Genomic DNA, 55992 nt, shown 5'->3' with positions numbered 1-55992 from the left:
GTGCTCAGTGCGCGCCTGGGCTGGTGGAAAAAGATCGCCGCGCAGCCGCGCGCGCTGCCGATCCTGCTGGTGTCGAGCCTGACCATCGCCTTCAACTGGGGCCTGTACATCTGGGCGGTCAACGCCGGCCACGTCATCGAGACCAGCCTGGGCTACTTCATCAACCCGCTGGTGAACGTGCTGCTGGGCGTGCTGGTGCTGAAGGAGCGCCTGCGCCGCCTGCAGTGGGTGGCGGTGGCGATGGCGGCGGTGGGCGTGGCCTGGCTGACCATCGATGCCGGCACACCGCCGTGGATCGCGTTGGGCCTGGCCTGTTCGTTCGGGCTGTATGGCCTGCTGCGCAAGCTGGTCTCGGTCGATCCGGTGGCCGGCTTGGGCGTGGAAGGCATGTACCTGTTCCTGCCGGCGCTGGCGTTTGCGATCTGGGCCGAGAATGGTCACGGCGGCGCGTTCCTGCATGGCTGGGGCTGGCGCAATGACCTGCTGCTGATCTTTGGTGGCGTGGTCACGGCGGTGCCGCTGATCGGCTTCGCCTACGGCGTGAAGCGCATTCCGCTGTCGCTGGTCGGCATCCTGCAGTACATCGCGCCGAGCCTGCAGCTGCTGCTGGGCGTGTTTTTCTTCCATGAGGCGTTCGACACCGCCAAGGCGATCGGGTTCGCGGCGATCTGGGCCGGCCTGATCCTGTTTGTCGGCGACAATGTGCGCACCATGCGCGCGAAGCGGTAGCAATCCCCGCTTTGCACAGAAAAGAACGGCGCCCCGAGGGGCGCCGTTCTGCTTCCATCCACCGCCAGGAGAGAGAGATGGCGGTGGCGGGAACTTGGTTGCAGGCTTAGAAGCGCTGCTGGTACTTCATGTACATGAAACGACCGATGTCGAAGCCACCGTAGTAGGTGAAGCTGCTGTTCGGCTGGCTGTACATGATCGGACCCTGGTGGTCGAACACGTTGTTCATGCCCAGCGAAACGGTGCCGTCCCACGGCAGGCTGTAACGCACCTGCAGGTCATGGAAGGTGTTCGAACCCACCTTGTTGGTCGGCGAGGCATCGGTGTAGGCCGAGCTGAAGCCCGGCATGTTGCACTCGTCCATGTAGGAGCACTTCTCCTTCATGCTGGAGTAGTAGCGCGCGGTCCAGCCGATGCCCAGGTTGCCGTACTGCCAGTCCAGGTTGAAGGTCGAACGCACGCGGAAGTTGCCGCCCCAGCTGGTCAGCTGCTCCACCGGCGTGGTGGCGGCGTTGTCGTTGCGCTGCTCCAGGTAGTCGGTGTAGGTGGTGTTCCAGGTAACGGCGAACTTGCCGAACGCGGTTTCCGGCAGGCGGTAGCGCGCGCTGATGTCATAGCCGGCGGTTTCGCGGTAGCCCGCGTTGACCAGCGAACGGTCCAGCGCGTTGACCTGACCGTTGCTGCCACGGGTGAAGCGGCCGCAGGCGGCGTCCGAGCCCTGCACGTAGCACTGTTCCAGGATGTTGGTGGCCGACTCACCAACGATGGCGTTGTCGATGCGGATCTTCCACCAGTCCAGGCTGACGTCCAGGCCCTGCACGAAGTCGGGGCTGTACACCAGGCCCACGGTCCAGGTCTTGGCGGTTTCCGGCTTCAGGTTCGGGTTGGAACCGGAGTTGAAATCGGTGGTGGCCTGCTGGCCCGGCTTGCTGGCCACGGTGCCGTCGCTGTTGAGCTGGCGGAAGTTGGCCGGCACGTTCAGGGCCTTGCAGCGGGCAGCCACCGTGGCGCTGCTGGCAGCGGTGCCGAACGAGGTGTCGCACGGATCGGTGAACGAATCACGGGTGCTGACAGTGCCGCCGTACAGGTCGTCCACGGTCGGTGCACGGAAGCCGGTGCCATAGGTGGCGCGCACCAGCAGGCTGTCGATCGGCTTCCACTTCACGCCGAACTTGCTGTTGGTGGTCGAACCGAAGTTGTTGTAGTCCGAATAGCGAACTGCAACATCCAGCGACAGTTCGCGGGCGAACGCCATGTCGGCCAGCAGCGGCACCTGCATTTCCAGGTAGACCTCGTTGAGCGAGTAGTCGCCCTGGGTCGGCTTGCCGGTGGTGCCGGCGATCTGGCCGTTCTGCACCATCAGGTCCGGGGTGTAGCGCGCTTCTTCGGTGCGGTGCTCGAAGCCCATCGCAGCCATGATGTCGCCGGCCGGCAGCGTGAACAGCGAACCGGAGATGTTGGCGCTGGCCACCTTGGTGGTGGTCTGGCTCTTGTCCACGTAGCGGGCGAACAGGTAGTCCTGCACGTCCTGGTTGCTCAGCGAGCCCGGGCCGGTGTAGCCCATCGGCGCGGCCGGGTTCCACGGCACGCAGCCGGCGATCACCGCATCGCGGGTACCGCAGTAGGCCACGCCGTTCTCGATGAAGGACGGGCCGACGGCCAGGTTGACGTTCGGCTGGTACATGCTGCCGGTACCAACGCGCTCGCCTTCATTGCGGTTGTAGGTGTAGCTGACGTTCCAGTCCCAGTAGCGCGAGCCGGTTTCGAAGCTGCCTTCCAGGCCCAGGCTGCCGCGCTTGGTTTCCAGGGTGTTCTCGGTGCCACGCAGCATTTCTTCGGTGCGGTGCGAGAACAGCACGTCCTGCTGCCACAGGTTGAACGCGCTGTCCTTGGACAGGGCGGCGCGGCTGCCGTTGCGCGCCTGTGTGGCGGTGACCGAGTACGGGTAGCCGGCCAGGTGCTTGGTCGATTCGCGCTTGCTGTACATGGCATCGGCAACGATGCGCAGGTCATCGGTGATCGAGAAGCCGCCGTTGGCGAACACCGAGGTGCGCTCCAGGCCGGTCAGCAGGCTCATGTTGGTTTTGGTGTTGGCACCATCGGCCGGGTTCGGCGCGTGGAAATTGCTGGCGCTGGTCGGGTCGCCGCCCGGGCCGACGGTCAGCGGCTTGCCGCCGACGGTGACGCTGCCCCACGGCGTGTTGCCGTTCAGACCATCGTTCGGGTGGCGCGGACCGTTGACGTAGCGGCTGAATTCGCGCGCGCCGCCCATCACTTCGTCTTCCTTGGTGCGCTCGGCACCGACGCTGAACCAGCCGCGGTCGAAGGTCTTGCCGAAGGTGGCACTGTAGGAGCGCTTCTGGCCGTCGCCTTCGCCGTACTGGCCGACGTAGACGCTGGCTTCGCCACCATCGAAGTTCTTGCGGGTGATGATGTTGACCACACCGGCGATGGCGTCCGAGCCGTACAGGGCCGAAGCACCGTCAGTCAGTACTTCCACGCGCTCGACGATGGCCGACGGGATCGAGGCCAGGTCGGAGTAACCGCCGGCGCTGACGCCCATGCGGCGGCCGTCGATCAGCACCAGGCTGCGTTCCGGGCCCAGGTTGCGCAGGCTGACGTACGTGCCGCCGAAGTCGCGCGAAGAACTCAGCGACGACGAGCGGCTCAGGCTCGGTGCGCCGGCGGCGGTGACGTCCTGCAGGATGTCGGCGACGTTGACGTAGCCCTTCTTCTCGATCTCGGCGCGGCTGAGCGCGACCACCGGCTGTGCGGTTTCGACACTGGCCTGGCGGATGCGCGAGCCGGTGATCTCGATGCGGTCGAGGTTGGTCGGGGTATCGCCTGCGCTCTGTGCGAAGGCGGGGGTGGTGCAGCTGGCGGCCAGCGCGATGACGATCGCGTTGCGCAGCGGAGTGGTTTTCAGGGACATCCGTGACATCTCGTGTTTCAAGAAAAACAAGCGCCCGTTCTGTGGGCGCGTGGGGTGCTGCAAACCAACGTGGGGGGCGCGATTCTAAAGTGTTTCCATTCGTAACTGTTTGTCTCTTCGCTGCAGGATGCGCGCGAAAATGAATCGCAACCAACAATCCACAGATGCGATGTGCGCAGCGTCACGCACGTTGCGTGCGCGATGGGCAGAGGCATCGATAGCGGCACGAACCTGGCAAGCTTGAGGGGTTGCGACAACGCGTCGCAGTGCGCGCGTGTGGGCAGGCGCGCATCCGTTGTGATGCATCTGCCCGCATGAAATGCTCTTCGCGTTGTCATCGATAGTGGGCGATGAAGGAATGATCCAACTTGAAGAAGCACGCCGTCGCGTGGAGGCTGCACTTGCCAGCGACGATGAGCCGGTTGCCATCACGCATGAGCACGAAGTGGTCGAAGGCTGGCTGTTCTGCTTCCAGTCGCGGCGCTACCTGCACTCCGGTGAAATCTCGGATGCATTGGCAGGCAATGGGCCGATCTTCGTCGACCGGCATACAGGCGAGCAGCACGCGTTGGGCACGGCGTATCCGCCGGAGGAGGTCCTTCGCCGGCATCTGGCTTCGCGCAGCCCGCCGTCTGATGCCGCGGCGGCGGATTTCTGAGTTCGCCAACGGGAAAGGGACGGAGCTTCCGCTCCGTCCCCCTGCGTTATGCCCAGCCCACCGCTGCGTGATGCTCAGGTTTCGCGCAACGCCGTGGTGATCGGCAAACGTGCCGCGCGCAGCGCCGGGAACAGGCCGCCGACCAGGCCGATGCCCAGTGCCCATTTCAGGCCTGTCCACAGCAGTTCCGGCGACACATGGAACTTGAACACCACCGCGCTGAAGTTGCTGCCGATGGTGGACACGCTGTAGCCATTGAACAGCAGCCACGCCACCGCACAGCCGAGCAGCCCGCCGAGCAGCGCCAGCAGCATCGTCTCCAGCATCACCGCGGTCACCACCGGCAGGCCGCGGAAGCCGATCGCGCGCATGGTGGCGATCTCGCGCGCACGCGTGGCCACTGCCGCATACATGGTGTTGAGCGCACCGAACACCGCGCCCACCGCCATGATCGTGCCGATCACCTTGCCGAGGATGTCGATCAGCTTGGTCAGCCCGCCCCCCTGCTTGCTGTAGTAGACGCGCGTGGTTTCCACGTCCAGCTTCAAGCGCGGATCGGCGGCGACGGCGGCCTTGAACTGCTCGAAGCCGGCCTTGCCATCGGTACGGACGCTGATCGACTGCCATGCACTGCGCTGGTAGGTGGTGGCCAGCGTATCGGCGTCGGTCCACAGCTCTGAATCATGCGCATCGCCGGTGGCGAACACGCCGACCACGGTCCAGGTCTGGTTGCCCAGCGTCAGTGTCTTGCCGACCTCCATGTCGCGGAACTGGCCCTTGGCGCCCTGGCCGACGACGATCTCGCGCAGCCCGGTAGCGAACCTGCGGCCTTCGACGATCTTGACCTTGTCATGCACGGCCCATGCCTGCGGGCCGACGCCACGGAACTGCGCGTTGACGTCGGTGCCGTCGGATTTCGACACCAGGTTGACCACCTGCGACAGCTCCGGCGACAGCAGCGGCCGGCCTTCACCGTCGCGGCTGATGCCGGGCAGGGTGGACAGCGTCGGTACCTGCTCGCGGGTGATCACTGAGTTGGTCTCGGCCTGCGAGCCACCGCGCAGCACGATGGCGGTGGTGTCATCGCCGGTGTTATTGAGCGTGGCCTGGAAGCCTTCGCCCATCGCCAGCATCGCCACCAGCACGCCGACCACGCCAGCGATGCCGACCACGATCACCGAGGACGCCCCCCAGCGCTGCGGCAGGCTGGCCACGCCGATGCGGGTGGCCGCCAGTGCCAGCCGTCCGCCACGGGTCAGCAGCAGCCACAGGGCCACCAGCACGGCCATGGCCAGCACACCGATCCACGGCAGGCTGATCCACAGCACCAGGCCGATCGCCAGCAGCAGCACCGTCGCGCCGTTGCCCAGCCACTTCTTGAGTTTGCTCTTGAACATGTCGGTGTCTTCCTCAGCGGCCAGCCAGTGCGTCGACGATCTTCAGGCGCTTGGCACGCAGCGCCGGCAACAGGCCGACGATGATGCCGATCACCACGATCAGTCCCAGCCCCATCAGCCAGGTGGGCGTCGGTACGTGCGGTGGCAGCATGCCCATGCTCTTCGGGCCGATCGCCGGCAGGATCAACGCGGCCAGGCCCATGCCGATCAGGCCGCCCAGGCCGATCAGCAGCACCGACTCCACCATCACCAGGGTCAGCACAGTGCTGTCCTTGAAGCCCAGTGTCTTCAGCGTGGCCAGCTCCGGCACGCGTTCGCGCACCGCCTGCGCCATGGTGTTGCCGGTCAGCAGCAACAGGGTGAAGAACACCGCACCCATGATCGAGGTGACAATCATGCCGATGTCCGCGAACTGCTTGACGAAGGCCTGCTGGAACGCCGACTCGGTCTGGGTCTTGGTCTCGTGGTCGGAGTTGGCCGAGATTGCATCAATGGCCTGCGCCACCCGCGAGGAATGGTCGGGGTTATCCAGCGTCACCGTGTACCAGCTCACCTGGTTCTTGATGTAGTCGTTGGATTCGTCGAAGTACTTCCAGTTCATCATCAACTGGCGTTCTTCATTGGCGGCCAGCGCACGATCCTTGGAACGGTAGATGCCCTTCAGTTCCAGCGGCCAGTCGTTGCTGCCGCCGCGCGGGAAGATCGTGGCCTGCAGCGGGATGGTGTCGCCGATCTTCCAGCCGAACTGCTTGGCCAGGGTTTCGCCGACGATGGCGCCAGTACGGGTCTGCTTCCAGTCTTCCAGCTGTGCCGGTTCGATCTGCAGCTCGCGGTAGACATCGAAGTAGTTGGGCGACACCGAGAAGTTCGGGAAGAAGTTCTTCGGGTCCTGGTAGATGCCGCCGAACCACATGCCGTAGGCCACGTCGCGCACGCCGGCCACCTGGCGGATCTGGGTTTCCAGGCGGATCGGCAGCGACTGGGTGATCGACAGCCGCGAGGCCACCACCAGCCGGTTGGCACCTTCCACGCTGCCGCCGGACGAAAACGCCACGCGCACCGAGTCGAGCATGCCGAACAGCAGGAACGCGGCCACCACCGACAGCAGGGTCAGCAGGGTACGGGTGCGGCTGCGGAACAGCTGCGCCCACACCAGCGAGAAGTATTTCATCGTCGTGGCCTCCGTCAGTGGGCCAGCGGCGCGTCGGCCAGCTCGCCCTTGTCCAGATGCACGGTGTGCGTGGCGTACTCGGCGGCCTTGGGATCGTGGGTGACCATGATGATGGTCTTGCCATGCTCGCGGTTGAGCTGCTGCAGCAGGCCCAGGATCTCTTCGGCGGACTGGCGGTCGAGGTCGCCGGTCGGTTCGTCGCAGATCAGGAAGGTCGGGTCGGAGACGATCGCGCGGGCGATCGCCACGCGCTGCTGCTGGCCGCCGGACAGTTCATTCGGGCGATGGCTGCGGCGGTCGGCCAGGCCGACCAGGGTCAGCGCGATCTCGGCATTGCGCTTGCGCTGCGAGGCACTGAGATGGGTCAGCAGCAGCGGCAGCTCCACGTTCTTCTGCGCGGTCAGCATCGGCATCAGGTTGTAGAACTGGAACACGAAGCCGACATGGTGGCTGCGCCAGGTCGACAGCTGGCCTCCGCTCATCTGGTCGATGCGCTCGCCTTCGATGCTGATCTCACCGCTGCTGGGGTTGTCGAGGCCGCCGATCAGGTTGAGCAGGGTGGTCTTGCCGGAACCGGACGGGCCCATCAGCGCGACGAAGTCGCCGCGCGCGATGTCCAGGTCGATACCGTGCAGCACCTGCACTTTCTCGGGGCCACGCTGGTAGGTCTTGGTGATGTTGCGCAGTGAAACCAGGGTCGACATGGGTGGTTCTCCACGGAGGGCGGGAAACGGGAAAGCGCGCCGGCGATGACCTCGGGCGTGCGTCGAACGGTGCTGCCGGCGGCGCACGAGGGCGCCAGACCGCTACTGCGCTTGTTTCTGCTGCACCTTGGCGCCATCGCGCAGGGTATCCGGTGGGTTGACCACCACCGACTCGCCTGCGCTCACGCCCTTGAGGATCTGGCGGTCCTTGCCCATCGCCTGGCCGGCCTCGACCGGGCGCTGCTGCACCCGGCTCTCATCGCCCAGCACGAAGGCCACCGACGCGCCGTCGCGCTGGACCACGGCCCCGCCAGGCACGCGCACGCCCTGCGGCTTGGTGGCGGCCTGCGGCTGCGCCTGCTCGAGGAAGCTGACCCGCACGCCCATCTCCGGCACGATGCGCGGGTCCTTCACCTTCAGCGCAACGCGCACCTTCACCGTGGCCTTGCCGCGGTCGGCGGTGGGAATGATGGCGATCACCTCGCCCGGGATCTTCCAGTCCGGGTAGGCATTGAGCGTGGCTTCCACTGGCATCTTCGGCTGCACGCGGCCGATGAAGGCCTCGCCGACCTCGACTTCGATTTCCAGCGAATCCATGTCGACGATGGTGCCGATACCGGTTCGGGTGAAGCCGCCGCCAGCCGACAGCGGCGAGACGATTTCGCCCGGCTGCGCCGCCTTGGCGGTGACCACGCCGGAGAACGGCGCGCGCACCACGTTGTTGTCCACGCCCAGGTCCGCGATGGCCAGCTGGTCGCTGGCCACCTTGACGTTGCGCTGGGCGGTATCGAGCTGCGCGCGCAGGCTGTCGCGCTGTGCGACGGCCTGGTCGTACTGCGAGCGCGACACCAGCTGCTGGCCGACCAGCGCCTGCAGGCGGCTGGCTTCGGCGGCAGCCTGCTTCTGCTGGGCCTCAAGCCCGGCCACCTGGCTGCGTGCAGCCTGCAGCTGCGAGGCATAAAGGCTGCGCTGCGCATCGGCATCGATCGGGTCCAGCGTGGCCATGACCTGACCGGCCTCGACCCGCATGCCTTCCTCGATCATCACCTCGCGCACCTTGCCGGTGATCTTGGCCGACACCGTGGCCATGCGCCGGGCGACCACGTAGCCGCTGGCATCGAGCACCGAACTGCTGGCGCTGCCCTGCTGGATGGCTACCGCCGGCGCGGTTTCCACCTCCACGGCGGGGGTGCGGCCAAACAGCGCGAAGGCGCCGGCGGCCAGCAGCAGCGCAATCACGATGATCGCGATCCACAGCCAGCGGCGGCCGCCTCCATTGCCGCCGGAGGCAGGCGGCGGCGACTTGCGGTCGATACGGAGTTCCTTCAACAGTTCGGCAGAAGCGTTCATTCGTTCCATCACAGGCGTTCGGGCGGGTGTGACCGGAAGGGCGGACGGCGGCGGTTCCGGCGGTGGAGCGTGCGGCAAAGCATGAGGGCAGGCACAGCGATCACGGCAGTGACAGCTGTCATCCGATGTCACTGACGGCAGCAACTGCGAAATGTGACCACGGCGGCACAGGATGGCAACGTCCCCGCTACCGGTACCGCGCAATGGATCCGATCTCCCCGTCGCTGGCCCGCCTGCAGCAGGTGCAGGTGCGTTACCGCGACCATACCGCCCTGCATGGCATCGACCTGCAGGTACGTGCTGGCCAGGTACTGGCATTGCTGGGCCGCAACGGTGCCGGCAAGAGTACCGCGATCAGCGTGCTGTTGGGCCTGCGCCGCGCCGATGCCGGCCAGGTCGAACTGCTGGGCGGCGACCCGCAGCAGCGCACCAGCCGCCTCGGCCTGGGGGTGATGCTGCAGAGCACCAGCCTGCCGCCGATGCTGCAGGTGGACGAACTGGTGGCCCAGGCCAGTGCCTGCTACCCCGATCCGATGCCGCTTGCGGAGGTGCTGCAGCGTGCCGGCCTGCAGGCGCTGGCGCGCCGCCGCTACGGCCAGCTGTCCGGCGGCCAGCAGCGTGCCGTGCAGTTCGCCGTCGCGCTGTGTGGCCGCCCGCGCGTGCTGTTTCTTGACGAGCCCACTACCGGCCTCGACATCCAGGCGCGGCAGGCCATGTGGCAGGCGATCCGGCAGCTGGTTGCCGAAGGCTGCGGTGTGCTGCTGACCACCCACTACCTGGAGGAAGCCGAGGCGCTGGCGCAGCAGGTGGTGGTGCTGGAACAGGGCCGGGTGCTGGCCGATGCGCCGCTGGCCGAACTGCGCCTGGCCGACCGGCCGCGTCGCATCCGCTGCCGCAGCACGCTGCTGGCCGACGACGTGCAGCAATGGGCGGGGGTGCAGCAGGTGCAGCGCGACGGCGAGCACCTGCAGCTGCTGGCGAGCCCGGCCGAACCAGTGGTAGCCCGCCTGCTGGCCGCCGATGCGCAGCTGCGCGAACTGGAAGTACAGGGCGCGGCGCTGGCCGACGCCTTCCTCGACATGACCCGGGAGGCCGCATGAACACCCTGACCCCGACCGCCACCGCTGCGCGCCCGCTTCCTGCGTGGCGCCGTGCGGTGCGCCCCTACCGTGCTGAACTGCAGGCCGAACTGCGCCGCGCCTGGCGCACCCCGGCCTTCGCGGTGCCCTCGCTGTTGTTCCCGGTGCTGTTCTACCTGCTGTTCGGCGTACTGCTGGGGCGGGGGCCCGCTCCGCTGTACCTGTTGGCCACCTACTGCGTGTTCGGGGCAATGGCTCCGGCCCTGTTCGGCTTCGGCGTGCAGCTGGCGCTCGACCGCGAAGGCGGCCTGCTGACGCTGAAGCGCGCGTTGCCGATGCCGGCGGCGGCCCCCCTGCTGGCGCGGCTGATCATGGCGGTGCTGTTCGCATTGCTGGTAGCGATGCTGCTGATCGCGGTCGCGCACCTGCTGGGAGGCGTGCGTCTGTCGGCGGTGCAGATGCTGCAGCTGATGGTGGTGGCGGGGCTGGCCGCGCTGCCGCTGGGGGCGATCGGCCTGCTGATCGGTAGCCATGTCAGCGCCAGTGCAGCGCCGGCGATGGTCAACCTGGTGTACCTGCCGCTGGCGCTGCTGTCCGGCCTGTGGCTGCCGCTGTCGGCGCTGCCGAAGGTGTTTTCGACGATGGCCCCGCTGTGGCCGACCTGGCACCTGGCCCAGCTGGCGCTGCCGGTGGTCGGCCTGCCGTCGGCGGGCAGCGTCGCGGGCCACCTGCTGGTACTGCTGGCGGTCACGGGGGTAGCACTGCTGCTTGCGCGTCACCGCCTGCGCCGGGTCGGCTGAACTGGCATGATCGGCAGCGATCGTCCCCGCCTGGATCACCCCGTGTCGTCGAGCTGGCTTGCTTCCCTGCTGCGCCCCGCACCGGACTCGGCAGTGGCCGACAACCTGCGCCGCGGCAAACCGGCCTGGGCCGATGCGATCCACCTGCTGTGGACGGTGTGGGTGTTCATGACGCCGCTGTTTGCCGGCGGCTACACGCTGCGCTGGCTGGGCTTCACCCTGGCCAGCTACCCGCTGTTCCTGCTGCTGTATGCGCGCCTGCTGCTGTCGCCGCGCCACCACGCAATGCGCTATGCGCTGGCGATGACCGCGCTGGCGATCGCGCTGGTGCCCTGGTATCCCTCGGGCATCAGCTACTTCATCTTCGGCTGCGTGATGCTGCGGGTCTGTGGACGCGGCGGCTGGTGGCGCTACCTGTTGCTGCTGGCCGTGCTCAATGCGATGTTCTACCTGGTGGCCTACATGGCGCACTACCCGTGGCAAAGCCTGGTCTGGGTACCAGCGGTGACGCTCATCATCGGCCTTGTGGTTAACGTGGAGACGGTAAACAAGGAGAAGGACGCCGCGCTGCAGCTGTCGCAGGAGGAAGTGCGGCGGCTGGCGACCACCGCCGAGCGCGAGCGCATCGGCCGCGATCTGCACGATCTGCTGGGCCATACGCTGTCGCTGATCACGTTGAAGCTGGAACTGGCGCGCAAGCTGCACGACCGTGGCGATGCCCGTGCACGGCAGGAGATCGGCGAAGCCGAGGACATCGCCCGCGAAGCGCTGGCCCAGGTGCGCAGCGCAGTCACCGGCATCCGTGCCAGCGATCTGGCCGGCGAGCTGGCCTCGGCGCGGTTGTTGCTGGAATGCCAGCAGGTACATCTGCAGTACGAACCGCCACCGGCCATGCCGGTAGATACCGAGCGTGCCCTGGCATTGGTACTTCGCGAGGCGGCGACCAATATCGCTCGCCATGCCCAGGCGACGCAGGCACGGGTGGAGTTCACGCTGGAGGGGCGAATGCTGTTGATGCAGATCCGCGACGATGGACGCGGCGGCGTGCAGTCCGAAGGCAACGGCCTGTGCGGCATGCGCGAGCGGGTTGCGGTACTGGGCGGCCAGTTGGCCGTTCAGTCGACGCGTGGCGAAGGCACGTTGCTGAGCGTGCGCGTGCCGCTGTCTGCGGCGACCACGCCACTGCCCCCCGGCAGACCGCCATCGCTGACCCAGGAGGGAGCCGCATGATCCGCATCCTGCTGGCCGAAGACCAGGCGATGGTGCGCGGCGCGTTGTCGGCGCTGCTGGGCCTGGAACCGGACATCGACGTGCTGGGCAGCGCCGCCGACGGTGAAGCCGCGTGGCGCATGCTGCAGCAGCTGCAGCCGGACATCCTGGTCACCGACATCGAGATGCCAGGCCTGTCGGGGCTGGAGCTCGCACAGCGCATCGCGCGTCATGAACTGCCGATCAAGGTGGTGATCGTGACCACCTTCGCCCGTGCCGGTTTCCTGCGCCGCGCACTGGAAGCGGGCGTGCTGGGCTACCTGTTGAAGGACGCACCGGCGGAGAACCTGGCTGACGCACTGCGCAAGGTGAAGCAGGGCATCCGTGCGATCGACCCGCAGCTGGCGCTCGATGCCTGGTCGCAGGCCGATCCGCTGACCGACCGCGAGCGCCGCGTGCTGCGGCTGGCAGGCGAGGGCCGTACCGCCAGCGAGATTGCCGAGCAACTGGGGCTGTCGCACGGCACGGTGCGCAACTACCTGTCCGAGTGCATCGGCAAGCTGGGGGTGGCCAACCGGATCGAGGCGTACCGGCTGGCTCGGCAGAAGGGATGGTTGTAGGGGCGTACTGCCTTTCCTGCTGATGTCGTTTCCGCGACCGTGGCGGGGTGTCACTTTCTTTGCTCGTGCAAAGAAAGTAACCAAAGAAACACGCCGCCAGATCGCGAGCCGGCGCTGCGCGCAGGTACCCTGCGCTTCTCGGTGAATCAGGGGACGGCGCCGAACTCGCTGCGCTCAGACATCGGCGCCTCTACGCCCTTGATTCCCCTGCGATGCCCGGCTCGCTAAAAGGCGGACCCAACGTCAAAGGCCACAGCTGCACTCAGTAGGTCCACGCCACGTGTGGATGCTGTGGCTCTTGATCTTGACCTTCCAGTCCGCCTTCAAGCGAGCCGGCTCGCGGCCGGCGGAACGATTCTTTGGTTACTTTCTTTGCGTGCAAAGAAAGTGACACCCCGCCTCAGTCCCGGAAACGATCCGCCGGGAACACCCGGCGAACCCGATCAATCCTTCCCGCGCGCCATCGCCTGGAATACACCGTCGCGGCGCACCCACAGGTGAAACAGCGCTGCACCTAGGTGCATCAGCACCGTGGCGAACAACACATACGCCAGCAGGCTGTGCGCATTGCGCAACGCGGCATACAGCGCCGGGGTGTGCGGTACGATCGGCGGCAGGTGCAGGCCGCCCCACAGGCTGATCGGGTAGCCGCCGGCCGACAGCATCGCCCAGCCGATCAGCGGCATCGCCAGCATCAGCCCGTACAGCATCCAGTGCGATGCCTTCGCCGCCAGCACCTGCCATGCGGGCAGGTCGGCCGGCAGCGGTGGCGGGCGGTGGCGCAGGCGGTTGTACAGCCGCAGCAGCACCAGCACGAGGATGGCGATGCCCAGCGGGCGGTGCAGGTCGATCAGCATCGGCCGCAGGTGCAGCGAGGCAACCATGGTCACGCCGACGAACAGCATGGCCAGGATCATCACCGCCATGGCCCAGTGCAGGATGCGCGCGAGCAGGTTGAAGTGGCCGTTGCCGGTACTCATCGTGCGGCCTCCTTCTTCGGTTGTTCGACGTTGCCGGCGGCGCGTTCGCGTTCACGGCGGTTGAAGGACTGCGAGTACACGGCAGAGCGCGCGGCCAGGATCGGGTCGTCACTGCCGCGCACGCCGCTGGGCAGGATCAACGGGTCGAAGTTGATCTGGCCGCAGGCGCCTTCCTCCTGCGATTGCATGCGGTCCAGGCTGAGCACGCCGGCCACCACCTGTTCGCGCGAGTCCGGCCACGGCGTCGACGGATCGTCGATGGCATCGCCGGGCGCGGCGGTGGTAACGACCAGGTTCCAGCGCACCGGGCCCTTGGCCAGGCGCTGCTGCAGCTCCTGGCTGAGGAAATCGACGCTGGCCTGCTTGCGCGTCTCCGCATCCATCTCCACCACCGGCGCCAGCGGCTGCCAGCGCCAGCGCACCGCGCGCTTCTGCCCCTGCGCGTTGGTGAACCAGAAACTGTTGACGCTGTTGTAGGTGGTATCGGCCCAGCTGCTGGTCCACGGCGCCGACTTGGCCCACTGCTGGAACGCCTGCGCGCTGGGGTACTTCGCCAGCACGGCGGCCATCTTCTGCGGGTCGGGCTTGCCGGTGGCCGGGTCGGGAATGGAGGCGCGGGTCTGCTCGTAGAAGGCCTCGGCGTCGGGCACGGCGAAGAACGGGAAGCTGTTCATCGCCATGCGCCATTCCTGGCCGTCGTCGCTGACCATCTGCACGGCCATGCTGCGCACGCGCGCGGTGTTGTCGGCGCCGTACGGGTCGCCGCCACCGATCGACAGGCGGCCCATCACCGGTACGCGCGCCTGCGAGAACACCCGGGCACTGGACAGGGTGGGCGCCTGCGCGCTGGGTTCGAACCAGCCGCTCACGCAGATGCCCTTGCTGTGCGCACGGCGGAAGCCTGGATGGGCCGGGCCGGTGGCTTCGATGGTGTCGGTGAAGCGCTGCGCGGTGAGGCGGTTGCCGATCCAGCCGGCCAGCCAGGCGAAGGCCAGCGCGGCGGCGCCCAGGATCAGGGCGATCAGGGCGATCCAGAGCAACGGCGAATGCATGCGCGGTGCGCCGGGCGTCTGGCCGGCGCGGGTGTAGCGGAAGAGCGACATGGTCGGGTTCCTGCCTTCACGGATCGTGTGGGTGGTGACCCGTACATCCTCGCAGAACCCTTCCAGGCCCGGTATTCAAATTTTCGTCAGATTTGCCGGGGAACCAGTGCCGACCCAGGCCGGCACCCACCGGGATTGCGGGTCAGCACCTGTACCCGCACCTGCGCTCGTGTTGCCGGGCCCGGCCATGCCCTGCGGCGCCATCAGGCGTAACGCGCCTTGAGCATCGCCCATGCCGAGCGCAGCGCCAGCGCTTCGCCACCGGCCGGACGGCCCGGGCGCTCGCCATCGTTCCAGGCATACACGTCCAGGTGCGCCCAGCGCTGGCCGTCTTCCAGGAAGCGCTCCAGGTACAGCGCGGCGGTCACCGAGCCGGCCATGCGCGAACCGGCGTTGGCCAGGTCGGCGATGCCGCTGCTCAGGTAGCGCAGATAGGGGCGCCACAGCGGCATGCGCCAGACCGGGTCGCGGGTGGCATCACCGGCCTGCAGCCACTGCTGGGCCACGCCGTCGTCATTGCTGAAGAGCGCCGGCAGGTCCGGGCCCAGTGCGATGCGTGCGGCACCGGTGAGGGTGGCGAAGTCCAGCACCAGGTCCGGCTTCTGCTCACCGGCGAAGGTGAGCGCGTCGCACAGGATCACGCGGCCCTCGGCGTCGGTGTTGTCGATCTCCACGCTCAGGCCCTTGCGGGTAGCGATGACTTCACCCGGACGGAACGCATCCGGACCGATCGCGTTTTCCACCGCAGGCACCAGCAGGGTCAGGCGCACCGGCAACCCGCGCGCCATTACCAGGCCGGCCAGGGCCAGCGCGTGTGCGGCGCCCCCCATGTCCTTCTTCATGTTGCGCATGCCGTCGGCGGGCTTGATGTCCAGGCCGCCGGTATCGAAGCACACGCCCTTGCCGACCAGCACCAGCGCCGGGTCGGTGTCCTTGCCCCAGCGCAGCACGACCAGGCGTGGCGCACGGTGCGAAGCGCGGCCCACGGCGTGGATGGCCGGGAAGTTCTGCTCCAGCAGTTCATCGCCGGTGATCGCATCGACCTGGGCACCGTGTGCATCGGCCAGCGCGCGCGCGGCGTCTTCCAGCTGCTGCGGGCCCATGTCTTCGGTCGGCGTGTTGACCCAGTCGCGCACGCGCAGGCTGGCGGCGATCAGGTCGGCCACTTCGCCTGACGGTGCAGCCACCAGCTGTGCCGGTGCGCGGTTGCGCTTGCGGTAGCGGTCGAAGCGGTAGCTGCCCAGACCCCAGCCCAGCTGCAGCAGCGCCTGTTCGGCCGCCGGCAGCTCATTGGCCAGCTGCCAGACGCTGCCTTCCGGCAGCGCGTGCGGCGCGTGCGCATAGCTGTAGGCATCACCACGATCACCCACGCCGATCACCGCACCGGCCAGGCCATCGGTGCCCGGCAGCAGGGCCACGCTGTGTGCGCCGGCGGTGAAGCCCTGCGAGGCGAGCCAGGCCTGGGTGGCGGCCGGTTGGCCCTGCTTCCAGGCAGCGAACTGCTCGCGGTCCAGCACGTACAGCGGCAGCGCCGCGGCGCTGTCGGCGGTGAAACCAGTGATCTCGCTCATGCGTCAGATACTCCGGGATGCGGCGGCGTCGAGGTTGGCGTCCAACCAGTCGGCCAGGCCGGTGAGGGTGTCGAACTGCAGGTCCGGCTGCAGCTGCGGATGGGTCCAGGTGGCTGCTTCGCGGTTGATCCAGCACCCGCGCAGGCCGGCGGCGATCGCCCCGGCCACGTCCATCTCGGCATGGTCGCCGACGTGCAGGACCTGTGCCGGCGCCACACCCAGGCGGGTGCAGGCGGCATGGAAGATGCTGGCTTCCGGCTTGGCGGCGCCATGTTCGCGCGAGCCCAGCTGGAAGGCGAAATGATGGGCCAGGCCAATCCGTTCCAGGTCGGCATTGCCGTTGCTGAGCGCGGCTACCGGTACCCGCGCGGCGATCCGGGCCAGCGCGTCGATCGCATCGGGGTAGCACTCGACCTGGTTGCGCGCGGCGTAGAACACCTCATACGCCGGTTCCAGCAGATCGAGGCTGGCGCCACTTTTCTGCAGGGCTTCGTGCAGGGTCAGCCGGCGCAGCGCGCTCAGGTCGTGGTGGAGGTGCGGATGGGCGTGGTAAAGGCGCTCGCGCAGTTCGCGCATCGCCGCCACCGGATACATCGCGGCGGTGGCCGGGCTGTGCTCGCACATCCACGCGTGCAGGACCTGTTCGATGCGGACGCCGATCGGAGCGAACGGCCACAGCGTGTCGTCAAGGTCGAGAGTGATGGCTTGGACGGGGAAATTCACCCCGCCATTCTACCCCTGCCCGCCCGGGCTTTCATGCGACGCGGCGGGCGGGGCGCGTCCGGGCTGGGCCGGTCAGCGCAGGGTGTACGAACAGGCAATCGTGGTCTGGCCGTCGAACGGCTGCACATCCAGATTATGCCGGCTCACCTTCTTGGTACTCGGCGTCAGGGGGTGTGGCGGCGAATGCGCGAGCGGCAAGGCAGGCCAGGGCGAGGCAACGGGTGGCGAGGGAGATCATGCGAACGGATCCATCCGAAAAAAGGGCGCATTGTCTGCCAGTGCTGCGCCCGCTTCTGGTTCCGCGATCTGCGCCTCACGTTGCCTGGCGCCGTTATTCCAGCAACCGCGCCCAGCCCTGCATGCCGTCCAGGCGCGCCAGCACCAGCTTGATGCAGACCAGCAGCGGCACCGCCAGCAGCAGCCCGATCATGCCCCAGGCCCAGCCGAACACCATCAGTGCCAGGATCAGCACCAGCGGTGACAGTTTCATGCGCCGGCCCAGCACGATCGGGGTCACCAGCTGGCCCTCCAGGGTATGCAGGGCCAGGTAGGCGGCGGCCGGCAGCAGCGCCTGCAGCGGGTCGCGGAACTCGACGAAGCCCATCAACAGCATCAGCGCCACGCCGATCAGCGGGCCGACGTAAGGGGCGAAGTTCAGCAGCGCGGCCACCGTTCCCCACAGCAGTGCTTCCTGCAGGCCGATGCCGAGCAGCATCAGCACGCCGGCGAAGACGAAGCCGACCAGCGTGTTGATCACGCTGATGGTCAGCACATAGCGGGACACCTCGCGTTCGATCGAACGCAGGATGTCACTGGTGAAGCGCTGCTGCTGGCGGCTCGGGAACAGCGCGATCGCCGCGCGCTGCAGGCTCTGCCCGTAGATCATGAAGAACAGCGTGAGCAGCACCACCGCCAGCACTGAGGCGGCCAGCCGTGGCGCGCGGGTCAGCATGCGGTAGGGGTCGTCCATCTGGGTGCGGATCACCTGCACCTTGTGGTTGCTGTCACCCCCGGCCACGCGGGCGAAGTTCTCCGCCGCCTGGTTGGCCCGCTGCACCGGCTTGGTCAGGTCCTGCACCTGGCGGGCCACCTTGCGCAGCTGCTGCGGCGCTTCCTGTGCCCAGTCCATGGCCGGGCCGATCAGCTGCACCGCCAGCGACCCGGTCACGCCCAGCCCGGCGCCCAGGATCAGAAGCGCGCCCAGCGCGCGCGGAATCCACAGCTTCTGCAGCAGGCGCAGGATGGGGTTGCCGACCAGCGCGAAGAACATCGCCAGCAGCACCGGCAGGATGATGTCCTGTGCGGCCCACAGGGTGAAGCCCACCGCCAGCGTGGCCAGCACCACCAGCGACATCGGACCGCGCGGGCGCGACGGCGGTGGCAGAGGTGCCTCGGGGGCTTCGGCGCCGGCGGATGACGGGGACAGGAGGGACTCGCTCATCGACGCATCAACCTGGAAGGGGAGCGCATTATCCGCCGGCCGCGATCGGCGCGGCGGATTCGGTGGATCACCGTTCGGACAGCTCGGTGGCCGCTTCGGCCGGACGCGGCCCACGCGGGTCCGGCTCGGCTGCCGGTGGTGCCGGTGCTGGTGCCGGCCGTGCCCCGGCGGCGGTCGCGGCAGCCTGCGCTTGCTCGCTGGCATCGTCGGCGTCTTCGGCCGCGTCGTCGGCCGACGCTGCGGCCTGCGCCGCCATTGCCGCGCCGAACGCGGCCTGTGCGCTGGCGAACAGGTTCGAGACCGACCCGACCATCTGCAGCCAGCGCGCACCATTGACCTTGCCCGGCACTTCCAGCTTGCCGGCGATGAAGCCACCAGCCAGGCCGACCACCACGATGCGCAGTGGCGACCAGCCTTGGCGCCAGACCTCGCTGAGCGTGGACCAGTGGTCCTGGGTTTCGCCCAGACGCACGGTCACCACCTGTTCACAGCGCTTTACCCGCCGCTGCAGCGCGCCGAACTTCATGGCTTGCCCTCTGGCAGCTGCACGCCGGCATCGGGATCGTCTTCGCTGGGCTCGTCGAACAGGCCCAGGCGTGACAGCTGGCGCCGGGTGGCGTGCATGCCGGTGTGGTGGAAAAAGTAGGACACCCGCCAAATCGCGTAGCCGGTAACGGCCAGGCTCAGCAGCGAGGTGATCAGCAGGGCCTGCAGCCAACTCAGGCCCCAGCTCTGCAGCAGCGCGATGAGGGTGGCAGCCATCAGCAGCCAGGCCGAGGCACCGAACACGATCGCCACGCCGGCCCAGGCCAGCGCACGACCGAACGCACTGCGGGCCAGTGCGAAATCGGCCGAAGCCAGCCGGCGCAGCGAACGCACCGTGTGCTTGGCCGAATCGGCGGCGGCACGACCGGCCGCGCCGACCTGGCGGATGCTCTCATCCAGCGGCGGGGTCGCCGCCGGATCAGGCGCTTGCGTGTTGTTTTCGCTCACGCCGTGGCTTACTTGTCGCTGCTGCCGCGGGCCAGCTTGGCGATGATCCAGCCGGCGGCGAAGGCGACGCCGAACGAAGCCAGCGGGCGTTCGCGGATGAGTTCAGCGGCGCTGTCGATCAGGTCCTTGCCCTTGTCCATCAGCGCGTCGACCTGCTCCTTGGCTGCGGCACCACCGAATTCGGCGGCGGCCAGCCCGGACAGCGCGCTGTCGGACAGCTCGGCCTTGACGTTGGCCTTGCCGATGCGCAGTTCGTCGGTGGCCGCGCCAGTCGCGCCCTTGATCGCACCGCCGGCAGCGCTGGCGGCCTGCTTCAGGTGGGAACCGGCTTCACCCAGGTGGTCCTTCAGGTTCTCGGTATTGGTGGGGCTCATCGAATCACTCCAGTTGCGATGGGGGGGTAACGAACGATCGGCCAGGCCGACGGGGGCGTACAGCAATAACATTGCCCGGGTATAGGGGGTGTTACGGCAGGGCGATCAGCGCATCACGAGTTGGCCCTGCTGCTGGCCATTGTTGCGCAGCACGCGCAGCACCAGGGTCGGCGGGCGCTGTTGGAAGTTCGCGCGCCAGCTGGCCAGGTCGGCGAATTCACCCACCGTGGCGTTGGTGATGATGTCGCCCTGCTGCAGGCCATTGCTGGCCGCGCGGCTGCCGCGCTTGACCTCGCTGACCAGCACTCCGCCGACGCCGGACTGGCGCAGCGACTCGGGCAGGTCGACGAAGGTGGCGCCGCCCAGGCGCGGGTCGAGGCTTTCGCCGGTGACCGCACGCGCCTGCTCCTTCAGCGTTGCCTTGATCTGCAGTGGCTTGCCTTCGCGGCGTACGTCCAGCGTCAGCGGGCTGCCGACCGCGGCCAGGCCTTCCACGTTGTGCAGGGCCTCGGCGCTGTCCACCCGCTGGCCATTGGCCGACACCACCACGTCGCCCGGCTTCAACCCCGCGGCGGCGGCGGCCGAACCGGCCAGCACGCGGGTGATCAGCGCGCCACGGGTCTCGCCCAGGCCCAGGCCCTGCGCGATCTGCGCGGTCAGGTTCTGGCTTTCCACGCCCAGCGTGCCACGCACCACCACGCCATGCTTGACCAGCTGGTCGACCACGTTGCGCGCCAGGTTGGAGGGAATGGCCAGGCCCAGGCCGATGTTGCCGGCCATGCTGCCCTGCGGGTTGAAGCTGGCGGTGTTGATGCCGACCAGCTGGCCCTGCAGGTCGACCAGCGCGCCACCGGAATTGCCCGGGTTGATCGACGCATCGGTCTGGATGAAGTTCTGGTAACCCAGCCCGCGGATGCCGCTGCGGCCCACCGCCGAGACGATGCCGGAGGTGACCGTCTGGCTGAAACCGAACGGGTTGCCGATGGCCACTACGAAGTCGCCCACGCGCAGCTGGTCGCTGTTGCCGAGCTTGATGTCGGTCAGGTTCTGCGCCGGAATACGGATCAGCGCGATATCGGTGTCGCGGTCCGAGCCGAGGAATTCGGCCTTCACGGTGCGCCCGTCGGCCAGTGTCACCTGCACGTCATCGGCGTTCTCGATGACATGGTGATTGGTCAGCACCAGCCCTTCCTTGGCGTCGATGATCACGCCCGAACCCAGCGATTCGTTGATGCGCTCCTGCGGGATATCCGGGAACAGGCGGCGGAAGAACGGGTCGTTGAAGAAGGGATTGCGTACCCGTACCACCTGCTTGGTGTTGACGCTGACCACGGCCGGCATGGCCTTTTCCAGCATCGGTGCAAGCGACGGTACTGCCTGCCCCGCGACCGAGGCCGGCAGCGCTGCGGTGGTCGGCAACACCGTCGGCAGCGGTGCGGCATCGGCACGGTTGTCCAGGTGGGCATTGATGCCGGTGGCAACGAAGCCACCGAAGGCGGCGGCGATTGCGAGCGTGAGCAGGGTGGGTAGCGGTCGCATGGGAGTCGGTTCGCAGGTGGAGATTGGGGGCGGTTCGGCCCTACGGTAAAACAAGCTGAATGAGTGTGTCGCGATCTGGATAAATGCGCCATGAAAGCCGCGGCCGCGAACCCCGCCCGACGTCGCAGCGGAGCCGGCATCCGCGACACCGCTTGCGTGCCTGTGCAGCGCTCGGCGGCGCATCGGAAGGCGTGCCGACATACATCGATACTTGCGCAGTTCCGCGCAACCGGGTGCCGCAATGCGCCACAACGCATGCCGGTCGCTGTGGTCGGGCAGGCGCACGCAGCCGCGCGCTGTCGCCGCGCATCGCGCGCAGCACAGCACTGAAAAAAAGGGGTTTCCTGCAAACCGGGGGTGTCGGCGAGGGTGGCGGGTTACACCACTACTGTCGCAACAGATGCGATTGTCGGCGCGTGCCCCGTTCCACGATCGTCAATGTCGGTATAGCATCGCCCCGTTTTGATACTAAAGGCCCCCAGGAGGGCAACATGAGCAACGGTAATGGTAATGGTGTGTCGGTCGTGACCGATGCCGTCGAGAACGTCAAAGAAGCCGCCACCAACGTTGGCGAGACCATCGCCCACGCCGCCGAGGATGCAGTGAAGTCGGTCAAGAAGACCGTCAAGCGCGCCACCAAGGCTGCCGGTACCCGCGTTGCCAAGGCCAAGAAGGCCGTGGCCAATGTCGAGAAGACCGTTGCCAAGAAGGCCGAGAAGGCTGCCAAGTCGGTCGGCAAGACCGTTGCCAAGGCCAAGCAGAAGCTGGAAACCGCAAAGAAGAACGCCAAGGCCGAAGCCGCTGCCCTGAAGAAGGAAGTGGCCAAGAAGAACGCGGCTGCAGGCAAGGCCGTGACCAAGAAGGCTGCGGCTGCGAAGAAGGCCACCAAGGCTGCCACCAAGACTGCCGGCAAGAAGGTCGCCACCGCGAAGAAGGCCGCCACCAAGAAGGCTGCCGTCGCCAGGAAGACCGTTGCCAAGAAGACGGCGGCCGCCAAGAAGGTGGTCGGCAAGAAGGTCGCTACCGCCAAGAAGGCTGTGGCCAAGAAGACCGTCGCGGCCAAGAAGGTCGCCGGCAAGAAGGCCGTGGCTGCGAAGAAGGTTGTCGGCAAGAAGGTTGCCGCCACCAAGAAGGTCGCTACCAGGAAGACTGCCGCTGCCAAGAAGGTTGTCGGCAAGAAGGTTGCTGCCACCAAGAAGGTCGCCACCAGGAAGACCGCTGCTGCCAAGAAGGTTGTCGGCAAGAAGGTCGCCGCCAAGAAGGCTGCTCCGCTGAAGAAGGTCGCGGCCAAGAAGGCGCCGGCCAAGAAGGCTGCCGCCAAGAAGGCACCGGCCAAGGCAGTGCGCAAGGCCGCCAAGCGCAAGTAATCGCGCGGTGACCGAAGGCCCTTCCGTCCAACGGGCGGGAGGGCCTTTCGCGTTTTCGGGACATGGCCTGGGGCAGGATGCAGGTTCTTCCAGGCGGAGTCCGGGCATGCGCGGTATCGACTTCAGTTCCTGGCAGGGGGTGCTGTCCACGCTGGCCGGCCTGGTCCTGATCACGCTGCTGGGCGTGGGTATCCGCATGCTGGTGATGCAGACCCTGCAGCAGCGCCGTGAGCGCGAGAACCGGCAGATCAACGAACGGCTGCGGACCCTGATGGCGGCCTACAAGACCCTGGGCGGCTCCTTCACCGGCGAACTGGGGGTGGACCCAGCCCATCGCCGCGACCTCCGCCACCGCGAAGATGCGGAAGGCATCGCCGAGCCGCGTTCGGATCGCACGCGGCGCATCCGTGATGCGGTTGAAGCGGCGCTGTCGGACATCCTGCTGCTGGGCACCGACGAACAGGTGCGGCTGGCCGCGCGCGCGGCCAGTGAGCTGGCGCAGGGACGGCCGGTGCATACCTACGAGCTGGTGGTCTCGTTGCGCGACTTCGTGCGCGAAGCGCTGGACCTGGCGCCGATTCCGCAGGACCTGCAGATTCCACCGCAGGGCCCGACCCGTCCCACCGCCAGCGGTGGCGGCAAGGGCCGCACTGACGGCGATGCCAAAGGGGGTCGTGCTGGAGGAGGGGGCGGTGGTGGTGGCGGAATGGGAGCCGGCATGGGCGGCATGGGCTTCGGTGCCGGCGCCGCACTGGGCGCCGGCCATGCGTCCACCGGCGATGAAACGGACGCGCGCTGAGCGCGTCCGCCGTAGTCTGCGCTGCCGTCAGCGCTTCAGTTCGTAGATCGGCACGAAGCCGCCGTAGATCATCCGCGCACCGTCGAACGGCATCGGGTTCTTGGCCGGATCAAACCGCGGGTCTTCCATCATCTTTGCCATGCCCGCGTCGCGGGTCGGCTTGTCCGGCCATTCGATCCAGGAAAACACCACTGTCTCGTCCGGCGTGGCCTTCACCGCGCCAAAGAAGTCGGTGGTCTTGCCGTGTGGCACATCATCGCCCCAGCACTCGACTACGCGCAGCGCGCCAAACTCGATGAAAACGGGATCACCTTCGCGTGCATGGGCGAGGAACTTCTCCTTGTTGGCGGTGGGTACTGCCAGCACGAAACCATCGATGTAGCTCATTGCCTGCCTCCGGTTGGACCGTGCCGCATGCACGGCCTTCAGGTACTCGACGAACCAGGGCGTCGCGGATCGACAGCACTGGAAAGGTGGAAGAAAGCTGGAACAGGAGAATGCACCCGCGCCGCGCGCGTATGCCAGAGACAGCCTGAATCAAGGCAAAAAATTCAGCAATGCGAAGACCGCTGTTTTCAGGGAGCGTTGTGGCGAATAACGGAGAATTTACATTCCCGATGCGATGGCGCCCTGGCGCTGCTGCACACCATAAGAAAGTAAAGGTGTACCCCCATGAAGAATTCGCTGATTGCTCTGGCCCTGGCTGCTGCCCTGCCGTTCACCGCCTCGGCTGCTGAGAACCTGTCCTACAACTACGCCGAAGCCAACTACGCCAAGATCGACAACGACGCGTTCAAGTCCGACGGTTGGGGCGTGAAGGGTTCCTACGGCTTCCTGCCGAACTTCCACGCTTTCGGTGAATACAGCCGCCAGGAAATCGACCACACCAACATCAAGCTGGACCAGTGGAAGATCGGTGCCGGCTACAACGTTGAAATCGCACCGTCGACCGACTTCGTTGCCCGCGTTGCCTACCAGAAGTTCGACCAGAAGCACGGCCTGGACTTCAACGGCTACAGCGCTGAAGCCGGTATCCGCACCGCCTTCGGTGCCCACGCCGAGGTCTACGGCATGGTCGGCTACGAAGACTATTCCAAGAAGCACGGCGTCAACCCGGATGGCCAGTGGTACGGCCGCCTGGGTGGTCAGGTCAAGCTGAACCAGAACTGGGGCCTGAACGGCGAGCTGAAGATGAACCGCGACGGCGACAAGGAATACACTGTCGGCCCGCGCTTCAGCTGGTAATTGCCTCCTCGGCGCGCCTGCGCGCTGAAGATGCCTCGACAGGCCCGGCATATGCCGGGCCTGTTGCGTTATGACGAACCGAAACGACGGCTGACCACGCGCGCCTACGATTGCTGCGTTGCAATGAATTGGATTCCGCTGGCCCTGGCTGCGGCCTACGGTGGGCACTTCGTACTGCCGGACCTGCGTAATGCCGCCTGCCGTTTCCACCCTGCCTCTCGACCGGCCGCGCCGCCTGGCACTGCTGGCGCCGCATCCGGTGCTGCGCTTGGGCCTGGAAGTGGTGCTGGGCCAGCACGGCGGCGTGCGCGTGTGCGGCAGCTTCACCGATGCGGCTGAACTGCTGGAGCTGCTGCACCGGCGGCCGGGCAGCATCGACCTGCTGCTGGTCGACCTCACCGCACCGCGCGGGCCGGAGCAAGGCCTGCAGCTGTTGCGCCTGCTTTCGCGCCGCTGGCCGTTGCTGCCGGTGCTGGTGCTGTCGGCCCACTGCAACGCCAGCACGGTGAGCATGGCGATGCAGGCCGGCGCACGCGGCTTCCTGTCCAAGCAGACCGAACCGGACACGCTGCTGCGCGCCGTAGATGCGCTGGCCCGAGGGCGGCGTTTCGTACCGCCCCAGCTGCACATGCAGCTGAGCCGGCCGCGAAGCCGGCGCGCGCCAGCGCCGGCAACGTTGAGCCGACGCGAACGCGAAGTGATACGGCTGGTGCTGCAGGGGTGCACCACCGGCGAGGTCGCACGCCGCTTTGAGCGCACCCCCAGTACGATCAGTTCGCAGAAGCGCACCGCCTACCGCAAGCTGGGCATCCGCAGCGATGGCGAGCTGTTCCGCATCCGGCATCTGCTCGAATGCGGGTGAGGGGGCTTACTCGCCCTGGTACTGCTTTTCTTCCACCAGCGCCGAACCGGCGACCCGGTTGATCTCGTTCTTCACCTGCACGCGCTCGCCGTTGGTGCCGTACACGCCGCGTGCCAGCTGGATGAATGCATCATCGAACACCTGTGCCGCTTCCTTGTCGCGCAGCTGGTCCTGGATGTCCCACATGCGCTCGTTGATCGCCTTCAGCTGTTGCTTCAGCGCGGCCAGCGCCGGCTGTGCCTGCAGCTGCAGCTGCAGCAACGGCAGCAGCCCGTCCAGCTCGGTGCGTACATTGGCCAGCTTGGCGGCATCGTCGATGCGCTCGGCCTTGATCTCGAGAATGGTGATCTTGTCGATCAGCTCGCCGATCGATACCGGGGTCAGGATGGCGTCCACGCGATTGGTTCCTGGAAACAGGCGGCCATGATACCGCGCCGGCGGCGGTGCTCCCCGGCCCGCAGGATTTACGCCGAATTTGCGCAGCGGGCCGGGCAATGCCCTCGATCCGTTACGGCCTGGCCTTCGACACTGCGCTCCCGGCGGCGTGGCCGCCTTCGACGAGGAACACAGTGCAGTGAACAGCAAGGGGATGATGGCGGCGATGGTGGCCGCGCTGGCGGGCCTGCTCGGCAGCGGCAGCGCGCAGGCACAGGTGCAGGCAAGCGGCAGCGTGGCACTGACCAGCGATTACGTGTGGCGTGGCAGCTCACAGAGCGATGGCGATCCTGCGGTGCAGGCGGGCGCGAAGGTGGCGGTGACCTCGGGCTGGTACGCCAGCGTGTGGGGTTCGAACGTCTCGTTCAAGCCGGACAACGGCGCGCGCAGCGAGTTTGACCTGGTGGCGGGCTGGTCCGGTGCACTGGCGCCGGACTGGACGCTGGACGCGAACCTGACCCGCTATGTGTATCCGGGTACCGGCCGCGCGCTGGACTGGACCGAACTCAACAGCGCGCTGTCGTGGAAGCAGCGCGCCTGGCTGCAGGTCGCGCATTCCAACGACGCGCTGGCCGGCGGTCATCGCGGCACCTATGCGCAGCTGGGCGTGCGTGTGCCGCTGCGCGAGCGCTTCCGCCTGGAAGCGGCGGTGGGCCAGTACTGGCTGGCCAGCGCGCAGGGGCCGGACTACCTGCATGGCCAGCTCAGCGCCATCGCCACGCTGGTGCCGGCCTGGGAACTGCGTGCCACCGTGCACGACACCGACAGCGCCGCCAAGCGGCTGTTCCCCGGCAACGCCGGCGGGCGTTGGGAGCTGGCGCTGCAGGGCAGTTTCTAGTCGGCAGCGCGGGCCTGGCGCGTGCGCAGCGCGCCAGGCAGCCACAGCAGCAGCGCCAGCACCGCCACGGCGGCACCGGCGATGCAGACACCGGTCCAGCCGAAGTGCTGGTAGACCTGGGCCGACAGCAGCGAGCCCAGCGAACCGCCGATGAAGTAGCCGGTCATGTAGCCGGCATTGAGGCGGTTGCGCGCGGCGGGCTGCAGCGCATAGATCAGGTTCTGGTTGCTGACGTGCAGCAGCTGCGCGGCCAGGTCGAGCACCACCACGCCTACCAGCAGCGCCAGCAGCGAGTGCGCCGACAGGCCCAGCGGCAGCCATGACAGCAGCAACAGCGCCAGCGCGATGGCGGTGGCACGACCGCTCTGGCCGCGGTCGGACATGCGTCCGGCCAGGCCGGCGGCCAGGGTGCCGGCCGCACCGACCAGGCCGAACAGGCCGATGGTGGCGTCGCTGTATTCGTACGGCGGCTGTGCCAGCAGGAAGGCGAGCGGGGTCCAGAAGATCGCGAACATGGCGAAGCTGCACGCGCCCAGCAGGGTGCGCTGGCGCAGCACCGGCTCCTGCACGAACAGGGTGCCGATCGAGCGCAGCAGGGCGAAATAGCCCAGTCCCGCGCTGTGGTGGAAGCGCGGCAGGCCACGGTGCAGCGCAAGCGTAGTCAACACCAGCGTGCCGGCGGCGATTGCATACACCAGGCGCCAGTCGCCCAGGCTCGACACCAGGCCGGCCACGGTGCGTGCGAGCAGGATGCCCAGCAGCAGGCCGCTCATCAGCGTGCCGACCACGCGGCCACGGTGTTCGGGCGCGGCCAGGGTAGCCGCGAATGGCACCAGCACCTGGGCTACCACCGAGAACAGGCCGGTGATCGCGGTGCCCACCAGCAACCAGGCCAGCGATGGCGCGCAGGCGCTGATCACCAGCCCGGCAGCCGAAAGCAGGCTCATCACCACGATCAGCCGGCGGCGCTCGAACAGGTCACCCAGCGGCACCAGCAGGATCAGCCCGGCGGCATAGCTCAGCTGGGCCGCGGTGACTACCATGCCGACCTGGCCGAACGGCACACCGAAGGCCCCGGCGATGGTGTGCAGCAGCGGCTGTGCGTAGTAGTTGCTGGCGACCGCCACGCCGGTGGCGACCGACATCAGCAGCACCTGCCAGCGGTGCAGAGGGGGGAGGGAGGGGCTCACGCGGTGGTCCAGGAAGCGGGGCGCACAGTGTCCGCCTGCTGCAGTGATGATGGAAATGAATCATCATCATGCCTGCCATCTGAAAACGAGATAGTCGGGTGAACCTCAAGCAGCTCGAATTTGCGGTTGCGCTGGCCGAGGAAGGCAACTTCACCCGCGCCGCCGAGCGCTGCCACGTGGTGCAGTCCGCGCTCAGCCACCAGATCGCGGCGTTGGAGCAGGAGCTGGGCAGCGTGCTGTTCGAGCGCCTGCCGCGCCAGGTCCGTGCTACCGCCGCGGGCGAGGCTCTGCTGGTGCACGCTCGGCAGGTGCTTGCCAGCCTGCGCCACCTTCGCGCCGATGTGGCGGCGGTGAGTGGTGAGGTGCGTGGGCTGCTGGCGATCGGGCAGATTTCCTCACTCACCGACATCGACGTGGTGGCGATGCTGGCCGCCTTCCAGCAGGTGCACCCGCAGGTGGAATTCCAGTTGCGGGTGGACAAGAGCGAGGACCTGATCACGCAGGTGCAGTCGCGCGCGCTGGACGTGGCGCTGGTCGGGCTGGCGCCTTCGGCGGCACTGGATGGGGTCTGCCACCGGATGCTGCAGGAAGAAGACCTGGTGGCGGTGCTGGCGCCCTCGCACCGGCTGGCCCGGCGCAAACGCTTGCCGCTGACTGCGTTGCAGGACGAGGCGCTGGTCGATTTCCCTCGCGGCACCGGCGCGCGACGCCAGACCGATGACGCGTTCGCTGCCGCCGGCCTGCCACACACGGTGCGTTTCGAGGTCAACCTGATGGAACTGGTCGAACGCTTCGTCCGCCACGGGCTGGCGGTGGGTATCGTGCCGGCGCTGATCGCTGAAGGGTTCCAGGGGGTGGTGCAGATTCCGCTGCAACCGACCCCGACCCGCCGCGTGCACCTGGTCTGGCAACGGGTGCCGACGCCGGCGGCACGGGCGTTCGTGGAGGCCGTGCTCAGCCGCGCAGGCGCAGGCTCAGGCCCTTGAGGAAGTTGCGCAGCATCTGGTCCAGGCAGCGCCGGTAGTTGCCGTGGCCGGGTTGGCGGAACAGGGCGCCGAGTTCCGACTTGGACACATTGAAACCGGCACCGGCGAAGATCTCCAGCAGGTCCACGTCGCGCAGCTGGAACGCCACGCGCAGCTTCTTCAGCACCAGGTTGTTGTCGATGCGGGTTTCCACTGCGCGCTGCGGCTGGCTTTCGTCGCGACCGCGCAGGTGCACGATCAGGCCATCGAGGAAGTGCGCCAGCGCACTGTCGTTCATCGCCTCGAAGCCGGCTTCGTCCTCACGGCGCAGCCAGGCCTTCACCTGTTCGGTATCCACCGCGAAGGCCGGGTCGGCCAGCTGGCACAGGGCCACCACATGGTGGTCGCCCAGGTCCAGGGAGTAGCGCACGCTGCGCAGGACATCGTTGTTGATCATGGCCCATTGTAGCGGTCGCCCTGTCGCTGGGGTCGGATCCCTTGGCCGCAGCCAACGGATCCGACTCCGGATCTGGCCGATCCAGCAACACAGGCGCCGGCCGACGGTGCCAGAATGGAGGTCTGGTTTTCGCCCTGGAGTTGCCTGATGACCCGCACTGTCCTGATTACCGGCGCCACTTCCGGCTTCGGTGCCGCCGCCGTCCACCGCTTCGCCCAAGCGGGCTGGAAGGTGATCGCCACCGGCCGTCGCAGCGAACGCCTGCAGCCGCTGGTCGAGCGCTACGGCAAGGATGCGGTGCATGCGGCGCCCTTCGACATCCGAGATCCGGTGGCCATGGAAGCCGCGCTGCTGGCGCTGCCGCCGGCTTTCGGCGAGATCGATCTGCTGGTCAACAATGCCGGCCTGGCGCAGGGCACAGCGCCGGCGCAGGGCGCCAGGCTGTCGGACTGGACCACGATGATCGACACCAACATCACCGCGCTGGTGACCTTGACCCATCGTCTGCTGCCGCAGCTGGTGGAGCGCAAGGGCGCGATCATCAACATCTCCTCGGTGGCCGGCGTCTATCCGTATCCGGGTGGCAATGCCTACGGTGGCACCAAGGCGTTCGTCAGCCAGTTCTCGCTGGGCCTGCGTTCGGACCTGCACGGCACCGGCGTGCGCGTGACCACCATCGAGCCCGGCATGGCCGAGACCGAGTTCACCGTGGTGCGCACCCATGGTGACCAGAACGCGTCGGACAAGCTGTACAGCGGCGCCAACCCGATGACCGCCGAAGACATCGCCGAGCAGATCTTCTGGGTGGCCACGCTGCCACCGCACCTGAACATCAATCGCCTGGAACTGATGCCGGTCAGCCAGTCGTTCGCCGGTTTCCAGGTGGCCCGCGAAGGCTGACCTGCGCCGTGCGACGTCTCGGGCCAGCGCGGGTAGGGCGTGTCCTGTAGAACCGAGCCCATGCTGGGCTTCGCCGGAATTCAGCCGAGCATGGCTCAGCTCTACAGAAACAAAAAAGCCGGGCAATGCCCGGCTTTTCCGTTCAACTCCTGCAGATCACTGCGCCTTGATCGCCATCGCCTGCAATCCAGTGCCATCCAGCTTCTGCTTGGCTTCGGCCAGTTCGCCGGCGCTGCCATACGGCCCCATGCGCACGCGGTACACCGTCTTGCCGTTGATCTGCGCCGACTCCACGCGTGCGGCCAGGCCCATCATCGCCAACTTGGCCTTGGTCGCTTCGGCATCGCCGGAGGCGCCGAATGCGCCGGCCTGCAGGATGTAGCGGGTGTTGTCGACGGCAGCCGGTGCACTGGTTGCGGGCGCTGCGGTTTCCGGTCGCGCTGCCGGGGTCGCGGCGGCGGTGCCGGTGCCGGTCGATGCAGGCGCGGTAGTCGCCGGCGGTGTCGCGGCCGCCGGGCGCTCGCTCAGCGGTGCCGGCAGCGGACGGCCGGTGGCAGTGACCGGTGCGGTGCTGGCCACGCTGGCGGTCGTCGCCGGTGCGGTGGCGGTTGGTGTCGCAGTGGCGGCTGGCGGCGGTACCGGCTTGCCTTCCAGTGCGGCCTGCGCACGCGACGCTTCAGCCTTGGCCCGGCGTTGCTCCTCGGCACGCGCGCTGGCCGCCAGTTCCGCGTCGGACATCTCCACTTCCTTGCCGGGCAGCAGGGTGTAGAAGTCGTACTGGGTGGCGGCCGGCTTTTCTGCTTCGGCCGGTTTCGGCGTGGCCGGCTGCGCGGCCGGCTGGGTGCCGACATCGCCGTCGGCATCGGCCACCGGCGCCGGCTGCGCGTTCGGGTTCGGCTGCGGACCGGCGCGCAGGAAGCCATCGCCTTCGCCCTTGAACAGGTTCGGCGCCGCCAGGAACACCACGGCCGCAATCGCCACACCGGCCACCAGCCACACCCATCCGGGTGTGCCCTGGCTGCTGCTGTTGCGCCTGGCCTGTGTCTTGCCGCGTCGTGCTGCCATGTCTACTACGTCTCCGGGAGTTACATTTTTTCCGGGGCGCTGACGCCCAGGAGGTCGAGGCCATTGGCCAGCACCTGCCGTGCCGCACTGGCCAGGGCCAGGCGTGCATCAAGCTCGGACTGATCCAGTTCAAGAATCTTCTTGCTCTGATACCACGTGTGGAAGGCGTGTGCCAGTTCGCGCAGGTACTGCGCCACCAGGTGCGGTTCCAGCAGAGTGCCGGCCGATTCCACCACTTCCGGATAGCGTGAGATCTCGTTCATCAGCAGCAGCGAGGCGTCATCGTCCAGGCGGCCGAGGTTGGCCACGCCATTGGCCTGCACGTACACCAGGCCCTTCTCCTGTGCCTGGCGCAGCAGGCTGCAGACGCGTGCGTGCGCGTACTGCACGTAGAACACCGGGTTGTCGTTGCTCTGCTGGCGGGCCAGGTCGATGTCGAAGGTCAGCTGCGAATCGGGCTTGCGCGCGATCAGGAACCAGCGGGTGGCATCGCGGCCGGCTTCATCAATCAGGTCGCGCAGGGTGAAGTAGCTGCCGGCACGCTTGGACAGTTTCACTTCCTCGCCGCCACGCATGACGGTGACCATCTGGTGCAGCACGTATTCCGGCCAGCCCTTCGGGATGCCCACTTCCATGGCCTGCAGGCCGGCGCGCACGCGTGCCAGCGAACCATGGTGGTCGGCGCCCAGTTCGGTGATCGCGCGCTCGTAGCCGCGCTGCCACTTGGACAGGTGGTAGGCCACGTCCGGCACGAAGTAGGTGAAGGTGCCGTCGGACTTGCGCATCACGCGGTCCTTGTCGTCACCGAAGTCGGTGCTGCGCAGCCACAGCGCGCCGCCTTCCTCGTAGGTGTGGCCGGAGGCCTGAAGCTTGGCCACCGCTTCGGCGACCTTGCCATCGGCGTACAGCGAGCTTTCCAGGAAATAGATGTCGAAGTCGACGCCGAACGCGGCCAGGTCCAGGTTCTGCTCGTTGCGCAGGTAGGCCACCGCGAAGCGACGGATCGCCTGCATGTCGTCCGGGTCCTTGGCGCCGACCACCAGGGTGCCTTCCAGGTCGACGCTGGCGCCGGCCATGTAGGCGCGGGCGACGTCGGCGATGTATTCACCGCGGTAGCCGCCTTCCGGCCAACCGTCCTGGTCCGGAGCGATGCCCTTCACGCGGGCCTGCACCGACAGCGCCAGGTTCTCGATCTGCACGCCGGCGTCGTTGTAGTAGAACTCGCGCTTGGCGTTCCAGCCGTTGGCGTCCAGCACGCGCGCGACGCAGTCGCCGATCGCGGCGGCGCGGCCATGGCCGACGTGCAGTGGACCGGTCGGGTTGGCCGACACGTACTCCACGCCCACCGTGCGGCCATTGCCGGACAGGTTGCGGCCGTAGTCATGGCCTTCCTTGATCACCGACGCGGCTTCGCGCTGGTAGGCGGCCGGGGCCAGGTGGAAGTTGATGAAGCCGGGGCCGGCGATCTCGACCTTGCTGACGTCCTCGCTACGCGGCAGCGCGTCGACCAGCGCCTGCGCCAGTGCGCGCGGGTTGCTGCGCGCGGCCTTGGCCAGCAGCATCGCGGCATTGGTGGCGAAGTCGCCGTGGTCGCGGGTCTTCGGGCGCTCGACCACGAAGTCCGGCGGCAGGGAGTCGGCGGGCAGGGTGCCATTGGCACGCAAGGCTTCGATGCCTTGGCTGATCAGGGCGCGGAGGAGATTTTTCACGAGGCCTGCTGTGAGAATGAGCGGCGGAATCGCCCATTTTAGCGCAGATACCCGCGCCCACGCTGACCCGGGCCGGCCTGGGGTGCAGCCCGATCGCGCCGGGATCGCCGCACTCAGCCGAACAGGCGGGGCTGGGGCGGAGCCAGCAGGCCTCGTTCAGCAAACGAAACGGGCCGGCCTTCGCCCACCACGAAGTGGTCCAGCAGGCGTACATCGACCAGCGCCAGGGCCTGCTGCAGCTCGTCGGTGATGCGGGTATCGGCACTGGACGGCTCCGGGTCGCCGGAGGGGTGGTTGTGGCTGAGGATCACCGCCGCCGCATTGTGCAGCAGGGCCCGCCGCACCACTTCGCGCGGGTACACCGGGGCGGCGTTGATGGTGCCGTGGAACAGTTCCTCGCAGGCGATCAGGCGGTGGCGGTTGTCCAGGAACAGGGCCATGAAGACCTCTCGGGCCTGGCCACGCAGCCGGTGCTGCAGGTAGCGGCCGACCGCCGCCGGATTGTTGCCCACCGCTTCGCCGTGTTCCAGCTCGGCCGTCAGGTAGCGGTGGGACAGCTCCAGCCCGGCGGCCAGCGTGCAGCTGCGTGCGGGGCCGAGCCCGGGCAGGCGGGCCAGTTCCGCGGCGGGGCGGTCGAGCAGCACCCGCAACGGGCCGTGCGCCTGCAGCAGGTCGCGCGCGGTCTGCACGGCATCGCGGCCGCCGAACCCGGAGCCGAGAAACAGCGCCAGCAGTTCAGCATCGGAAAGTGCGCTGGGCCCGCGCGCGATCAGCTTCTCGCGGGGGCGCTCCTGTTCGGGCCAGTCATGGATGGGCATGCCTGCATCATCGCCAGCGAGAGGGGCGCCTCCCATCGGGGCTTGGCGCAACCTGGGGTCGGCCGATGCCTCAGTCGCGCTGGGTCTGCAGGTAGTCGAACAGTTCCTGGTTGGTCTGCAGGCCCAGCTTGCGCTTGGCTTCGGCCTTCTGCCGGCTGATCGTCTTCGGGCTGCGTCCGCAGTGCTCGGCGATGGCATTCACGTTCAGTCCCGCGGCCAGCAGTTCCAGCACTTCACGCTCGCGCGCCGAGAGTGCGGCGGGCGAACGTGCGAACAGCAGATCGCGGGCCAGCAGGCGGTCGCGCAGCTGCGGGGAGACGAATACCTGCCCGGCCAGGGCCGCGTTCAGTGCCTGTGGCAGCTGGGCGAAATCAGCGCACTTGTCGACCAGGCCGCGGATGCCGTCGCGCAGCAGGCCATCCAGCAGGCCGGGATGGCGCGCGCCGGTCAGCACCACCACCGGCAGCTCGGGATGTCGGCTGCGCAGGATGTCGATCAGTTCCGGGCCGTCCGGGCCGTCGCCGGGCATCGACAGGTCGGTCAGCACGGCATCGCAGCCGTGGCCGTCCACCAGCTGCAGCAACCCGGCGCCGTCGTGCGCGCTGCCGACGATGTCCATTGGATGGGGCTGCAGCGCGATGCGGATGCCGTGCAGGACCACGGGATGGTCGTCGGCGATGATGATGCGCGGGTGCACGCGGCTCCTTGGAACTCTGACCGGCCACCGCAGACAGTGGCCCACGCCTGATTCTGCAAAACCCTCGCCCTGCTGAGGTATAGGAAAGGTCCGAAACAGCGTTTGGGGGAATTCCGCTTCAAGGGGGGGGCCATCTGCTGATAGCTGCCCGCTATGTGCGTCCTGTACCGGGACATTACCGGCCATCGGGTAAGCTAACGCCCTCGTTTGCACAGGAATTCCAGGTGGCTGACTCCCCCAACGCTTCCCCCGCGCAGGCCCGCGCGCTGGAAGGTCAGAAACTGCTGTTGTGCGTCGGAGGTGGGATCGCGGCCTACAAGGCTCTGGAGCTGGTGCGTCGCCTGCGCGATGCCGGTGCCCAGGTGCAGGTGGCGATGACCGCCGGTGCCCAGCAGTTCGTCACTCCGCTCAGCTTCCAGGCGCTGTCCGGGCAGCCGACCCGCACCACGCTGTGGGACAGCGCCGCCGAACAGGCGATGGGCCACATCGAGCTGGCTCGTTGGGCCGACCGCATCGTAGTCGCCCCCGGCACCGCCGATCTGCTGGCGCGGCTGGCCCATGGCCATGCCGATGACCTGGTCAGCACCCTGTGCCTGGCCAGTACCGCACCGCTGACGATCTGCCCGGCAATGAACCACCGGATGTGGTTGCATCCGGCCACGCAGGCCAACATCGCCCTGCTGCGCCAGCGCGGCGCACAGGTGATCGGCCCGGTCGACGGCCCGCTGGCCGAGGGCGAATCCGGACCTGGCCGTCTGGCCGAACCGGCTGACATCGTCGCCGCGCTGGCCGCCAACGTGGGCGCCAACGCCCCGGTTGCCGCGCCGGAGACCCGCGCGCTGCAGGGCCTGCGCCTGCTGATCAGCGCCGGCCCGACCTATGAAGACATCGATCCGGTGCGGTACGTCGGCAATCGCAGCAGCGGCAAGATGGGCTTCGCGCTGGCCGCAGCGGCCGCGTCGATGGGCGCGCAGGTGGTGCTGGTGAGCGGCCCGGTGCAGCTGCCGACGCCGCCCGGCGTGCAGCGTGTCGATGTGCGTTCGGCCGCGCAGATGCGCGATGCCGTGCTGAAGTCGCTGCCGGCCGACATCTATATCGGCGCCGCTGCCGTATCCGACTACACGCCGCGCCAGGTGGCCGCGCAGAAGCTGAAGAAGACCGCCGGCAGTCAGTCGCTGGTGATCGAACTGGTGCGCACACCGGACATCCTCGCTGAGGTGGCCGCGCAGACGCAGTCGCTGAAGCTGGTGGTCGGCTTCGCCGCCGAGACCCACGACGTGGAGAAATATGCGCGTGGCAAGCTGGTCGACAAGCGCCTGGACCTGGTGATCGCCAACCAGGTCGGCATCAGCGGCGCCGGCTTCGAGAGCGACAACAATGCCGCCACTGCCTACTGGCAGGACGGCGAACAGGTATTCCCGGCCACCTCCAAGCGCGTGCTGGCCGAACAACTGCTGGCGCTGATCGCGCGGAGACTCCAGGCATGACCCAGGCTTTCACTTCCCAACCGCTGCAGGTCAAGCTGCTTGATCCGCGCTTCGGCGACAGCTGGCCGCTACCGGCGTACGCCACCGAAGCCAGCGCCGGCATGGACCTGCGCGCCGCGCTCGATACCGCGCTGACCCTGCAGCCGGGCGATACAGCGCTGGTGCCCAGCGGCCTGGCCATCCATATCGCCGACCCGAACCTGTGCGCGGTGATCCTGCCGCGTTCGGGGCTGGGCCACCGCCACGGCATCGTGCTCGGCAACGGCACTGGCCTGATCGACGCCGATTACCAGGGGCCGCTGCTGATCAGCGTGTGGAACCGCGGCCGTGAGGGGTTCACCATCGAGCCGGGCGATCGCATCGCACAGCTGGTGATCGTGCCGATTGCCCGTGTCAGCCTGCAGGTAGTGGATACTTTCACCGACAGCGTGCGGGGAACGGGTGGATTCGGCCATACCGGGGTGCGTTGACGGGGGACAGCGATGAGCGGCATCGGGGAAAGACAGCGGGGACGGTCTTTGGGTCGTGGTGCGCCACTGCTGGGCGTGCTGCTGGTCCTGCTGGCCGGCTGGTTCGGATGGAGCGCGGTGCAGCAATGGCGGCAGGAGGCCAATGGCCAGGCGCTGGAAGCCGCGCGTGACCAGGCCGTGCTGGGGCTGCAGGAGGCCGCCAGGGGCCAGCTGAAACAGCTGCAGCAACAGTTGAAGAACGAACGGGTGCAGCAGGCGCTGCAGGCCGGCGATGCCGCTGCGGCCGCGCTGGCCGTGCGCGAGAGCTGGACCGGGGTCGAGCAGGTCGAGGTGCTGACCGCCGATCTGGCCGCGGCCTATGCCGAACCTGCCCGCTTCGGTTACGCCCGCCTGGCGCTACTGGAGGCGGCGCTGGCCAGTGCCAAGCCGGGCCTGCGCGTGGTCCGCGATGGTGGCGGCAATCGCCTCGGCCTGGCGGCACCGGTGCAGCTGGGCAGCCTCGGGCCAGCGGTGGTCTACGTGCGCCAACCGTTGCTGCGGCTGACCGCGCCGCTGGACCAGGTGAGCGCGCCGTCGGCCGGGTTCCTCGGCTTGCGCCAGGGCGCGTACGATCTGGTGACCCAGGGCGACGCCGGTTTGGCCCAAAGCGCCGAGACACTGGCGCGCCCGGTTGCCGGTACGCCGCTGCGACTGGTCGCCGCCGTGCCGAACGTCGACGCCGGGCCGCTGGGCCTGGGCGCGCTGGCCAGCGCCATCGTTGCGCTGCTGTTGGCCTTCATTGCAGTGTTGCTGGTGGTCGGGCGTGGCCGCCTGCCGAAGAACCTGCCGCTGCCGCGACGCGCCGCGGTGACCGATGCCGACCACGGCCCTACCCTGAGCGAGAGCCTGCAGATGGCGCCGCCGCCGGTGGCCGCAGCGGTCAGCAGTGAGGAAAGCGCGCCGCCGCCGCCGCCACCGGTGCCGGCCGAGGAACTGGCCGCCGGCATCTTCCGCGCCTACGACGTCCGTGGCGTAGTCGGCAGCGAACTGACACCGAAGACCGCCGCGCTGATCGGCCAGGCGATCGGCACCGTGGCGCTGGAACAGGGCCTGCGCGAAGTGGTGATCGGCCGCGACGGCCGCCTGTCCGGGCCGGAGCTGGCCGCTGGCCTGGCCGAGGGCCTGCGCCGCGCCGGCTGCTCGGTGATCGATATCGGCCTGGCGCCGACGCCGGTGGTGTACTACGCCGCGTTCCACCTGCGCACCGGTACCTGCGTGGCGGTGACCGGCAGCCACAACCCGCCCGAGTACAACGGCTTCAAGGTGGTCATCGGCGGCGAGACGCTGTCCGGTGATGCCATCACCGATCTCTACCGGCGCATCGTCGAGGGCTGCCTGGTGCAGGCCGCCGAGCCGGGCGATTACCAGCAGCGCGACGTCGGTGCCGACTACATCCAGCGTATCGCCGATGACGTGCAGCTGGACCGCCCGTTGAAGGTGGTGGCCGATGCCGGCAACGGCGTCGCCGGCGCGCTCGCACCGCAGCTGCTGGAAGCGATCGGCGCCGAGGTCATTCCGCTGTACTGCGACGTCGACGGCAGCTTCCCCAATCATCACCCCGACCCCAGCGAACCGGCCAACCTGGAAGACCTGGTGCAGACGGTGAAGCGCTTCGGTGCCGACCTCGGCGTGGCCTTCGATGGCGACGGCGACCGCCTGGGCGTGGTCACCGGCGAAGGCAGGATCATCTATGCCGACCGCCTGCTGATGCTGTTCGCTGCCGATGTGCTGATGCGCAACCCGGGCGCGATGGTGATCTACGACGTGAAGTGCACCGGCAAGCTGTCCGACCACGTGCTGCGCAATGGTGGCAGCCCGTTGATGTGGAAGACCGGGCATTCGCTGATGAAGGCGAAGATGCGCGAGACCGATGCCGAGCTGGCCGGCGAGATGAGCGGCCACTTCTTCTTCAAGGAACGCTGGTTCGGTTTCGACGACGGCCTGTACGCCGCTGCGCGCCTGCTGGAGATCCTGGCCCAGCGCGAGGAACCCCCGGCCGAGGTGCTGGCCGAGCTGCCCGAGACGGTGGCGACGCCGGAACTGAAGGTGCCGGTGGCCGAAGGCACGCCGCATGCGCTGGTGGCGATGCTGGTGGCGGCGGCACAGTCGCCGGACAACCCGTATGTGGGCGGCCGCCTGTCTACCATCGATGGCCTGCGCGTGGATTTCCCCGATGGCTGGGGGCTGGTGCGTGCGTCCAACACCACGCCGGTGCTGGTGTTGCGCTTCGAGGGCAACGACGAGGCGGCACTGGAACGCATCCAGGCGCTGTTCCGCAGCCAGCTGCAACCGGTGCTGGGCGACACCCCGCTGGGGTTCTGAGCAACCCGTCCCGGGGGGCTTGGCAGCCGCTTGCTCGTGTGCGCTGTCCTGCGCACACGGCAAGACCGGGGTGGGCGTCCTGCCCAATCCGCCCGAGGCATGCCTCGGGCCCATGCGGCTGACACCCCGCATTCCGACACCGCCCCACCTCTGACAATTTCCTGGAGCTGTTGGTAGGTGCCGACCTTGGTCGACACGGTAGGTCCACGCCATGCGTGGACGCTCTTCCGAATTCGCTTGTCTGATGGGTGCCGACCGTTGGCCGGCACACTCTCACCCCTTGAACCGCAGCCCCACGCCCGGTTCGGTGAACAGATAACGCGAATCCAGCGCCGAATCGCCCAGCTTGTGCCGCAGCTTGCCGACCAGGATGCGCAGGTAATGGGTGTCGTGCTGGTGGGTCGGGCCCCAGATTTCCTGCAGGATCTGCGGCTGGGTGACCACCCGCCCGGCATTGCGCAGCAGCAGCGACAGCAGCGCGTATTCCTTGCGGGTCAGCGCCACCGGCTCGCCGTCCAGCGCCACTTCGCGGCGCACCAGGTCCACGTGCAGGTGGCCGTCGTCGAACACCGGCGGTGTGCCATCGGTCGGCACGCTGCGCGTGCGCAGCAGCGCCCGCACACGCGCCATCAGCTCCTGCGTGCCGAACGGTTTGGTCACATAGTCGTTGGCGCCGGTATCCAGTGCGCGCACCTTCTCGGCTTCGCCCGCCCGCACGGTCAGCATGATCACCGGCACCTGGCTCCACTGCCGCAGCTGCTGCAGCACCTCGTGGCCTTCCATGTCCGGCAGGCCGATATCCAGGATCACCAGGTCCATGTCTTCGCTGGCGGCCAGTTGCAGGCCTTCCTGGCCGGTCGCCGCCTGCCGCACCTGGTAACCCTGCGCGCGCAGGCTGATGTCCAGGAACCGGCGGATCTGGGTTTCATCATCGATCACCAGCACGCGCGCGGCCGGCACGCTGGCATCAATCGGAGTCGGGCTCATCGTGGGAGGCTGGCTTGAGCAGCGGCAGGGTGATGCGGATCAGGGTACCGCGACCTTCGCGTCCGGGCAGCGCCTGCACGCTGCCGCCATGCGCGCCGATCATGCCTTGGCAGATGGTCAGGCCCAGGCCAGTGCCGTGGCGGCCGCGGTCGCCGCGCTCGACGCTGTAGAACATGTCGAAGATGCGCGCACGTTCGTCATCGGGAATACCCGGGCCGGCATCGATCACGTCGATGCGCAGCTCGCCGTCCAGCTCGCGTGCGTGCACCTGCACGGCAGCCTCGGGTGGCGAAAACTTGGCCGCGTTCTCCATCACGTTGAACACCGCCTGCTCGACCAGCGCCGGGTGCACCCAGATCGGCGCCAGCGTGGCCGGGATGTCCAGCTCCAGCCGCACCTTCGGCTGGTAGCGCTGCAGGCGCCGCGCCGCCGAACCGATCAGTTCGTCCACGCCGATCCAGTCGCGGTTGATCTTCAGCCCTTCATGGCCGAGCCGGGTCATGTCCAGCAGATTCTGGATGTAGCGGTCCAGCCGCTCGCCTTCGACCAGGATGGTGTCCAGCAGGGCACGGCGGTCGGTGGTATCCATCGCCGCGCCGTAGCTGGCCAGGCTGTCGGCCGAGCCGATCATCGCGGCCAGCGGCGAGCGCAGGTCATGCGATACCGACGAGAGCAGCGCCGAACGCAGCCGCTCGGTCTCGTTGCTGACGTGCGCCTGCTCCAGTTCGGCCACCAGCCGCGTGCGAAGCGCGGCCTGCGCGATGTCATCCACCATCGCTTCGGCCAGCTGGCGCTGCTCGGGCAGCAGGCGCGCCTGGGCGCCGGGCAGGTAAAGGCCGGCCACGCCGATCGCGCGGTCCTCGCCATCCAGCAGCGGCAGGAACCACCACTGTGCACCGGCCAGGGTATCGGTGAAGCGGCCGCTGGGCTGGCCGTGGCGCAGGGCCCAGTCGGCCGCGGCCAGATCGGTATCGCCCGGCTGCGAACGGCCACCGGATGCAGTGTCGGCGCCGATCCGCAGCCACGCCGGAACGTCCATCGCCTGTTCCAGCGCCAATCGCCCGGCCTGTGCCACCTCGCCATTGCCCGCCGCGCTGGCCAGCTGCCGTCCCAGCTGCTGGCGCGCACGCGCGTGGCGGTTGGCCGCACGCAACGCGATCACCTGCATGCGCAGCCGCGAGGCCAGGCGTCCGGCTACCAGCGCCGCGGCCAGGAACAGAAATACGGTGATCACGCCCTGGCGCGCCCCGATGGCGAAGGTGAAGCGCGGTGCGATGAACAGGAAGTTGTAGGCCAGGAAGCATAGGATCGCCGCCATGACCGCTACGCTGGCGCGCGTGCGTGCAGCCACCAGTACCACCGCGACGATGAACACCATCGACAGATCGGCCATGCCCACCCAGCGTTCGGCCAGCCATGCCACCGCACAGGCCAGCGCGGTGGCGACCAGTGCCTGCACCGGCTCGTAGCTGATGCCGCGCGCTGCCGGCAGCAGGCCTTCGCGGCGCGAACGCGCACGCGCCTGCGGGGTGCTGATGATGGTGATCTCGTAATGCGCGCCGCGCTGGATCAGCTGCTGGGTCAAGGTGCGGTTGAACATCCGTGCCAGTGGCCGCTCGCGGGTACGGCCGAGCACCAGGGTCGATACGCCGTTGTGCGCGGCATGGTCGAGCAGAGCATCGGCGATGCTTGAGCCGTGCAGCAGTTCGGCGTCGCCGCCCAGCCGCCGTGCCAGCGCGAAGGCGGCATCGATCTCCCGCCGCGTGGCTTCATCCTGGCGCCGCCCCTGCACGGTCACCACGGTCCACGGTGCGTCGCGGCGCTCGGCAATGCGACGTGCCACGCGCACCAGGTATTCGCTCTGGCCGCCGCCGTCGATCGCCACCAGCACGCCGCGGCGCAGTGGCAGGTTGGCCTCGCCGCGCGCGGCACGGGTCTCGCGCAGGCTGCTGTCGACGCGATCGGCGGCCTCCTGCATCGCCAGTTCGCGCAGCGCGGTCAGGTTGGCGGGAGAGAAGAACGCCTGCAGTGCCTGCGCCGCTTGTTCGGGCACATAGACCTTGCCTTGCTGCAGGCGTGCGATCAGTTCGCGCGGTGGCAGGTCGACCAGCACGATGTCGTGCAGGCGGTCGAGCACGCCGTCCGGCACGGTCTCGCTGACGCGCACGCCGGTGATGCGCATCACCACGTCGTTGAGGCTTTCCAGATGCTGGATGTTGACCGTGGTCCAGACGTCGATGCCGGCGTCCAGCAGCTCCATCACGTCCTGCCAGCGCCGCTCGTGGCGGCTGCCCGGTACATTGCGGTGGGCCAGTTCGTCCACCAGCACCAGCGCCGGCTGCCGTGCGAGCACGGCATCCAGGTCCATCTCCTGCAGCACACGGCCGTGGTAGTCCACGTCTTTCAGTGGCAGCTGCGGCAGGCCCTCCAGCAGCGCCTGGGTATCGGCGCGGCCGTGGGTCTCCACCAGCCCGACCACCAGGTCGACGCCGCGCCGCAGCTGTTCCTGCGCGCGGGTCAGCATGGTGTAGGTCTTGCCCACGCCCGGTGCCGCGCCGAGAAACACGGTCAGCTTGCCGCCCGCTTCGCGTTGCAGGCCTTCGACCAGAGCGTCGGCCTGGCGGGTACGTGCATCAGTCATGGGAGCCGCTGTCATGGCCGCCATTGTGCGCGCAGCCGGTGCAGGCCGGCATCACGGTGCCTTGGCCGCATGGTCCAGGGCGAAGTTCAAGGTCACCACGTTCACCCGCGGCTGGCCGAACAGGCCCCACTGGCGGCCTTCGGTATGCGCCTGCACCAGTGCCTGCACGCGTTCCACCGGCAGGCCACGGGCACGGGCCACGCGTGCGATCTGCAGCTGTGCTGCGGCCGGCGACAACTGTGGGTCGAGACCGCCACCGGACTGGGTGACCAGATCCGCCGGCACCTGCGCCGGCGCGACGCCTTCGCGTGCAGCCACCGCAGCAGTGCTGGCGGCAACACGCTCGGCCAGGGCCGGATTGCTGCGCGCCAGGTTGGAACCGGCCGCCGCCATCGGATCGTAGCTGGCCGCCGACGGCCGCGCCTGGAAGTAGCCATCACCGCTGAACGGCTGCGACAGCCACACCGAGCCGCGCACCTGGCCGTTGCCATCGCGCAACAGGCTGCCTTCGGCCTGGCCCGGGAAGGCAAGGCCGGCAAAGCCGGTGGCGATGCCAGCATAGACCGCACCGGCCAGCAGCAGCGTGGCAAGGCCCAGGCCGATTGCCGGGCGCCAGCTGGCGCCATCCTGAAGGTTGGCCACGCGGGCCTCTGCCTTCGGTTCGCGCGGGAGGGATGTCGAAGTGGAGAGAGAACGGTTCATGCGCCGAATACCAGGACAAGAAGGAGGTCGATCGCCTTGATCGCCGCGAACGGCAGCAGCACGCCGCCGAGGCCGTATACCAGCATGTTCCGGCGCAGCAGCGCGGTGGCGGTGGCCGGGCGGAAGCGCACACCACGCAGGGCGAGCGGGATCAGGGCGGGAATTACCAGGGCGTTGAAGATCAGCGCCGCCAGCACCGCGTTGCGCGGGCTCGACAGCTGCATCACGTTCAGTGCGGCCATGGTCGGAACCGCAGCGGCAAACAGCGCCGGCAGGATCGCGAAGTACTTGGACACATCGTTGGCCAGCGAGAACGTGGTCAGCGCGCCGCGGGTGATCAGCTGCTGCTTGCCCACTTCCACCACCGCCAGCAGCTTGGCCGGGTCCGAATCCAAGTCGACCATGTTGCCGGCTTCCTTCGCCGCCTGCGTGCCGGAGTTCATCGCCAGGCCGATGTCGGCCTGCGCCAGTGCCGGCGCGTCGTTGGTACCGTCGCCGACCATCGCCACCAGGCGGCCACCGGCCTGTTCCTGGCGGATGCGCGCCAGCTTGTCTTCGGGGCGGGCCTCGGCGATGTAGTCATCGACGCCGGCCTCGGCGGCGATGGCGGCGGCGGTCAGCGGGTTGTCACCGGTGATCATCACCGTGCGGATACCCATCGCCCGCAGCTGCGCGAACTTCTCGCGCATGCCGTGCTTGACCACGTCCGACAACTCGATCACGCCCAGCACGTGGCGACCCTCGGCCACCACCAGCGGGGTGGCGCCGTTGCGCGCAACCTGTTCGACACGACCGGCCAGCTCGGCCGGCACGTTGCCGCCCAGCGACTGCACATGCGCGCGGATGGCATCGGCGGCACCCTTGCGGATCTGCCGCCCGTGTTCCAGATCGACGCCTGACATCCGGGTCTGCGCGCTGAACGCCAGGTACTCGGCATGGTCCGGTTCGGCGGTAGCGCAACCCTGCTCGCGCGCCAGGCGCACGATCGATTTGCCTTCCGGAGTCGGGTCGGCCAGCGAAGACAGCAGCGCCGCTTCACGCAGCTGGCTGGCATCGACGCCGGCCAACGGATGGAAGTGGCTGGCCTGGCGGTCGCCGTAGGTGATGGTGCCGGTCTTGTCCAGCAGCAGTACGTCGACGTCGCCGGCCACTTCCACCGCCTTGCCCGACTTGGCCAGCACGTTGGCGGCCAGCGCACGGTTCATGCCGGCAATCCCGATCGCCGGCAACAGGCCACCGATGGTGGTCGGGATCAGGCACACCAGCAGCGCGATCAGCAACAGCGGGTCGACCTTGACGCCCACGGAGGCACCGATCGCCGGCAGCGTCGCCACCACCACCAGGAAGGTCAGCGTCATCGCCGCCAGCAGCAGGGTCAGCGCGATCTCGTTCGGGGTCTTCTGCCGGTTGGCACCTTCCACCAGCGCGATCATCCGGTCCAGGAAGCTGTGGCCCGGCTCGGCGGTCACCCGCACGATGATCTGGTCGGACAGCACCTTGGTGCCGCCGATCACGCCGGAACGATCGGTGCCGGCCTCGCGCAGCACCGGTGCCGATTCGCCGGTCACCGCCGCTTCGTTGATGGTGGCCAGGCCCTGCACGATCTCGCCATCGGCCGGCACCAGTTCACCGGCACTGACGATCACGTGGTCGCCTGGGCGCAGTTCGGCGGCCGGCACCTGGGTTTCGGCAGCATCCGGCTGCGGTGCGGCCAGCCGGCGTGCCACCAGGTCCTGGCGGGCGCGGCGCAGTGACGCGGCCTGGCCCCGGCCGCGTGCTTCGGCCACGGCCTCTGCGAAGTTGCCGAACAGCACGGTCACCAGCAGGATCGCGGTCACCGCCAGGCCGAAGCCCAGTGGCGCATTGCCGGTCAGGGTAACGATTGCCGCCACGATCGTGCCGGCCATCACCACCGCCATCACCGGGCTGCGCACCAGGTGCATCGGCGACAGCTTCAGAACCGCCTCGATCAGTGCACGGCGCAGGCCAGCGCCATCGAGCAGGGCAGGGCGCGCTGCATGGGAACTACGGATTGAACTTGCGTGGGTACTCATTGCGGTGTCCTCAGTGCAGTCCCAGGCTCAGGTGGTCAGCGATCGGGCCGAGTACCAGCGCCGGCATGAACTGCAGCACGGTCAGGATGACGATCACCGAGACCAGGGTCAGGGCGAAGGTCGGGGTTTCGATCTGCAGGCTGCCGGCCGACTCCGGCGCCTGGCGCTTGGCGGCCAGCTGCGCAGCCACCACCAACGGGATGATCAGCAGCGGGAAGCGGCCCAGCAGCAGCACCAGCGAGCAGCTCAGGTTCCACCACAGCGTGGCGTCGCCCAGCCCTTCGAAGCCCGAACCGTTGTTGGCGTAGGCTGAGACGTACTCGTAGAACACCTGGCTGATGCCATGGAAGCCCGGGTTGGAGGTGCCGGCCAGGCCTGGTACGGCCAGGGTGATCGCGGTGAACAGCAGAAGGGTGATCGGCTGCAGCAGCACCAGCAGGGCCAGCAGGCGCACCTGCGGGGTTTCCAGCTTGCGGCCGAACAGCTCCGGCGTACGCCCGGTCATCAGCCCGGCCAGGAACACGCCCAGCAGCAGGTAGACGATGAACTGCTGCAGGCCGCAGCCGATGCCGCCCCAGATCGCGCTGACCAGCATGTTGACCATCGCGATGCCGCCACTGAGCGGCGCCAGCGAATCGTGCATGCCGTTCACCGAGCCGTTGGAAACCTGGGTGGTCACCGCCGCCCACAGCGCGGTGCCGTCGGCGCCGAAGCGGACCTCCTTGCCTTCCATCAGCAGCGGTGTGGCGGCGCTGGCGCTATGGCCCTCGCTCCACATCATCGCGCCGGTGGAGAGCAGCGACATGCCCAGCATGCAGCTGAACACCAGCGCGCCGAAGCGACGGCGGCCGGTGAACGCGCCAATCATGAAGATCACCGCCATCGGCACCAGCAGGATGCCGACGATCTCCAGCGCATTCGACAGCGGGGTCGGATTCTCGAGCGGGAAGCTGCTGTTCGGCCCATACCAGCCGCCGCCGTTGGCGCCCAGCTGCTTGGCCGCAACCATCGCCGCCACCGGTCCCAGCGGCAGTTTCTGCTGGGCCATGCCGGCGCTGGCATCGATTGGCGTGGCCTGCGGGCCACCCTCCATGGTCGACGGCACACCTTGGCTGGTCAGCAACAGCGTCCACACCAGGCACAGCGGCAGCAGGACGCGCACGCAGAGCCGCACCACGTCCACGTAGTAGTTGCCGACCGCGACCTGGCGGTCGTCGCCGGTCCCGTTGGCCGCCGCAGCCTGTGGCGCACGCGAGAACAGCGCGCGCAGCGTGGCCACCGCCAGCGCCAGGCCCATCATCGGCGTCACCACCTGCAGGCCGGTAATGCCGGTCATCTGCGAGAGGTAGGACAGCTGCGCCTGGCCCGAATAGTGCTGCTGGTTGGTGTTGGTCAGGAACGAGATCATCGTGTGCAGCGCGGTGTCCCAGCGCATGTTCGGGATCTGATCCGGGTTCAACGGCAACCAGGCCTGGGTCATGAACACCGCCTGGGTCAGCACCGCCACCACCAGGTTGCTGAGCACGAAGGCCAGCACGTAGCCGCGCCAGGACATGGCGCGCGATGGATCAACGCCGAATACCTTGTACAGCGGTTTTTCGATCCAGTTGAACAGCACGTCGACCTTCATCGGCGTGCCGCGCATCACCCGCGCCAGGTACAGGCCCAGCGGCCACGCCAGCAGCAGGCTGGCGGCAAGAATGACAAGCATCTCAGTCATGGCAGGCTCCGTTCAGAACGACTCGGGCCGCAGCACGACATAGAGAAGATAAGCGGCGGCAACCAGCACCAGCACGCCACACAACAACGACAGCCAGGGGGACATTGCAATAGCGTCCTGGTGGAACCCCTCCACCTCAGGCCGCCATCGTGGTCCTGCTCCCCATAAACGCACTACGCGCCGGACCGGGCCGACGCGTAAAGAGTGCATAAATTCGGTGGGCCAACCCGTAACCGGCCCCGGCGCCTGCGCTTCCCGTTAGATCCACGCCATGCGTGGAAGGCGCACCGATCGGCCGAGGCGGCGCGACGACCCGCTTCTGGAAAGCCGAGCAGGGGCTCGGCTCTACAGGCGAATCACGGGGCCTGGCTCGCCGGCACCAGTCCCTTCAGCTCGCGATAACGCTGCAGCGTACTGTCGATCTCGGCCTTCAATGCCTGCTGCTGCTGCAGGAAGCCGGCCTGCAGGCGCTGCTGTACCTGCAGCTGCACATGCCGCTGGCGGATCGCCTCGGCCTGCTTGGCGGCCACCTTGCCGCCGGCCAGCTCGCGGTCGCCGGCAGCCGACAGCAGCGCCACCAGCGATTCGCGCAGGCTGGTGACGTTGTACTCGGCGGTCTTGAGGTTGTTGTCCAGCACTTCCTGGCGTTCGGCGAACACCCGGCGCAGGTCGTCTTCGCTGCCGTAGGTGGACAGCATCGCCTGCTCGGTGCGCTGGCGGGTCTGCACCGCCATCAGGTCCAGCTGCTGCTGCGCCGCCTCCGTGCTGGCGGCGGCGCGCTCCTCGTCGGTCAACGCGCGCTGCACCTGCGCATTGCGCAGGCCGCTCTTCGCATTGAATTCCTCGCGGGCATGGTTGACCGCATCGGCCGGCAGCGCATCACTGCAGATGCGCTCCTTGCCCTCGTTCCAGCAATACAGCTTCTTTTCCACCTTGCCGTTGTCGCGCGACTGCGCCGGCAGCGTGAACGGTACCGCCAGCAGCAGGCCGGCAAGGAGCACAGCAGGAACTCGGGACATGACCTTTCCCCTGGGTCGGTCAGCGGATCGAACGTACGCCGTACTGGGCCCGGTAGGCTTCCAGCGGCTGCCGGTAACCCACAAGTTCCGGGTTGCCGGAGGCGAAATCAAGCAGGTCGGCCAGCGATGCCACGGCGATCACCGGAATCCCGGCTTCCTCGGCCACCGACTGCGCGGCCGAGCGGCGGTCGGATTCCGAGGCGATCTCCTGGCGGTCCAGCGCCACCACGATGCCAGCAGGGGTGCCACCGGCGGCGCGGATGATGCCCATCGCTTCGCGGATCGCGGTACCGGCGGTGATCACGTCGTCGACGATCAGCACGCGCTTGCCCTGCATGTCGGCGCCGATCAGCTGGCCGCCTTCGCCGTGGTCCTTGGCTTCCTTGCGGTTGAACGAGAGCGGCAGGTCGCGGCCGCGCTGGGCCAGCTCGCAGGCCATCGCGGTGGCCAGCGGAATGCCCTTGTAGGCCGGGCCGAACACCACGTCGTACTTGATCCCGCTGGCATCGATGGCATCGGCGTAGCAGGCGCCAAGCTGGGACAGCAGCGAGCCGGAGTCGAAGCGGCCGGCGTTGAAGAAATAGGGGCTCAGCCGGCCGGACTTGAGGGTGAACTGGCCAAAGCGCAGGGCATCGGCGGTCAGGGCCAGCTGCAGGAAACGGTGGCGGTGGTCGCTCATCAAAACTCGATTCATATTCATTTGGAGCACAAATCCTAATCCAGCTGGGCGTTTCGCGCTCGTCCGACGGCCTGTGAAGGCGCTCGCGGCCCCTCCCGGCGGACTGCGCAGCCCCGCGGTCAACCGGTATGCTTGCCCGGTTTCCCGCCGTAGGTCTTCCGCATGCGCATCATCAGTTTCAACGCCAATGGCATCCGTTCCGCCGCGACCAAGGGCTTCCTTGACTGGTTCCGTGCCCAGGATGCCGACATCCTGTGCATCCAGGAGACCAAGGCCCAGGAAGACCAGCTGACCGATCCGATGTTCCGCCCGGACGGCCACCATTGCTTCTACCGCGATGCCATCACCAAGAAGGGCTACAGCGGCGTGGCGATCTACAGCAAGCGCGAGCCGGACCAGGTCATCACCTCGCTGGGCTGGGCCCCGTTCGACGACGAAGGCCGCTATATCGAGGCGCGCTACGGCAACCTCAGCGTAGTCTCCTTCTATATCCCGTCCGGCAGCTCGGGCGACCTGCGCCAGGGGTTCAAGTTCGAAGTGATGGAATGGCTGCGGCCGATCCTTGAAGAGTGGGCGCGCAGCGGCCGCGACTACGTGCTGTGTGGCGACTGGAACATCGTGCGTTCGGCGCTGGACATCAAGAACTGGAAGTCCAACCAGAAGAACTCCGGCTGCCTGCCGGAAGAGCGCGACTGGCTCAACGCGCTGTGTGCCGACCACGGCCAGGCCACCGATGCCGCCGCCGGTCGCGGCTGGGCCGACGCCTACCGCCTGCTGCATCCCACCGGCGAGGACTACACCTGGTGGAGCAACCGCGGTGCCGCCCGCGCCAACAATGTCGGTTGGCGCATCGACTACCAGTTCATCACCCCAGGCCTGCGTGACCGCCTGCGCAGCTGCTCGATCTACCGCGACGAGCGCTTCTCCGACCACGCCCCGTTCACCGTGGACTACGACCTGTGACCGAGGCGGCCACGCAGGTCAGCTACAAGGGATGGGCAGGCATCAAGCGCGCCTTCGGCACCCCGTCGGCGCTGACCATGGCCATGCTCGGCTTCGGCAGCGGCCTGCCGTTCCTGCTGATCGCCTCGCAGACCCTGTCCACGCGCCTGCGCGACGTCGGCTTGGACCTGGGCAGCATCGGCCTGATCAGCCTGGCCAGCTTCTTCTACCTGCTCAAGTTTCTGTGGGCGCCCCTGCTGGACCGTTATGCCTTCCCGCTTCTCGGCCGGCTCGGCCGACGCCGCTCCTGGCTGCTGGTATCGCAGGCGCTGGTGCTGGTCGGCCTGGTCGCGCTGGCCTTCGTGCGGCCTGAGCAGGGTGTCTGGCCGCTGGTGGCCTGGGTGCTGGTGGCCTCGTTCGCCGGCGCCACCCAGGACTCGGCGGTCGACGCCTATCGTATCGAGATCGCCCCGCAGACCGCGCAGGCCGCGCTGGCGGCGACCTACACGCTGGGCTACCGCATCGGCCTGATCCTGGCCGGTGCCGGTGCGCTGTACCTGGCCCAGTTCGAGGGCTGGATCGTCGCCTATCTGGCGATGGCGGCCCTGATGCTGCTGCCGATTGTCACCACCCTGCTGTGCGCCGAACCGGAGCGTCCGGCCAACGCCGTGCAGCGTCGCATCGACGTCGCCGAGGCGTTCGTGCAGCCGATCACCAGCTTCTTCACCCGCAATGGCGTGGCGCTGGCGCTGGTACTGCTGGCCTTTGTCGGCCTGTTCAAGTTCCCGGACCAGGTGATCGGCGTGATGGCCGGTCCGTTCTATCTCGATTCGGGCTTCGACAAGGCCGACATCGCCACCGTCTCCAAGCTGTTCGGAGTATGGATGGGCATCGGTGGCGCCTTCCTGGGCGGCATCGCGGTGGCCGCGTTCGGCTTCCGTCGCATGCTGCTGGTGGCCGCGCTGGGCGTGGCGCTGTCGAACCTGGCGTTCCTGCTGATGGCGCACAACCCCGGCAAGCTGTGGGCGTTCTATGCCGCGCTCAGCGCCGACAACCTGTTCCAGGGCTTCGCCGGCACCGTGCTGGTGGCCTTCATGTCCTCGCTCACCGACCGCAACTTCACCGCCACCCAGTACGCGCTGCTGGTGTCGCTGGCGAACCTGCCCGGCAAGTTCGTCGGTGGCGTATCCGGCTATATCGTCGAAGCCACGTCGTACAGCACGTTCTTCATCCTCAGCTCGATTACCGTGGTGCCGACCCTGCTGCTGCTGGCCTGGCTGTGGCCGCGGATCGTCGATCGCGGGCCGCCGCCGGTCGACTGATTGCCTGCCCGCCCGGTCTGCGGGATCATCGCCCCGACGCGCCGAGGGGGCGGTGCCTTGCGAACGGGGAAGTGAGCATGGCCGACGTTGTGCTGCGGGACCTTGACCCGCTGCTGCTGGAACGCATCCGCAGGGTCGCGGTCGCCCGCGGTTGGACCCACGAACAGACCTGCGCCGCGCTGTTGGAGCAGGGCCTGTTCAGCAGTGAACTGGAGGTCCGCTCCGGCTTTGGCGATCCCGAAGTCGACGCCCTCTCCGCTGCCATCGCCGCCCTGCAGGCCCTGCCCGCAGGGCAGGGCTTCGATTAGCGGCCGCGCCGCAATGCTGTAGAGCCGAGACCACGCTCGGCTGCCCCGTAGCCCCACGCCATGCGTGGATGGTGCCACCTCACGCCAGATGGATCGCACCCAGGATCCGCGGCCCCTGGGCCCCTGTCACGCTCGGCAGGTTGCCGGCCAGGCCCTCCATTGTCCGCTGCGCCAGCCACGCAAATCCCATCGCCTCCACGTACTCAGGGTCCAGCCCATGCACCGCGCTGGATTCCACCTGTACGCCCGGCAGCCGCGCGCTCAGCCGCTTCATCAGCTGCCGGTTGCGCACGCCGCCGCCACATACCAGCAGGCGCCGGGTCTGCGGCTGCTGCGCCAGCAATGCATCGGCCACCGTCACCGCAGTCAACTCCAGCAGGGTCGCCTGCACATCGGCGGCGCTGTACTCGCCTTCACCCATGTGCGCCTCGGCCCAGGCCAGGTGGAACTGTTCGCGGCCGGTGCTCTTCGGCGGCGGCAGGTCGAACCACGGCTCCGAACGCCAGCCGGCCAGCAGCCGCTCATCCACCGCTCCACTGGCGGCATACGCACCGTCGGCATCGAAGGTGCGGCCGGTGTGGCGCTGGCACCAGGCATCCATCAGTGCGTTGGCCGGGCCGGTATCGAAGCCGCGCACCACGCCCTCGCGTGGAATCAGGGTCAGGTTGGCGATGCCGCCCAGGTTGAGCACTGCGCGATCCTCGTCGGCCGCGCCCAGCATCCCCAGGTGGAAGGCCGGCATCAGGGGCGCGCCCTGGCCACCGGCCGCCACGTCGCGGCGACGGAAGTCGCACACCGTGGTGATCCCGGTCAGCTCGGCGATGCGGTTGCCGTCGCCCAGCTGCACGGTAAAGGCGGGGTCGGCCAACGGGCGATGGCGCACGGTCTGCCCATGCGAACCGATCGCCCGCACCTGTGCCGGGTCCACGCCGGCCTCGGCCAGCAGCTGGTTGGCCGCTGCAGCGAAGTTGATCGCAATGCGCGCGTCCAGCTCGCCCAGTTCCTCCAGCGAGTCCAGCGGACCGCCTTCGCCCAGCGCCACCAGCCGTGCACGCAGCACCGGCTCCCAGCGGGCGGTCAGTCCGTGCACGAAGCGGCAGCCGCCGCCAGTGGGGAACTGCACCAGCGCAGCATCGATGCCATCGGCGCTGGTGCCCGACATCAGGCCAAGGTACAGGGGGGCGTCAGCATCGGCAGTGGTGTTCATGGCAGGCATAGAAAAAGGACGCGGCAAGCTTGGGCTGCCGCGTCCTTCTTCGTCAACGCAGGGGCTCAGCCGCGCTTGCGGCCGGTGCTGCTCTTGTCCTTGGTGCTGGCCACCTCGGGCGCGGCCTCGTCACGGCTGGTCGGGGCCGGGCTGGCATCGGCGTAGATCAGCTTCTCCATGCCCTGGATGCGGGCCATCGCAGGCGCGGTCTGCGCGCGGAAGGCGACCAGCTCGGCGCCCTTCAGCGGCTCCGGCGGCGGCATGGTCACAGTCAGCGGGTTGCGGTGCTCGCCGTTGACGCGGAATTCGTAGTGCAGGTGCGGGCCGGTGGCCAGGCCGGTCGAGCCGACATAGCCGATCACCGTGCCCTGCGCCACGCGCTGGCCGGTCTTGATGTTCGCAAAGCGCGACATGTGCCCGTACAGGGTGGTGTGGCCACGGCCGTGGTCGAGGATCACCACGTTGCCGTAGCCGCGCTGCACGCCTGCGAACTGCACGCGGGCGTCGCCGGCGGCCATGATCGGGGTGCCGGTGCGCGCGGCGTAGTCCACGCCTTTGTGCATGCGCATCTTGCCCAGCACCGGGTGCTTGCGCGCGCCGAAGGTCGAGCTCAGCCGCGCGAACGGGATCGGCATGCGGATGAAGCTTTTCTTCAGCGAACGGCCGTTGATGTCGTAGTACTCGGACTTGCCGTTGCGGTCGAAGCGGAAGCCGGAATAGGTCTTGCCGCCGGTGGTGAAGGTCGCCGCCAGGATCTTGCTGGTGTCCACCTTCTCGCCTTCGCGCCAGGTTTCATCCATTACCACGCTGAAGCGGTCGCCCGGCTGCAGGTCCTTCGAGAAGTCGATGTCGTACTTGAAGATGTCGTCGGTCATCGTCGCGATCGCCGACGGCGACAGCCCGGCGCGGCGCGCGGCGGCGTACAGCGAACTGGTGATCTCGCCGCTGGTCACCACCGTGCGCGTGGAGGTCTCGCGCTTGGTCACCTTCTCCTTGATGTCATCGCCGGCCAGGCTCAGTTCCACCCGGTTGTCGGCATCGCGGTCGAAGCGGATGCTGCGCAGGTCGCCGGACAACGGCATGTCGAAGGCGATCTCGGCACCCGGGCGCAGTTTGGTCAGCGCCTCGCGCGCACCGGGATGGTCCAGCACCCGGTGCAGAGTGGTGGCCGGGATGCCGGCCTTGTCGAACAGATCGCTCAGGGTCTGGCCGCGTTCCACGCGCAGCACCTGCCAGCTGTCACCGGGCACCTGCTGCTGGCGGGCCATGGTCAGCGGCGGCAACGGCAGCGCCAGGCTGGTGTGGCTGTCGGCGAACGGCGCATCGATGGTGTGCGAGAAGCCCGGCACGATCGTCGCCACCAGGGCACCGATGGTCGCGAACAGGCTGGCATGCATCCAATGGCGCCGGGTCCAGCGCTCGTTGAAGGCGGCGGGAAGGTGTTGCCTGAGCTTCCGATGCAGGGCGTTGTCGTGCAGGACGTGGAGTCGTTCCTGGAAGCGCTGCTTGCGTGCGCGCCCTTGTTCGGAATTGTGCATCGGCGATTTTTCCTGACGGCCCGGGAGCGCGGGCCTAAACGCCGGTTACCATAGACACCTGGGAAAACCGCGTCAAACCCTTGTGCCCATTGGCTTTTGTGAAGCCAATCGGGTTAACTTTGCTTTAACACCCCACACAAGAATCGGCGTTGCCGGGAGTAGTCACGTGTCCTCGATTGAAGAAGCCCTTGCCCTGATCGGCCGTGGTGCCGACGAGATCCTCAAGCTTGAGGATCTGCGTGCGCGCCTGCAGGAAGGGCGCCCGCTGCGGATCAAGGCCGGCTTCGACCCCACCGCACCCGACCTGCACCTGGGCCATACGGTGCTGCTGAACAAGATGCGCCAGTTCCAGGACCTCGGCCACCAGGTCATCTTCCTGATCGGCGACTTCACCGGCATGATCGGCGACCCGTCCGGCAAGAGCCTCACCCGCAAGCCGCTCAGCCGCGAGGACGTGCTGGCCAACGCACGTACCTACGAGGAGCAGGTGTTCAAGGTGCTCGACCGCAGCCGTACCGAAGTCCGCTTCAATTCAGAGTGGTTCGGCAAGATGGGGGCGGCCGACATGATCCGCCTGGCCGGCCAGCACACCGTGGCACGCATGCTCGAGCGCGATGACTTCGCCAAGCGCTACGCCGCCCAGCAGTCCATCGCCATCCACGAGTTCCTGTACCCGCTGGTGCAGGGCTACGACTCGGTGGCCCTGGAAGCCGACGTTGAGCTCGGCGGTACCGACCAGAAGTTCAACCTGCTGATGGGTCGTGGCCTGCAGGAACACCACGGCCAGAAGCCGCAGGTAGTGCTGACCATGCCGCTGCTGGAGGGCCTGGACGGCGTCAACAAGATGTCCAAGTCGCTGGGCAACTACATTGGCATCAGCGAACCGGCCATCGACATCGTCACCAAGACCATGAAGGTGGACGACACCTTGATGTGGCGCTGGATCGAGCTGCTGTCGTTCGACATCAGCCAGGCCGAAGCCGTGCAGCTGCGCGAGCAGGTGGCCACTGGCGGCCTGAACCCGCGCGTGGTCAAGCTGCGCCTGGCGCGTGAACTGGCGACCCGCTTCCACGATGCCGCTGCGGCCGAGCAGGCCATTGCCGGTTGGGAAGCGGCAGTGACCGGGCAGGGCGACATCACCCAGCTGCCGTTGCAGGACGTGGCGATCCCGGCCGAGGGCCTGCGTATTGCCGCGCTGTTGACCGCTGCCGGCCTGACCCCGAGCAACTCCGAGGCCAACCGCAAGCTCAAGGAGCGTGCGGTGAAGGTCGATGGTGAAGTGGTCGAGGACGGCCAGCAGGTGCTGCAGCCGGGCTTCGAGGGCCTGCTGCAGGTTGGCAAGCGTACGTTCGCCCGCGTGCGCCTGATCGCTGCCTGAGACAAAGCAAGGGCCGGCGCCAGCCGGCCCTTGCTTATGCTCTTGTAGAGCCGGGCCCACGCTCGGCTGCTCTTGACGGGCGCCTCCCGCAGCGCGATGCATGAACAGATGCAACATTCTCTGAAAAAAATCGCCACACCCCCTTCACAAATCATCCAGATGGGGACATACTTCTCCTCCCCCGTCGCAGGGGTCGCCACCAAGGGGCTTCAGCGGCAACAGGGCGTCCAACACAGCCGAGCGAGATGATCGAACGAAGGTGTTGACAGGCTGAAAAAGTCTGACATAATGGGCGGCTCGCTACGAAGGAAGCTTCGCAGCACACGGGAACGGCGCTGAGGCCACTTCCCCGGATCTTTGAAAGTATGCGCAGGTATCTTGTGAAGGCGCCTGCAGGAAGGATGATTGTCCATCTTGCAGACGTTTGATCAAGCAACTATTAATTGTTTTAAAGCAA

The 55992-nt window shown here is 67.8% G+C and carries 52 protein-coding genes (1 of these 52 only partly in view); 20 read left to right on the top strand and 32 right to left on the bottom strand.

Annotation, left to right across the window (positions count from 1 at the left end):
- Nucleotides 1-729, top strand: the 3' portion of a protein-coding gene (gene rarD, locus QZ853_RS05045) for an EamA family transporter RarD (protein ID WP_295571200.1). The gene continues 168 nt to the left of window position 1, outside the view; 729 of the gene's 897 nt are visible here — the last part of the coding sequence; the start codon falls outside the window, past its left edge; it ends in the stop codon at nt 727-729.
- Nucleotides 730-835: 106 nt separating this feature from the next.
- On the opposite strand, the gene QZ853_RS05040 is transcribed toward rarD, so the two are convergent.
- Nucleotides 836-3661 carry a TonB-dependent receptor gene (locus QZ853_RS05040; protein ID WP_295571199.1) on the bottom strand — a complete coding sequence of 942 codons (2826 nt, stop codon included), beginning with the start codon at nt 3659-3661 and terminating at the stop codon, nt 836-838.
- Between the two features lie 319 nt (nt 3662-3980).
- On the opposite strand from QZ853_RS05040, the gene QZ853_RS05035 reads away from it, so the two are divergent.
- Complete coding sequence (locus tag QZ853_RS05035; protein WP_295571198.1) at nt 3981-4319, top strand: YrhB domain-containing protein; 339 nt, start codon at nt 3981-3983, stop codon at nt 4317-4319.
- 74 nt (nt 4320-4393) lie between these two features.
- Here QZ853_RS05035 and QZ853_RS05030 read toward each other — a convergent pair whose 3' ends face one another.
- From QZ853_RS05030 to QZ853_RS05015, 4 genes are all read right to left on the bottom strand, one after another.
- On the bottom strand, nt 4394-5716 hold the full coding sequence (locus QZ853_RS05030; RefSeq protein ID WP_295571197.1) for an ABC transporter permease: 1323 nt from the start codon (nt 5714-5716) through the stop codon (nt 4394-4396).
- Between the two features lie 13 nt (nt 5717-5729).
- Nucleotides 5730-6887, bottom strand: a complete 1158-nt coding sequence (locus tag QZ853_RS05025) for an ABC transporter permease (protein WP_295571196.1) — start codon at nt 6885-6887, stop codon at nt 5730-5732.
- A gap of 14 nt (nt 6888-6901) precedes the next feature.
- Nucleotides 6902-7591 (bottom strand): ABC transporter ATP-binding protein, encoded by a 690-nt coding sequence (locus QZ853_RS05020; protein ID WP_286070664.1) that lies wholly within the window; start codon nt 7589-7591, stop codon nt 6902-6904.
- Between the two features lie 102 nt (nt 7592-7693).
- Nucleotides 7694-8941 carry an efflux RND transporter periplasmic adaptor subunit gene (locus QZ853_RS05015; protein ID WP_295571195.1) on the bottom strand — a complete coding sequence of 416 codons (1248 nt, stop codon included), beginning with the start codon at nt 8939-8941 and terminating at the stop codon, nt 7694-7696.
- 203 nt (nt 8942-9144) lie between these two features.
- Between QZ853_RS05015 and QZ853_RS05010 the strand changes: the two genes are divergently transcribed.
- The 4 genes from QZ853_RS05010 to QZ853_RS04995 are packed head-to-tail and all read left to right on the top strand — an operon-like array spanning nt 9145 to nt 12649.
- Complete coding sequence (locus tag QZ853_RS05010; protein ID WP_295571194.1) at nt 9145-10041, top strand: ABC transporter ATP-binding protein; 897 nt, start codon at nt 9145-9147, stop codon at nt 10039-10041.
- The gene (locus QZ853_RS05005; protein WP_295571193.1) at nt 10038-10820 is read left to right on the top strand and encodes an ABC transporter permease; all 783 of its coding nucleotides are present in this window, start codon (nt 10038-10040) and stop codon (nt 10818-10820) included. The genes QZ853_RS05010 and QZ853_RS05005 overlap by 4 nt, the downstream gene beginning before the upstream one ends.
- 6 nt (nt 10821-10826) lie before the next feature.
- A complete protein-coding gene (locus tag QZ853_RS05000) occupies nt 10827-12050 on the top strand; it encodes a sensor histidine kinase (RefSeq protein ID WP_295571192.1) in 1224 nt (407 codons plus the stop codon).
- The gene (locus tag QZ853_RS04995; protein ID WP_164136263.1) at nt 12047-12649 is read left to right on the top strand and encodes a response regulator transcription factor; all 603 of its coding nucleotides are present in this window, start codon (nt 12047-12049) and stop codon (nt 12647-12649) included. Before QZ853_RS05000 ends, QZ853_RS04995 begins: the two co-directional genes overlap by 4 nt.
- A 443-nt stretch (nt 12650-13092) precedes the next feature.
- Here the strand turns inward: QZ853_RS04995 and QZ853_RS04990 are convergent, their stop codons facing one another.
- The 9 genes from QZ853_RS04990 to QZ853_RS04950 all read right to left on the bottom strand — a co-directional run bounded on the left by QZ853_RS04990 (nt 13093) and on the right by QZ853_RS04950 (nt 21373).
- The gene (locus QZ853_RS04990; protein ID WP_295571191.1) at nt 13093-13629 is read right to left on the bottom strand and encodes a cytochrome b; all 537 of its coding nucleotides are present in this window, start codon (nt 13627-13629) and stop codon (nt 13093-13095) included.
- Complete coding sequence (locus tag QZ853_RS04985; RefSeq protein ID WP_295571190.1) at nt 13626-14732, bottom strand: catalase family peroxidase; 1107 nt, start codon at nt 14730-14732, stop codon at nt 13626-13628. The genes QZ853_RS04990 and QZ853_RS04985 overlap by 4 nt, the downstream gene beginning before the upstream one ends.
- 203 nt (nt 14733-14935) lie before the next feature.
- Nucleotides 14936-16303, bottom strand: coding sequence for a leucyl aminopeptidase family protein (locus QZ853_RS04980; protein ID WP_295571189.1), 1368 nt, complete (start codon nt 16301-16303; stop codon nt 14936-14938).
- Between the two features lie 3 nt (nt 16304-16306).
- Nucleotides 16307-17026 carry an HAD-IA family hydrolase gene (locus tag QZ853_RS04975; RefSeq protein WP_295571188.1) on the bottom strand — a complete coding sequence of 240 codons (720 nt, stop codon included), beginning with the start codon at nt 17024-17026 and terminating at the stop codon, nt 16307-16309.
- Between the two features lie 331 nt (nt 17027-17357).
- Nucleotides 17358-18467 (bottom strand): AI-2E family transporter, encoded by a 1110-nt coding sequence (locus QZ853_RS04970; RefSeq protein ID WP_295571187.1) that lies wholly within the window; start codon nt 18465-18467, stop codon nt 17358-17360.
- Nucleotides 18468-18534: 67 nt separating this feature from the next.
- Nucleotides 18535-18993, bottom strand: coding sequence for a protein sip-5 (locus QZ853_RS04965; protein ID WP_295571186.1), 459 nt, complete (start codon nt 18991-18993; stop codon nt 18535-18537).
- Nucleotides 18990-19460, bottom strand: a complete 471-nt coding sequence (locus QZ853_RS04960) for a phage holin family protein (RefSeq protein WP_295571185.1) — start codon at nt 19458-19460, stop codon at nt 18990-18992. The genes QZ853_RS04965 and QZ853_RS04960 overlap by 4 nt, the downstream gene beginning before the upstream one ends.
- Nucleotides 19461-19468: 8 nt before the next feature.
- The gene (locus QZ853_RS04955) at nt 19469-19834 is read right to left on the bottom strand and encodes a hypothetical protein (RefSeq protein ID WP_004137828.1); all 366 of its coding nucleotides are present in this window, start codon (nt 19832-19834) and stop codon (nt 19469-19471) included.
- 105 nt (nt 19835-19939) lie between these two features.
- The gene (locus QZ853_RS04950) at nt 19940-21373 is read right to left on the bottom strand and encodes a Do family serine endopeptidase (RefSeq protein WP_295571184.1); all 1434 of its coding nucleotides are present in this window, start codon (nt 21371-21373) and stop codon (nt 19940-19942) included.
- A 491-nt stretch (nt 21374-21864) separates the two neighbouring features.
- Between QZ853_RS04950 and QZ853_RS04945 the strand changes: the two genes are divergently transcribed.
- Both QZ853_RS04945 and QZ853_RS04940 read left to right on the top strand, forming a co-directional pair.
- Nucleotides 21865-22740: a histone gene (locus tag QZ853_RS04945; protein WP_295571183.1), complete on the top strand. Its 876-nt coding sequence runs from the start codon at nt 21865-21867 to the stop codon at nt 22738-22740.
- 106 nt (nt 22741-22846) lie between these two features.
- On the top strand, nt 22847-23539 hold the full coding sequence (locus QZ853_RS04940; protein WP_295571182.1) for a hypothetical protein: 693 nt from the start codon (nt 22847-22849) through the stop codon (nt 23537-23539).
- A 27-nt stretch (nt 23540-23566) separates the two neighbouring features.
- Here QZ853_RS04940 and QZ853_RS04935 read toward each other — a convergent pair whose 3' ends face one another.
- Nucleotides 23567-23926 (bottom strand): DUF1428 domain-containing protein, encoded by a 360-nt coding sequence (locus tag QZ853_RS04935; RefSeq protein ID WP_295571181.1) that lies wholly within the window; start codon nt 23924-23926, stop codon nt 23567-23569.
- Nucleotides 23927-24211: 285 nt separating this feature from the next.
- Between QZ853_RS04935 and QZ853_RS04930 the strand changes: the two genes are divergently transcribed.
- The gene (locus QZ853_RS04930) at nt 24212-24784 is read left to right on the top strand and encodes an Ax21 family protein (RefSeq protein WP_197581403.1); all 573 of its coding nucleotides are present in this window, start codon (nt 24212-24214) and stop codon (nt 24782-24784) included.
- Nucleotides 24785-24974: 190 nt separating this feature from the next.
- A complete protein-coding gene (locus tag QZ853_RS04925) occupies nt 24975-25646 on the top strand; it encodes a response regulator transcription factor (protein ID WP_295571180.1) in 672 nt (223 codons plus the stop codon).
- Nucleotides 25647-25652: 6 nt separating this feature from the next.
- Here the strand turns inward: QZ853_RS04925 and QZ853_RS04920 are convergent, their stop codons facing one another.
- Nucleotides 25653-26042 carry a DUF6165 family protein gene (locus QZ853_RS04920; RefSeq protein ID WP_295571179.1) on the bottom strand — a complete coding sequence of 130 codons (390 nt, stop codon included), beginning with the start codon at nt 26040-26042 and terminating at the stop codon, nt 25653-25655.
- 178 nt (nt 26043-26220) lie between these two features.
- Here QZ853_RS04920 and QZ853_RS04915 point away from each other — a divergent pair, with 178 nt between their 5' ends.
- Nucleotides 26221-26919, top strand: a complete 699-nt coding sequence (locus QZ853_RS04915; protein ID WP_295571178.1) for a TorF family putative porin — start codon at nt 26221-26223, stop codon at nt 26917-26919.
- Here QZ853_RS04915 and QZ853_RS04910 read toward each other — a convergent pair.
- A complete protein-coding gene (locus QZ853_RS04910) occupies nt 26916-28064 on the bottom strand; it encodes an MFS transporter (protein ID WP_345777889.1) in 1149 nt (382 codons plus the stop codon). The genes QZ853_RS04915 and QZ853_RS04910 overlap by 4 nt on opposite strands.
- Nucleotides 28065-28207: 143 nt before the next feature.
- Between QZ853_RS04910 and QZ853_RS04905 the strand changes: the two genes are divergently transcribed.
- Nucleotides 28208-29095, top strand: coding sequence for a LysR family transcriptional regulator (locus QZ853_RS04905; RefSeq protein ID WP_295571176.1), 888 nt, complete (start codon nt 28208-28210; stop codon nt 29093-29095).
- Here QZ853_RS04905 and QZ853_RS04900 read toward each other — a convergent pair.
- Nucleotides 29064-29531 carry a DUF1456 family protein gene (locus tag QZ853_RS04900; protein WP_295571175.1) on the bottom strand — a complete coding sequence of 156 codons (468 nt, stop codon included), beginning with the start codon at nt 29529-29531 and terminating at the stop codon, nt 29064-29066. The genes QZ853_RS04905 and QZ853_RS04900 overlap by 32 nt on opposite strands.
- 147 nt (nt 29532-29678) lie before the next feature.
- Here QZ853_RS04900 and QZ853_RS04895 point away from each other — a divergent pair, with 147 nt between their 5' ends.
- The gene (locus QZ853_RS04895) at nt 29679-30431 is read left to right on the top strand and encodes an SDR family NAD(P)-dependent oxidoreductase (RefSeq protein ID WP_295571174.1); all 753 of its coding nucleotides are present in this window, start codon (nt 29679-29681) and stop codon (nt 30429-30431) included.
- A 156-nt stretch (nt 30432-30587) separates the two neighbouring features.
- Here QZ853_RS04895 and QZ853_RS04890 read toward each other — a convergent pair whose 3' ends face one another.
- The 4 genes from QZ853_RS04890 to QZ853_RS04875 all read right to left on the bottom strand — a co-directional run bounded on the left by QZ853_RS04890 (nt 30588) and on the right by QZ853_RS04875 (nt 34720).
- A complete protein-coding gene (locus QZ853_RS04890; RefSeq protein ID WP_295571173.1) occupies nt 30588-31496 on the bottom strand; it encodes an SPOR domain-containing protein in 909 nt (302 codons plus the stop codon).
- A gap of 20 nt (nt 31497-31516) precedes the next feature.
- Nucleotides 31517-33205, bottom strand: coding sequence for an arginine--tRNA ligase (gene argS / locus QZ853_RS04885; protein ID WP_295571172.1), 1689 nt, complete (start codon nt 33203-33205; stop codon nt 31517-31519).
- A gap of 113 nt (nt 33206-33318) precedes the next feature.
- Complete coding sequence (gene radC / locus QZ853_RS04880; RefSeq protein WP_295571171.1) at nt 33319-34023, bottom strand: DNA repair protein RadC; 705 nt, start codon at nt 34021-34023, stop codon at nt 33319-33321.
- Nucleotides 34024-34093: 70 nt separating this feature from the next.
- Entirely contained in the window at nt 34094-34720 is a 627-nt protein-coding gene (locus QZ853_RS04875; protein ID WP_295571170.1) for a response regulator transcription factor, read from the bottom strand.
- A gap of 224 nt (nt 34721-34944) precedes the next feature.
- On the opposite strand from QZ853_RS04875, the gene coaBC reads away from it, so the two are divergent.
- From coaBC to QZ853_RS04860, 3 genes are read left to right on the top strand one after another with little or no spacing between them, the layout of a single operon-like run.
- On the top strand, nt 34945-36207 hold the full coding sequence (gene coaBC / locus QZ853_RS04870) for a bifunctional phosphopantothenoylcysteine decarboxylase/phosphopantothenate--cysteine ligase CoaBC (protein ID WP_295571169.1): 1263 nt from the start codon (nt 34945-34947) through the stop codon (nt 36205-36207).
- A complete protein-coding gene (gene dut, locus QZ853_RS04865) occupies nt 36204-36677 on the top strand; it encodes a dUTP diphosphatase (protein WP_295571168.1) in 474 nt (157 codons plus the stop codon). Before coaBC ends, dut begins: the two co-directional genes overlap by 4 nt.
- A gap of 12 nt (nt 36678-36689) precedes the next feature.
- On the top strand, nt 36690-39038 hold the full coding sequence (locus QZ853_RS04860; protein ID WP_295571167.1) for a phosphomannomutase/phosphoglucomutase: 2349 nt from the start codon (nt 36690-36692) through the stop codon (nt 39036-39038).
- 273 nt (nt 39039-39311) lie between these two features.
- Here QZ853_RS04860 and QZ853_RS04855 read toward each other — a convergent pair whose 3' ends face one another.
- The 8 genes from QZ853_RS04855 to pyrE form a co-directional block, all read right to left on the bottom strand.
- On the bottom strand, nt 39312-40025 hold the full coding sequence (locus tag QZ853_RS04855) for a response regulator transcription factor (protein WP_295571166.1): 714 nt from the start codon (nt 40023-40025) through the stop codon (nt 39312-39314).
- Nucleotides 40006-42666 carry a sensor histidine kinase KdpD gene (locus tag QZ853_RS04850; RefSeq protein WP_295571165.1) on the bottom strand — a complete coding sequence of 887 codons (2661 nt, stop codon included), beginning with the start codon at nt 42664-42666 and terminating at the stop codon, nt 40006-40008. Before QZ853_RS04850 ends, QZ853_RS04855 begins: the two co-directional genes overlap by 20 nt.
- 51 nt (nt 42667-42717) lie before the next feature.
- Nucleotides 42718-43368: a potassium-transporting ATPase subunit KdpC gene (gene kdpC / locus QZ853_RS04845; RefSeq protein ID WP_295571164.1), complete on the bottom strand. Its 651-nt coding sequence runs from the start codon at nt 43366-43368 to the stop codon at nt 42718-42720.
- Nucleotides 43365-45422 carry a potassium-transporting ATPase subunit KdpB gene (gene kdpB, locus QZ853_RS04840; protein ID WP_295571163.1) on the bottom strand — a complete coding sequence of 686 codons (2058 nt, stop codon included), beginning with the start codon at nt 45420-45422 and terminating at the stop codon, nt 43365-43367. The genes kdpC and kdpB overlap by 4 nt, the downstream gene beginning before the upstream one ends.
- A 10-nt stretch (nt 45423-45432) precedes the next feature.
- Nucleotides 45433-47142, bottom strand: a complete 1710-nt coding sequence (gene kdpA / locus QZ853_RS04835) for a potassium-transporting ATPase subunit KdpA (RefSeq protein WP_295571162.1) — start codon at nt 47140-47142, stop codon at nt 45433-45435.
- Between the two features lie 12 nt (nt 47143-47154).
- Nucleotides 47155-47247: a potassium-transporting ATPase subunit F gene (locus QZ853_RS04830; protein ID WP_005407770.1), complete on the bottom strand. Its 93-nt coding sequence runs from the start codon at nt 47245-47247 to the stop codon at nt 47155-47157.
- A 251-nt stretch (nt 47248-47498) separates the two neighbouring features.
- Nucleotides 47499-48161, bottom strand: coding sequence for a hypothetical protein (locus tag QZ853_RS04825; protein WP_295571161.1), 663 nt, complete (start codon nt 48159-48161; stop codon nt 47499-47501).
- A 19-nt stretch (nt 48162-48180) separates the two neighbouring features.
- Nucleotides 48181-48840, bottom strand: a complete 660-nt coding sequence (gene pyrE / locus QZ853_RS04820; protein ID WP_295571160.1) for an orotate phosphoribosyltransferase — start codon at nt 48838-48840, stop codon at nt 48181-48183.
- 162 nt (nt 48841-49002) lie between these two features.
- Between pyrE and QZ853_RS04815 the strand changes: the two genes are divergently transcribed.
- The 3 genes from QZ853_RS04815 to QZ853_RS04805 all read left to right on the top strand — a co-directional run bounded on the left by QZ853_RS04815 (nt 49003) and on the right by QZ853_RS04805 (nt 51412).
- Complete coding sequence (locus tag QZ853_RS04815; RefSeq protein WP_295571159.1) at nt 49003-49803, top strand: exodeoxyribonuclease III; 801 nt, start codon at nt 49003-49005, stop codon at nt 49801-49803.
- Nucleotides 49800-51104 (top strand): MFS transporter, encoded by a 1305-nt coding sequence (locus QZ853_RS04810; protein WP_295571158.1) that lies wholly within the window; start codon nt 49800-49802, stop codon nt 51102-51104. The genes QZ853_RS04815 and QZ853_RS04810 overlap by 4 nt, the downstream gene beginning before the upstream one ends.
- Before the next feature lie 77 nt (nt 51105-51181).
- Nucleotides 51182-51412 (top strand): hypothetical protein, encoded by a 231-nt coding sequence (locus QZ853_RS04805; protein ID WP_014645678.1) that lies wholly within the window; start codon nt 51182-51184, stop codon nt 51410-51412.
- Nucleotides 51413-51491: 79 nt separating this feature from the next.
- Here the strand turns inward: QZ853_RS04805 and QZ853_RS04800 are convergent, their stop codons facing one another.
- Complete coding sequence (locus QZ853_RS04800) at nt 51492-52619, bottom strand: anhydro-N-acetylmuramic acid kinase (RefSeq protein ID WP_295571157.1); 1128 nt, start codon at nt 52617-52619, stop codon at nt 51492-51494.
- Nucleotides 52620-52684: 65 nt separating this feature from the next.
- Nucleotides 52685-54157 carry a peptidoglycan DD-metalloendopeptidase family protein gene (locus tag QZ853_RS04795; protein ID WP_295571156.1) on the bottom strand — a complete coding sequence of 491 codons (1473 nt, stop codon included), beginning with the start codon at nt 54155-54157 and terminating at the stop codon, nt 52685-52687.
- 166 nt (nt 54158-54323) lie between these two features.
- Here QZ853_RS04795 and tyrS point away from each other — a divergent pair, with 166 nt between their 5' ends.
- Complete coding sequence (tyrS, locus tag QZ853_RS04790; RefSeq protein WP_295571155.1) at nt 54324-55535, top strand: tyrosine--tRNA ligase; 1212 nt, start codon at nt 54324-54326, stop codon at nt 55533-55535.
- Nucleotides 55536-55992 lie beyond the last annotated feature (457 nt).

Origin of the sequence: uncultured Stenotrophomonas sp. (assembly GCF_913778665.1) — a bacterium.
Classification (GTDB): domain Bacteria; phylum Pseudomonadota; class Gammaproteobacteria; order Xanthomonadales; family Xanthomonadaceae; genus Stenotrophomonas.
This window is presented reverse-complemented; position numbering and strand designations above follow the sequence as displayed.

Coding starts and splice junctions, on each gene's coding strand:
- QZ853_RS05040 (WP_295571199.1), bottom strand. CDS start 3,661: ATGTCCCTGAAAACCACTCCGCTGCGCAACGCGATCGTCATCGCGCTG.
- QZ853_RS05035 (WP_295571198.1), top strand. CDS start 3,981: ATGCTCTTCGCGTTGTCATCGATAGTGGGCGATGAAGGAATGATCCAA.
- QZ853_RS05030 (WP_295571197.1), bottom strand. CDS start 5,716: ATGTTCAAGAGCAAACTCAAGAAGTGGCTGGGCAACGGCGCGACGGTG.
- QZ853_RS05025 (WP_295571196.1), bottom strand. CDS start 6,887: ATGAAATACTTCTCGCTGGTGTGGGCGCAGCTGTTCCGCAGCCGCACC.
- QZ853_RS05020 (WP_286070664.1), bottom strand. CDS start 7,591: ATGTCGACCCTGGTTTCACTGCGCAACATCACCAAGACCTACCAGCGT.
- QZ853_RS05015 (WP_295571195.1), bottom strand. CDS start 8,941: ATGAACGCTTCTGCCGAACTGTTGAAGGAACTCCGTATCGACCGCAAG.
- QZ853_RS05010 (WP_295571194.1), top strand. CDS start 9,145: ATGGATCCGATCTCCCCGTCGCTGGCCCGCCTGCAGCAGGTGCAGGTG.
- QZ853_RS05005 (WP_295571193.1), top strand. CDS start 10,038: ATGAACACCCTGACCCCGACCGCCACCGCTGCGCGCCCGCTTCCTGCG.
- QZ853_RS05000 (WP_295571192.1), top strand. CDS start 10,827: ATGATCGGCAGCGATCGTCCCCGCCTGGATCACCCCGTGTCGTCGAGC.
- QZ853_RS04995 (WP_164136263.1), top strand. CDS start 12,047: ATGATCCGCATCCTGCTGGCCGAAGACCAGGCGATGGTGCGCGGCGCG.
- QZ853_RS04990 (WP_295571191.1), bottom strand. CDS start 13,629: ATGAGTACCGGCAACGGCCACTTCAACCTGCTCGCGCGCATCCTGCAC.
- QZ853_RS04985 (WP_295571190.1), bottom strand. CDS start 14,732: ATGTCGCTCTTCCGCTACACCCGCGCCGGCCAGACGCCCGGCGCACCG.
- QZ853_RS04980 (WP_295571189.1), bottom strand. CDS start 16,303: ATGAGCGAGATCACTGGTTTCACCGCCGACAGCGCCGCGGCGCTGCCG.
- QZ853_RS04970 (WP_295571187.1), bottom strand. CDS start 18,467: ATGAGCGAGTCCCTCCTGTCCCCGTCATCCGCCGGCGCCGAAGCCCCC.
- QZ853_RS04965 (WP_295571186.1), bottom strand. CDS start 18,993: ATGAAGTTCGGCGCGCTGCAGCGGCGGGTAAAGCGCTGTGAACAGGTG.
- QZ853_RS04955 (WP_004137828.1), bottom strand. CDS start 19,834: ATGAGCCCCACCAATACCGAGAACCTGAAGGACCACCTGGGTGAAGCC.
- QZ853_RS04950 (WP_295571184.1), bottom strand. CDS start 21,373: ATGCGACCGCTACCCACCCTGCTCACGCTCGCAATCGCCGCCGCCTTC.
- QZ853_RS04945 (WP_295571183.1), top strand. CDS start 21,865: ATGAGCAACGGTAATGGTAATGGTGTGTCGGTCGTGACCGATGCCGTC.
- QZ853_RS04940 (WP_295571182.1), top strand. CDS start 22,847: ATGCGCGGTATCGACTTCAGTTCCTGGCAGGGGGTGCTGTCCACGCTG.
- QZ853_RS04935 (WP_295571181.1), bottom strand. CDS start 23,926: ATGAGCTACATCGATGGTTTCGTGCTGGCAGTACCCACCGCCAACAAG.
- QZ853_RS04930 (WP_197581403.1), top strand. CDS start 24,212: ATGAAGAATTCGCTGATTGCTCTGGCCCTGGCTGCTGCCCTGCCGTTC.
- QZ853_RS04925 (WP_295571180.1), top strand. CDS start 24,975: ATGCCGCCTGCCGTTTCCACCCTGCCTCTCGACCGGCCGCGCCGCCTG.
- QZ853_RS04910 (WP_345777889.1), bottom strand. CDS start 28,064: ATGTCGGTCGCCACCGGCGTGGCGGTCGCCAGCAACTACTACGCACAG.
- QZ853_RS04900 (WP_295571175.1), bottom strand. CDS start 29,531: ATGATCAACAACGATGTCCTGCGCAGCGTGCGCTACTCCCTGGACCTG.
- QZ853_RS04895 (WP_295571174.1), top strand. CDS start 29,679: ATGACCCGCACTGTCCTGATTACCGGCGCCACTTCCGGCTTCGGTGCC.
- QZ853_RS04890 (WP_295571173.1), bottom strand. CDS start 31,496: ATGGCAGCACGACGCGGCAAGACACAGGCCAGGCGCAACAGCAGCAGC.
- radC (WP_295571171.1), bottom strand. CDS start 34,023: ATGCCCATCCATGACTGGCCCGAACAGGAGCGCCCCCGCGAGAAGCTG.
- dut (WP_295571168.1), top strand. CDS start 36,204: ATGACCCAGGCTTTCACTTCCCAACCGCTGCAGGTCAAGCTGCTTGAT.
- QZ853_RS04860 (WP_295571167.1), top strand. CDS start 36,690: ATGAGCGGCATCGGGGAAAGACAGCGGGGACGGTCTTTGGGTCGTGGT.
- QZ853_RS04855 (WP_295571166.1), bottom strand. CDS start 40,025: ATGAGCCCGACTCCGATTGATGCCAGCGTGCCGGCCGCGCGCGTGCTG.
- QZ853_RS04850 (WP_295571165.1), bottom strand. CDS start 42,666: ATGACTGATGCACGTACCCGCCAGGCCGACGCTCTGGTCGAAGGCCTG.
- kdpC (WP_295571164.1), bottom strand. CDS start 43,368: ATGAACCGTTCTCTCTCCACTTCGACATCCCTCCCGCGCGAACCGAAG.
- kdpB (WP_295571163.1), bottom strand. CDS start 45,422: ATGAGTACCCACGCAAGTTCAATCCGTAGTTCCCATGCAGCGCGCCCT.
- kdpA (WP_295571162.1), bottom strand. CDS start 47,142: ATGACTGAGATGCTTGTCATTCTTGCCGCCAGCCTGCTGCTGGCGTGG.
- QZ853_RS04830 (WP_005407770.1), bottom strand. CDS start 47,247: ATGTCCCCCTGGCTGTCGTTGTTGTGTGGCGTGCTGGTGCTGGTTGCC.
- QZ853_RS04825 (WP_295571161.1), bottom strand. CDS start 48,161: ATGTCCCGAGTTCCTGCTGTGCTCCTTGCCGGCCTGCTGCTGGCGGTA.
- pyrE (WP_295571160.1), bottom strand. CDS start 48,840: ATGAGCGACCACCGCCACCGTTTCCTGCAGCTGGCCCTGACCGCCGAT.
- QZ853_RS04815 (WP_295571159.1), top strand. CDS start 49,003: ATGCGCATCATCAGTTTCAACGCCAATGGCATCCGTTCCGCCGCGACC.
- QZ853_RS04805 (WP_014645678.1), top strand. CDS start 51,182: ATGGCCGACGTTGTGCTGCGGGACCTTGACCCGCTGCTGCTGGAACGC.
- QZ853_RS04800 (WP_295571157.1), bottom strand. CDS start 52,619: ATGAACACCACTGCCGATGCTGACGCCCCCCTGTACCTTGGCCTGATG.
- QZ853_RS04795 (WP_295571156.1), bottom strand. CDS start 54,157: ATGCACAATTCCGAACAAGGGCGCGCACGCAAGCAGCGCTTCCAGGAA.